Source organism: Enterovibrio coralii (assembly GCF_001559595.1).
GTDB classification, from domain to species: domain Bacteria; phylum Pseudomonadota; class Gammaproteobacteria; order Enterobacterales; family Vibrionaceae; genus Enterovibrio; species Enterovibrio coralii.
In genome coordinates this window covers 1-45,579 of record NZ_LNTY01000016.1, presented here as the reverse complement: position 1 = coordinate 45,579, position 45,579 = coordinate 1, and the positions used below count along the sequence as shown (strand labels likewise).

Below are 45,579 nucleotides of genomic sequence, written 5' to 3'. Positions count from 1 at the left end.
CAGTAGAGGACACCGCCACATTGCCGTTTCTTGCATAGGTACCACCGCCAATAATTGGCGTGTCGCCCACGCGACCCCAGCGTTTGTTGGTCATGCCGCCTGTGCTGGTCGCTGCGGCGAGGTTACCTTCGGCATCCAATGCGACTGCGCCGACGGTGCCGAACTTTTTCTCGTCAGGGTAGCGCGCTTCAGACAATGCCACACCGCCGGTCTTTTTCATTGCCAACAGCTCGTTGTAACGACGGTCGGTAAAAAAGTAATCCTGCTCCGTGTAGGCATAGCCGCATTCTTTAAACGCGAACCGCTCTGCGCCTTCACCCGCGAGCATGGCGTGAGGACTTTTTTGCATCACATCGCGCGCCAGTTGAATCGGGTTTTTGATGTGACTGATGAGCGTCACCGCCCCCACATGCAGTGATTTGCCGTCCATGACGCTGGCATCCATCTCCACGGTTTCGTCATAGGTCAACACCGAGCCTTTACCTGCGTTAAACAGCTCGCTGTCTTCCATCACAGTCACAGCCGCTACGGTGGCATCAATGGCGGTGCCGCCAGCCGTCAACACCGCATGACCTGCGAGGACAGATTGCGCTAAGGTTTTGCGATACGCCGCTTCGAGGTCTGGCGTCATTAGACGACGTTCAATGGTGCCTGCACCACCGTGGATAGCGATAGAAAATGGGGAGGGCATGAAAAATCCTTATAAAAAAACGCCGCCCGATCTCTCGGACAGCGCCTTCAACAATCAGAGTATCTCTACTCTAAAAGCGATTAGTGTGAACCGCAACCGCCGCCACCGCAGCACTCGTGGTCATCCGCTTTTTCTTCGCCGCCACAGCAGCCATGGCCTTCGCCACCACAACAACCACCTTCGTGGTCATGGTCGTGATCGTGGCCACCACAGCAGCCACCGCCTTGGTGGATGTGACCGTGTGCGATTTCTTCTTCAGTTGCTGCACGCAGCTCTACAACTTCAACGTTGAACGTCAGTGTTTGGCCAGCCAGCATGTGGTTACCGTCAACAACGACTTCGTCGCCGTCTACTTCGGTCACTTCTACTGGGATTGGACCTTGATCGGTGTCCGCCAGGAAGCGCATGCCAACCATGATCTCGTCAACGCCTTGGAATACGTCTGCAGGTACACGTTGAACCATTGCGTCCATGTATTCACCGTACGCTTCTTCCGGCGCAACAGTCACTTCAAACGCTTCGCCAACTTCACGGCCTTCCAGCGCATTTTCCAGACCAACGATCAGGTTGTTGTGGCCTTGAAGGTATTGCAAAGGCATGTCTTTGGTTGATTCATCAACCACGATGCCGTCTTCATTTTTTACTTGGTAAGCAATGCTTACTACCACGTCTTTAGTGATTTTCATCTTTACTCCGGAAGCGGTTATTTAAGTCTCGGTGTCGCCGAAATGTGTTCGCATTATCGTCACCTGCTTAGTTCGGCGCCGATAATACAGAAAACTTTTGTCTGCGACTATCACTGCGGTTTAAATATCCCTATCACTTGTGCGTCTTGTTGGGTGGGTTCTTTGGTTGACGCTTCTTGGGCGACCGGAGAACGGCGATCGGTATGACCACACTTAACACACTCTACCACTTCCACGTGGTGTTCTTGCCACCAACGCAAGGTATCTGCCGCCTGACAGGACGGGCACGTTGCGCCAGCAATAAATCGTTTTTTACTCATTACATCCCTTGTACTGCGTTATTCCCTGTTCCAGCTCTGGTGGCGTTCTGTGTCCCCTTTCATTTCAAGGTCGAACAGCTCTTCCAGCTCCAGACGGGCTTCTTTCGTTCTTGAAGCCGCTAACACATCTTCACTGTGATGCGGTTGCAACTCATGCAGGCGCATTTCATCCAACTTACGGAAAAACGCTTCTGCACGTTTTGCTTTATACGGGTGCATGCCCAAGGCGATCAACGCTTGCTTGCCAAGATCGAGCGCACTCATAAAGGTTTCTCGCGAAAACCCTTCGACGTTGTGCCCCAACAGCTCATTGGCTTCCACGCGGCTTCGCGCCCTTGCCAGAATTTTGAGGTTCGGGAAGTGAAGCTGACACAGCGACACGATTTCCATCACCTCTTCCGGCGAGTCGGCGCAAACCACAATGGCCTCTGCCGAGGCAGCACCGGCAGCGCGTAGCAACTCAAGCTGCGTGGCGTCACCGTAATACACCTTGTAACCAAACTTTCGAAGGAACGCGATTTGAGAGGCGTCGCGCTCAAGAATGGTGACTTTAATCTTATTGGCAAACAGCAATCTGCCGACCACCTGACCAAAGCGACCAAAACCGGTAATGATGACTCTGCCACCGTCGTCCTCGAACTGCTCGTTCAAAGGTTCAGTAACATTGGCATTGATGGTTTTAGCGAACCACTTAGATTGCAGCATCAGCAGCAATGGCGTTGTCATCATGGATATGCTGACAACCACCAGCAAGAAAGCATTCAAATCCGGGTCGAGTATCCCTTCACCTCTTGCTGCGGTAAACAGCACGAAAGCAAACTCACCACCTTGGCTCAGCAATATGGCCACTTGGCTGCGCACACGCTCGGTGCCGCCAAACACCCTGACTAGTCCATATATGATGGCGGCTTTCACGCCGATCAAGGCCACCACCGCAGATAAAATCTCTAATGGGAATTCGATCAACAAGCCGAGGTCGACCGCCATCCAACGGCGATGAAAAACAGCCCCAGCAACAAGCCTTTAAAGGGCTCGATGGCAATTTCCAGCTCATGACGGAATTCACTCTCGGCAAGCAGTACACCCGCGAGGAAAGTGCCGAGTGCCATAGAAAGCCCCAGTGCTTGCATGCCCAAGGCGATGCCTATCACTAAAAGCAATGCTGCGATGGTGAACATCTCTTTGACGCGACTCAGCACCACCCAACGTAATAGCGGACGGAGAAGGTAATGACCGCCCACCAGCAAAAGGACGATAGCACCGAGCATGATGCCGACATCGGCCCAACTGCCACCCGCGCCGCCAGCCAATGCTGGCAAGATGGCGAGCATGGGGATCACCGCGATATCTTGGAACAAGAGCACGGCAAAGGCAGATTGTCCGGCTTCACTTCGCATCATGCGCTGCTCTTCGATAATGCGCATGGCAATGGCGGTAGAGGAAAGGGCAAGTCCCATCCCCACCACAATGGCATCCACCCGGCTGACATCAAACATCGACATCGCAATAGCAATGACAACACCACTTATCAGCACCTGACTGCCGCCAAGCCCCAAAATGGGCTTTCGCATTTGAATGAGTTTTTTCGGGTTAAGTTCAAGACCAATTAAAAACAGCAGCAGCACCACGCCAAGCTCGGCGAAATGCAAAATAGCCTCAACGTCGCTGATAAGCCGCAGCCCCCAAGGACCAATTACCACGCCAGCAATCAGATAGCCCAGCACTGAGCCAATGCCTAAACGCTGCGCCAATGGCACCGCCACCACAGCGGCGACGAGAAAGATAAGGGCATCCAGCAGGTAGTTATGCTCCATTACACTACCTCCGGTACAGGGTTACACAGCCAGTCTGAATAAAGCTCAGCGTGGGCGTTTCTGTCGTCATCCGTCACACGGCGCGCCCAGTGCAAAACCAGCGGCTCGACCCAACGCATCTGACACAGCAAGGCTGTCAGCTCAAACGGCTGCAGCAGCTCTTCCATGCTGTATTTGTTGTAACCGGTTTGACTGAACGCCTCGGCCGCGCCACCTGTGGTAATGACAAAGCGGCAGGTTTTTCCTGCGAGAGCATTTCCGCCCCCGTGGGCAAAGCCTTTCCCCAGCACAACATCAATCCATTCTTTAAGCAGCGATGGGCAGGAGTACATTTGCAGCGGGTGCTGAAAGACGATGACATCGTGCTCAAGCAAAAGCTCGCGCTCGTAATGCACATCGATGATGAAATCTGGGTAGGCAGCATAGAGATCGTGAACAGTGACATGCTGCAGTTGGCGCGCCGCATCAATCATGCACTTGTTCGCCACCGATTCATGAGGATCCGGATGCGCAAACAGTACCAATACTTTCGATCGAAAAAGCGACGTTTTCGTGTTTTCCATTTCGCAGCAAATTCCTTTATCACTGAGAGACTTCTTGTTCGCGTTTGAAACGCGATAACACAGTATTTTTTATAGTCTTTTTATCATGACACAAAACGCCCAGTTTTGAGGACTTAGGTGTCATCTTTCCACCATACGGTAAACAGAAGCAGATTTCACGGCTTGCACTTATTCAAGTTTAAGAACATGGCAACAATCACCTCGCCGCTTATGTAAAACCCTAGCCTGTGGTATAAATGCGCCTGAATTTTCTACTCCTTTGCACGCGGCAGGGCCGCCAGTAGTCATGATTACGATTTCAGATATCCAGCTTCTTCGCGGCGGCAAACCGCTACTCGATAAGGCATCCGCCACTATTCACCCGGGCGACAAAGTCGGTCTTGTGGGTAAAAACGGCTGCGGTAAATCCACGCTTTTTGCACTGTTAAAAGGCGAGCTTTCTCTTGATGCCGGTAACCACAATGTACCGGGCGGCTGGCAACTGGCTTGGGTAGCACAGGAAACCCCTGCCCTTGAACGCGCCGCCATTGAGTATGTGATTGACGGTGACCGCGAGTATCGCGAGCTGGAAACCCAACTACGCGCGGCAGAAGACGCTGACGACGGCCATAAAGTGGCTCTGCTGCACGACAAGATTGATGCCGTAGGCGGCTACAGCATTCGTGCGCGCGCTGCCGAGCTGTTAGATGGTCTGGGCTTTAGCCAAGAGCAAATGAGTTGGAACCTGACCCAATTCTCGGGTGGTTGGCGTATGCGCCTTAACTTGGCGCAAGCACTGCTTTGTCGCTCAGATCTCTTGCTTCTCGACGAACCGACCAACCACTTGGATTTGGACGCCGTGATGTGGCTGGAGAAATGGCTGCAAAACTACCGTGGCACCATGTCCTGATTTCCCACGACCGTGACTTCTTGGATCCTGTGGTCAATCGTATCATCCACATCGAGAACCAGTTGCTGAATGAATACACTGGCAACTACTCGGCGTTTGAAACCATGCGCGCGGAAAAGCTTATTCTGCAACAAGCCATGTTCCAGAAGCAGCAAAAGCAAATGTCGCACATGCAGTCTTATATCGACCGCTTCCGCTATAAAGCCAGTAAAGCCCGTCAGGCACAGAGCCGTATCAAGGCGCTGGAGCGCATGGAGAAGGTACTCCCTGCGCAATTCGACAACCCATTTAGTTTCGAATTCCGCGAGCCGGCTGCGCTGCCTAACCCTATCCTGATGATGGAAAACGTGGCAGCGGGTTACGGCGACAAGCTGATTCTGGAAAAGATCCACTTGAATCTGGTACCCGGCAGTCGCATTGGTCTTTTGGGTCGAAACGGCGCGGGTAAATCAACGCTGATCAAACTGCTTTCTGGCAGCATCCCAGCGCAAGCGGGTGAACTGCGTTACTCGCAAGGCGTGAAAATAGGCTACTTTGCCCAGCACCAGCTTGAAACCCTGCGTGATGACGAAACCGCCCTGCAACACCTGATGCGTCTGGCACCTGAAGCCACCGAACAGCAGCTTCGTGATTACCTCGGCAGCTTTGGCTTCCACGGTGAAAAAGCACTGGATGTGATCGCCCCATTCTCTGGCGGTGAAAAAGCGCGTCTCGTGCTGGCATTGATTGTTTGGCAAAAACCTAACCTTCTGCTGCTCGATGAACCGACTAACCACTTGGATCTCGACATGCGCTCTGCGTTGACGCTGGCACTGCAGTCATTTGAAGGCGCCATGGTTATCGTCAGTCACGACCGTTTCTTGCTACGCGCGACCACCGATGATCTTTATCTGGTTCACGACCATCAGGTGTCGCAGTTCAACGGCGATCTGCACGACTACCACCAATGGCTGACCGAGCAGCAACGCTCAGAGCGTCGTCAGGAACAAGCGGAAACCGCCAAACCTGCGGGTACCAACACGCAAGCTGCGCGTAAAGAGCAAAAGCGCCTTGAAGCCGAGTTCCGCCGCCTCACTGCGCCACTTCGAAAGAAAATTGACAATCTGGACACAAAGTTAGAGAAATTTTCTGCGACAATTGCCGAAGTAGAATCAGCCTTGGCGGAACCTTCTATCTATGAGGCGTCCAATAAAGACAAGCTGACAGAATTGCTTCGTCAACAGGCCGAAGCGAAATCATCGCTCGAAGAGGTCGAATTGGAATGGATGGATCTGCAGGAACAACTGGAAGAGATGGAAGCCGAGTTCCAAGGCCGATAAAGAACAATGCCACAGCCGACGGGCTGTGGCAGTTTTGCCTGCACCACTATGGTCAGCAGGAAGTCAAACACGCCTGTTTGAAGCTTCAAGACCAATTCAAAGGCAATGTGAATCTCGCCTTATTGCTCGCGTGGATTGAAGATGCGGGCTTCTCGCTATCACCCCATTCTCTGTCAGCCCTTCGCAAAACCATGGCGCAATCGGAAACCCTGCTCAGCCGCTACCGCTTAATGCGACGTGACCTTAAACCGCAGCTAAGTCGCGGTGCATATCAAAAGATGCTGAACTACGAGCTCACGCTTGAGAAATTCCAGCAGCAAGAGCTCATCACGTGTCTAAATCAACTCGATTGGGAAGAAACAGGCCCACCGGCACTCGAAAGTTACTGTACTCAGCTCGATACCGCGGCGCGTTACCTTTACCCGACGCTGATGAAAGGCCTGCACCGTCTAAGCTAATGCTGAGGCTGATGCTTATTACAGCCAGATAAACACGAGGCAACTGGCCGTCAATGCGCCCATGGTGCGGTTAAATGCCTTCCAGCTTGATTCCGTAGACAGCACTTTCCCGACCCAAACCCCGAAACCTGCCCAAAGCGAGGTTAACGGAAAGCCCACCGCAATAAAGGTCATGACAATCACGGCCGCCGACCACCAGTAGTCACCACCTGACAAGGTAAAGGTCCCGACGGCACTGACGGCCATCGCCCATGCTTTGGGATTGATAAACTGAAACATCGCACCTTCTAGCATGGTCATGGGTCTTCGCCCTTCACGCTGTGAAGCATCCGGTGCCCCTGCTTTGACAATTCGCCACGCGAGATAAACCAAGTACCCGCTGGCCACCACCTTCATGGTTTCTTGGATCCAAGGGTACATTTTAAAAATCACACCCAGACCGGCCGCCACAAAGGCAATCAAGGTCGCAACCCCCAATGAGATCCCAATCAAATGGGGAATGGTGCGCTTGTAACCGAAGTTCGCCCCAGATGCTGTCAGCATCATATTGTTAGGCCCAGGCGTTCCTGTCATGGTCGCCGCGAACACTGCCAGTGCCGCCAGAAAAGATATTTCCATCATCTTTTGCCTCTCCGCTCACATTGTATCGATACAATTTTGAATAATTGTTGATTAAATCACCATCACTGATTAAAAATCACGCTAACAGGGATCGATTAATGGATCAAAAGGTTTATTGTCACCATGACAATTACGAATATTGCATTGGAGAAAAACGGCGCTCCCATGTATCGGCAAATCGCCGATGCCATTGCGGAAAAGGTTCATAACCAAGAGCTGCTGCCGGGAACACGTCTGCCGACCCATCGCGCCTTGGCAGATGCCTTGTGCGTGACCGTGGGAACCATCACTCGCGCATACGCGGAAGCCGAGCGTAGAGGGATTGTTGAAGCCAAAGTCGGTGCGGGCACTTACATCAGCCACACTGACAAACCGCTTTGGACCTTCGCTGCCCCCGAACGGCCGGGGATCACGAGCTTCGGTTATAACGTTCCGCCGTCTATCAATCGTGCCGACGTGTTTGCCGATGCCCTGCAACAGCTCGCTTCGCATCCCAGTGAGCTCAATAGCTTGATGCTCTACCAACCTCCATCCGGCATTGTTCGACATCGTGAAGTGCTCTCTCAGTGGCTTGGGCATCACGGCGTCATTACGTCGCCGTCGCAATTGCTGTTTTGTTCAGGCGCACAAAGTGCCATGCAGCTTTGCCTGCTTACCCTTTGCCGCGCGGGCGATACCATACTGGCTGACAAATTTACTTACCCCGGTTTAATGAGCCTTGCCAAGCAGCTTCAGCTCACCATCAAGCCGGTAGAAATGGACGATGAAGGCATGCTGCCTGAGTCGTTACGTGCCGCTTGCCAGCAGTACCAGCCAAGGGCGGTGTATCTGACCCCGACATTACAAAATCCGACCACCGCGACCATGGGCGAAGCACGAAGAGAGGCGATCATCGAGATCTGTCGCGATCAGCAGCTGGTTATCCTCGAAGATGACATCAATGGTCTTTTGCCTAACGAGCGTCCCGAGCCTTTGGTCAACCTTGCCCCTGAGCAGGTGATTTATATTGGCGGGTTAGCAAAAACACTCGCCCCCGGATTACGGTTGGGTTTTCTGCATTTGCCTGAGAAGTTCTACCCACACTTCGTCAATGCACTGCAAAACCACAGCTGGATGATCAGCCCACTGCTGACCGCAATGGCGACCATTTTGCTGGAGAACGGTGCCGCTAATCAGATTTTGGATACCATACGTATAGACATGAAAAACCGCTGGCAGCGGGTGAAAGAGCATCTTCCTGATGCCGATCTTCGTTACCACCCTCACGGCTTTCATGGCTGGTTGAGATTGCCCGATGATTGGGCACTGAGTGACTTTCTCGCCGCGTGCAAAGACAATGGACTGGAAGTGAAATCTGCCGAGCTGTTTGTCCCGCCAGGTTATGGCGCGCCGCCTTATATTCGCCTTGCCGTTAGCGCGCCGCCAACTCTGGCACAATTAGAAATGGGGTGTGAGAAGCTTGCGCAGCTGCTCGCCAATCCCCCCATCAGTGAATTCGCATTATGAGCCACCGCATGACAACTGCATTTGTTCCGCTTAAGGGAGCGAAAAACCCTCATGTTCAAACCTTACTGCCGCGATTTATACGCCGTAAGGCGCTGTTTGAACCCGTTTGGCAACGTCTAAGTACGCCTGACGGAGACTTTCTGGATATCGGTTGGACAGAGCCGCCAGCGCAGGCAAAAGGTAAACCTGTCGCTGTGCTTTTTCACGGTCTGGCTGGTTGCTTTTACAGCCCTTACGCCAATGGCCTGTTAAACGCCTTTCGCGAACAAGGCTGGCTTGGCGTCATCATGCACTTTCGCGGTTGCAGTGGCTCACTTAATAAGATGCCAAGAAGTTATCACTCGGGCGAAACCAGCGATGCGCGTTTTTTCCTGACCTATCTGAGCGAACAGTTTCCCGATGTACCCCGCGTTGCCACGGGCGTGTCGTTGGGCGGCAACATGTTGGTGCGTTACCTCGCCGAGTTCAACCATGACCCGCTGATAAAAGCAGGCTGCGTTGTCAGTCCGCCACTGAACCTAGCTGCGTGTTCCAGTCGCATCAATCAAGGTTTTTCCAAGGTCTATCAGGCCTACTTGCTGCGTTCCATGAACCGCTCGCTCAGCAACAAATTGGCGCGTCACCCAGAGATTGGGCATTGGAAGAGTCATGACAAGGTCAACATCGATACCCTGTATCAGTTCGACCAAACGGTGACCGCACCACTGCATGGTTTTGAGGATGCCGAAGATTACTACAAGCAATGCAGCGGCTTAGGGGTGCTCCACCAAATTGCCACTCCCTTGAAAGTGGTCCATGCTAAAGATGACCCTTTTATGACTGACGCGGTGATACCGACCGAGCCTCTACCTGACAATATTCACTATCACCTCACCGAATACGGCGGTCATGTAGGATTTGTTTCCGGCACATTGAAGAAACCCGAATTCTGGTTGGAACAGGAAGTTCCTCGTTGGCTAGCCCTGCATATGGATAACTGACAACACGCAGGGCGAGAGAGGTGAATCATGGCATTTTCTCGCACTGCCCTGACCATACTGGCTCTGTTTGGTTTTTCCTTTACCGCTGGGGCTGACCCTGTGCGCTTTGGGCCTTTGATTGTCCAAAGCCAAGCCCCACTTCAAGTCACTGGCCTTGCCCCGATGCTGCATGACCCCATGTCGCTTGCTGCAGACGAAACCGAAGTGTTTGCGTCTTTGACCATTGCAAGCGTGTGGGCCAATACCCCCGACTATCTGTTCGACTACTACCACAATCAAATCATGGCGGGGTTTATGAATGCCCCAACGGAAACCACTAAAATCGGGGTCTGGTACCAGTATCGCTATGCAGCCAACAACCGCCTCGATGGTTTGACGGAAAAGTTTCACAGCATCTTTGGTATCGACCAAAACGGACGGACCGAGGTCGATGAAGACCGCTTCTATATTTCATTCCCTGACAGGTTGGATGAGCCAGTTGAAGCTTTGTCGGTGACCCGCTACTCAGTGCCCTGACCTTTTACGGTGAACACACCCTGTATCACGATGACCACCATGCGGTTAGCGTCGGGGCGACCTTGTTCTTTAATCGCGTCAGCCATGGCGTGTTTGCCAACACCACGTTCGAGCAAGCCTTCAGGTCAACTATGGCTACCAGCGTGAAAGCCACAAATTTACGGCGTCACTGGGCCTTACACACCGCCCGGACAAACAACAGCATTTTGTGGATGTAAAACCCTTTGGGGTAAATGCCGGCTTTAGCTACCAATACGTCTTGTTCAAACATCATGAATTGATTGCTGAATACCTTGTCTCTCAGGGAAAAGGAGACGGTGACAATTTGGGTGAGCTGACATCACTGGTGCATGAATTTGCCTTGGGCTATCGCTACCTTTTTGATGACAGTGCGATAGAATTGATGGCTCTGGAGAACATGTTCAATCACGATAACAGTACCGATATCGTGTTTTCGGCCACGTTCAGGCACCGCTTAATGTTGTAGGTAGCGAGATGATTGTCCCTTGGCAGGAAATTCCTGAAGAAAACCTAAGAAGCTTGGTTGAGCACTTTGTGCTGAGAGAAGGCACCGACTACGGTGAGCAAGAAGTCAGCTTTGATGACAAAGTCGATCAAGTGCTGGCGTTGATCCGCAATAAAGAAGCGGTGGTGGTTTACTCAGAATTGCATGAAACCATCGATATCAAACTGACACGCTCACTCGCGTAAACCTCCCCCTAAATAGCATGAAGTTGCCGATGACCTCTGATATTCAGGATCTTCAGCAGCTTTGGCTATGCCCCCAGCTTGACCTATCTGTGACTCCCTGTTAATTCTTTGTCATCACGTTAATTTGACAGGGTTTGTCATGTCTGCAAAACATCCAATCATTGCAGTCACCGGTTCATCCGGCGCAGGAACGACGACGACATCCGACGCGTTTCGGAAAATCTTCAATATGATGGACATCAGCGCGGCCTGGGTCGAAGGTGACAGTTTCCATCGATTTACTCGCCCAGAAATGGATGTCGAGATCAGAAAGGCCAAAGAGCAAGGTCGTCATATCAGCTACTTTGGGCCAACCGCCAATGACTTTCCAAGGCTAGAGTCTTTCTTCAGAGAATATGGTTCGCAAGGCACGGGACAGTTCCGTCGCTACCTTCATACCTTTGACGAAGCGGTGCCTTACAACCAAATGCCCGGCACCTTTACCGCATGGCAAGACCTCCCCGAACACACAGACTTAATGTTCTATGAGGGGCTGCACGGCGGTATCGCCGACGGCGACATCAATGTGGCGCAACACGTTGATCTGCTGATTGGCATGGTGCCGATCGTTAACCTTGAGTGGATTCAAAAGTTTGTTCGCGACACTCGCGACCGCGGCCATTCACGTGAAGCGGTGATGGACTCTATCGTTCGCTCCATGGATGACTACCTGAACTACATTACGCCACAGTTCAGCCGCACCCACATTAACTTCCAGCGCGTGCCGACGGTTGATACGTCGAACCCGCTCAATGCCAAAGCCATTCCGAGCCTTGATGAAAGCTTTGTGGTTATCCGTTTCCGCGGCATTAAGAATGTCGACTTCCCGTATCTGCTTACCATGATTCAAGGTGCCTTTATGTCGCGCCACAATACCTTGGTGGTGCCAGGCGGAAAGATGAGCTTTGCGATGGAGCTGATTATTCGTCCATTAATTCAGCAATTGATTGAGACAGGGAAAATCAGTTAAAACCAGACGTTATGCACTGTGGCGCAATAAAACCGTGCAGTTGCATGACCCATTCATAGTCTGAATAATTAGACAAACAAAGAAGGAGGGCATGCCCTCCTTCTTTATTTCATCAACAGTCTTCTTTAGTTCGTTTGTTGGATTTCGTAAGAGTGGGTCATTTCCACACCGGCACCCAACATCAGACAGACCGAGCAGTATTTTTCCAAACTGTCTTTCACCGCTTGCGCCACTAAAGACTCATCAATCTGATCGCCCTTCACCACAAAATGGATATTGATGCGGGTAAATAGACGCGGTGCTTGCTCTCTTCTTTCTGCCGACAGCTGCGCTTCACAACTGACAATCTTTTGGTTGCCCTCTTCCAGTGCCGCGACAACATCGACAGAGCTACATCCGCCGGCACCCATCAAAACCATTTCCATTGGGCTAGGTGCATGCGCTCCACCATTGCCATCCATCACAATGTTGTGGCCCGTATTTGACAGTCCCAGGAACGTCTTATTTCCGCACCACTTGACGCTTGCTTGCATCGCTTTCCTCCACTTACTTTCAGGGTCGTGATCTTGTCCACGTTTTTAGCCTTTATTAGGGGGCTAAGTCCATATCAAAATCAAGAAATCGTGCGTGAAAAAGGATAAACTCAATGACTCAAACAGAGAGCTTGTAGCCTGACTGCTGAAACTTTATGCTATCCAACGGACAGGTGCCGCAGGACGATGGGCTAAGGAAGACTCATCAGGCAACAAATGCAGAGGAAATGAGATATATGGTTCCAGGAAAACCTCAGACAGACCCAACACTAGAGTGGTTCCTTTCACACTGTCACATTCACAAGTACCCATCGAAAAGTACGCTGATCCATGCTGGTGAAAAAGCAGAGACCTTGTACTACATCGTTAAAGGTTCAGTGGCAGTACTGATCAAGGATGAAGAAGGCAAAGAGATGATCCTCTCTTACCTCAACCAGGGCGACTTCATTGGCGAACTGGGCCTATTTGAGGAAGATCAGGAGCGTACCGCATGGGTTCGCGCAAAATCTCCGTGTGAAGTGGCTGAAATCTCATTCAAGAAATTCCGCCAGCTGATCCAAGTAAACCCTGATATTCTGATGCGTCTTTCTTCTCAGATGGCTCGCCGTCTACAAGTGACCAGCCAAAAAGTTGGTGACTTGGCGTTCCTAGACGTAACAGGTCGTATCGCGCAAACACTGCTGAATCTGGCAAAACAACCAGATGCGATGACCCACCCAGACGGTATGCAGATCAAGATCACTCGTCAGGAAATCGGTCAAATCGTTGGCTGTTCTCGTGAAACCGTTGGCCGCATCTTGAAGATGCTGGAAGAGCAGAATCTGATTTCTGCGCACGGTAAGACCATCGTGGTATACGGCACTCGCTAATACTTCTTGATGAGACGAATAAAAAAGCCACCGCTTATACGGTGGCTTTTTTGTTTATTGCGTGATCATTATCTCGCCGAAATTTCAGCCAATTTCCCGATTCGGTGCTACCTTTCAAAGCAAAGCATGTATGAATTTGCATGCATACTAAAAGGTGGATTCATATGGATATGGAACACGGCATGTTTTCAACAGCAGCCGTACAATCAACACCCTCAACCTGGTCACGCACCAGCGTTGAATTAACGGGGTTTAACGGCCCTTCCCACTACCATTTGCAAAAACTGCTTGGGGAAGAGAAACGTAAACCAGATGCAGACGAATGGCCAGCAAGCCTGATTAACGAGCGTTGCTGACCAGACACGTTACATCTCGTCCGTACTTTCAAAGATCTTATCGGCTGAGGCTTCCACGAACCCTTGATACAGGCTCCCATCCGGTAACGCATAGCGTTTGGCAAACTCATAAAATCCACCAGGAATGAGCATTTCACCGTCACTGAAGGTCACCGGCACTTTGTCGGCCATGGTGGCAGACTGCTCCAGCATCACCTCTGGATTCCCCTTCACGTCTCCGCCTGACTCATTGATTGCAAAACCAGCTTCACGCAGTACGCGGTTCACATCGGTCACCTCTTCCACAGTGCTAAGCTGATTCACGCTGACGGTAAAATGATTGGCACCAAAGCCATGCGCAGCAACCCAGCCTGCATATTCACTTTCTTCCGATAATAGGCGGTAAGTAGCCTCATCAACCTCCCAAGGACGACCACCGTGCAAGAACGCTGAACCATGCATCCATTGCTCTTCAACCTGGTCCACCAGCTTTCTGACCGTCATCTGAAGCTCAGACGAGCACTGCCCGACCATTAATTCACTGATGAATACCTTTGGTGCATCAGGATTAGGGTGCTCGTAGTGGTGAGCGTAGAGCTTTTTCGCCTTAAAGTGATATTCCCCTTTCGGCTCATAGCCAATAGCAATAAATGGGGCTGCCAATCTGTCCAATCCCACTTTTGGCAACGCAAAGGTGCGCAGTGCGATGTGGTCATTAAGCAGTGGCTGACCTTCTTCTAACAGCGCATGCACCTTGGCAGCAGAAGGACAAAGACGCGCAGTATAGTCTTGCCACAGTGCCTGAAATAACGCCTCAACTCGTTCCATCACATCCTCCAATCAGTGTGCTTACAAGGATAGACCAGGGCTTAGCTGCGCTGGCAGGGAAACATCTTCCCCTTCCATCGATGCCATTGGGTACGCGCAGTAATCTGCTGCATAGTAGGCACTTGGGCGAAGGTTGCCCGATGCGCCCGGCCCACCAAACGGCGCGTCGCCACTGGCACCCGTCAGCTGGCGGTTGCGATTCACAATGCCAGCTCGGATGTGGTCAAGAAAGTACGCCCACTCTTTATCGTCGGTAGACACCAAGCCCGCGGAAAGGCCATATCGGGTGTCATTGGCAAGCTCGACGGCTTGTTCCAAAGTTTGATAACGTACAACCTGTAGCAGAGGGCCAAAGTATTCTTCATCAGGCAGTGCATCAATGGCAGTAACCTCAATGATGCCCGGAGACACGACCGCGTCGTGCAGCAACTTCGCTGTCAGAAGCGGCTTGCCCCCCAATGACTCAAGGTGGCTCTGCGCCGCCAGAATACCTTCTGCCGCGCGCACGGAGATTTGTGACCCCATGAAGGGTGCCGGGTCATCAAACTGTCCACCGACACGAATGTTTTGGGTCATCTCGACAAGGCGATGCAGCAATGCATCACCGCGTTCGCCTTCTGGCAGATACAAGCGGCGGGCACAGGTGCAACGCTGACCGGCACTGATAAAGGCCGATTGGATGATGGTGTAAACCGTGGCATCGGTATCACCAAAGCTGTCAGAGATAACCATAGGGTTATTCCCGCCCATTTCCAGTGCCAGCATCTTGCCCGGTTGACCGGCAAACTGACGATGAAGAATATGGCCAGTATTAGCACTACCGGTAAAGAGAAGGCCATCAATGCTTTTGGATTGTGCCAAGGCTTCGCCAGTTTCACGGCCGCCTTGGACAAGGTTTATCACGCCTTTCGGTAGCCCCGCTTCAATCCAAAGCTTTAAGGTTTCTTCTGCCACTTTTGGCGTTAAGTCTGACGGCTTAAACACCACAGTGTTACCCGCGAGCAATGCAGGAACAATGTGTCCGTTCGGCAAATGCCCTGGGAAGTTGTAAGGGCCGAAAACCGCCATGACACCCAGTGGGCGGTGACGCAGCACGGCTTGGGTACCCGCAACGTCCTTGCTTCGCTCACCCGTGCGCTCTTCATAGGCGCGCAGTGAGATACCAATTTTACCGACCATGGCCGCGGCTTCTGTGCGGGTTTCCCACAGTGGTTTACCGGTTTCTTCGGCTATCACGGTCGCGATGTGTTCGCTGTTTTCTTTCACTTTTTCGGCGAAACGCTCGACCAGCGCTTTTCGCTCTTCAAACGTCGAGTGTTTCCAGTTCAGGAAAGCCTCTCTGGCTGCCAATACCGCGCTTTCAACCTGCTCAGGCGTCGCAGCTTTCCCCTGCCAAATCACTTCGCTGTTAAAGGGGTTTAACGACTCAAATGCGTCACCCTTGCCTTCCGAAGGAAGGTTATTCATCCATTGCGTCATCTTCCTACCTCTTAAAGGGAAACCAAGCGAACGGTGTCGCCGTTACTGACCTGAAGGGCGTCGGCCACTTCCTGACTGATAAGTGCTTTGTTGCGCTCAGCATCTACGCCTATCTTGGCAGCCGTTGCACGGAAGTTTTGGAAATCACTATTAGAAATTAGATAGTCCTGTGCACTGGTGTGCTCGGCAATCTTGACCCTTGCAGTGAACGAGCGACGAATAGAATCGATGTTCTGGCGCAGACATTCGACGGTCGGGCCGGCATCAAAAATGTCGACATAACCGCGGCAGGAAAACCCTTCTTTTTCCAACATACGAAGTGCTGGACGGGTCTTCTCATGCACTTGCCCAATGACTTCCTTGGCTTCATCGCTCAAGAGGCTCACGTAGATAGGCAGTTTTGGCATCAAATCGGCAATAAAGCCTTTCTGACCCGTGCCCGTGAGGTAATCGGCAAGGGTAAAGTCGATAGAAAAGAAGTGCTCTTTGAGCCATGCCCAGAATGGTGAGTTACCGTCTTCGTCAGACACACCGCGCATTTCCGCGAAAATGACGTCTGAGAATTTTTCTGGGAATTGTGCCAGCATCAGGAAGCGGCATTTCGACAACAGTTTGCCGTTCAAGCCGCCGCGAAACTCAGGGCGCAGGAACAAGGTACAAATCTCGGTGGCACCGGTGTAGTTATTACCAAAGGTCAGCACCTCGACCACGTTGTGCACGTTGAGACGGCGAGAGTGGTGCACCACTTTGCTGATGTGGTAGCTATAAAACGGGTTGTCGAGACCAATGGCTGCTTCTATCCCCGTCGTACCTGCAATTTCACCCGTTTCAGTGTCCTCCGCCACCATTAAATAACCTTCCGTGCCGGGCGATTGCGCATCACGCGCAAAGCTCACCAATGAATGGTCAATACGGCCACGAATTAAGGTTTCGTCGACCGGCAACGATGTGAAGCCATGTCCTGATTCTTCAGCACACAACATCAATGCATCAAAATCTGACTCCCTGATAGGGCGAATTACCAGCATCTCACTCCCTCCTGCTGCATAAATCTAAGGGCGGCGTATTACGCCACCAGCTTGGACAGTGCGCGATCCAAACGCGCCAATCCTTCTTGTACTTCTTCTTTGGTGATAACCAGCGATGGGGTCATTCTGACCACGTTAGCACCGGCAACCAGTACCAAGAGGCCTTCTTCACCGGCAGCGACCAATACATCGCGTGCACGGCCTTTCCATTCGTCATTAAGCTCTGCACCAATCAGCAAACCTTGACCACGGATGTCGGCAAACAGATTGTATTTAGCGTTCAGTGCTTCCAGCCCTTCACGGAACCAGCCTTCGCGCTCTTTCACGCCTGCCAACACCTCAGGTTTGCTGATTTCTTCCACCACAGCTTCTGCCACTGCACACGCCAGCGGGTTACCGCCATAAGTTGAGCCGTGCGTCCCCACTTTCATGTGCGCAGCGAGTTTTTCCGTGGTCAGCATGGCACCGATTGGGAAACCACCGCCCAGCGATTTCGCGGTGCTGAGGATATCTGGCGTCACACCAGTTTGTTGGTAAGCGTAAAACGTACCTGTACGGCCGTTACCGGTTTGGACTTCATCAAAGATCAGCAGCGCGTTGTGCTTGTCACACAGCTCTCTGACGCCTTGCAAGAAAGTCGCGTCCGGCGAAACCACGCCGCCCTCACCTTGCAATGGCTCCATCATGATGGCGCAGGTTTTGTCAGACATCGCCGCCGCGAGCGCATCAAGGTCGTTGTAGGGCAAGTGCGTCACATCACCCGGTTTTGGCCCGAAGCCATCCGAGTATGCCGCTTGACCACCCACGGTGACCGTAAAGAAAGTTCGGCCGTGGAAGCCTTGGGTAAAGGCGATGATTTCGCTTTTCTCTGGACCATGCACGTCCACTGCCCAACGACGCGCCAATTTCAGTGCAGCTTCGTTTGCCTCAGCACCAGAGTTCGCGAAGAACACACGTTCGGCGAAGCTCACTTCTGTCAGCTTCTTCGCAAGGCGCAACGCGGGCGCGTTGGTCATGACATTGCTGAGGTGCCACAGTTTCTCGGCCTGCGCTTTTAGCGCGTCTACCATCACAGGATGACAATGGCCAAGACAGCTCACCGCAATCCCGCCAGCAAAATCGATGTACTCGTTGCCGTCCTGATCCCAAATGCGAGAACCCTTGCCTTTATCCGGGATCATTTCCATCGGTGCATAGCATGGCACCATCACATCATCGAACAGCTTACGTTCTACTTTAAAATTAGCCGTCATCGCTCATATCCTTCTGTCGATTCTGCTTTAAGCATAGTATTTACATTTTCTTAACCAACTCAATAGCAGATAATTTTCTAACCCTAAACTGTAAACTTGGAGAAATTCACCTTGATGCCATAGTTATGCGCAATTTGGCCCAAGTTATTAATACAACAAGTGGTAATAGTGTCTTTCCTATTGGGAAATAAAGGAAGAGAGGCAATTTAAAAGTGAATAAGGTTTCACTGTTCACGCGCAGAATAGGGTGAAACTAAAATGTAAAATTGGTGATACAGATCGACCCGCCAGATCAGAAAATCAGCGTGTTCGAAGGAAAGATAAGACTGGATTTATCGCGCGAGGAAGTTCGCCAACAGTTGATGACCCTGTTCGGTCAGAATGCTTTCTGGGTGAAATTGGACGCCTTCAAGCGGCAATGTGCGGTGGCGAATACCCATGATTTCATCGAACTCACCGTCTTTCTCCGTCCACGCGGTCACTTCAAAGCAATCCGGCAAGGAAGACGCTTCCACCACCAAAGAATGATAACGCGTTACCGTCAGCGGGTTATTGAGCTCGTGAAACACTCCGATATCTTTGTGTCTGACAGGACTGGTTTTGCCGTGCATCACTTGTTTTGCCCGCACCACGTTGGCACCGAATACCTGCGCCATGCTTGATGGCCGAGACACACGCCCAAAATAGGCAATTTTCCGGCAAAGTGTTTGATGGCGTCGAGAGAGATACCGGCATCGTCCGGCGTACAAGGACCCGGAGAGATGACAAGATGGCTTGGTGCCATGGCTTCGATGTCCGCCAATGAGATCGCATCATTACGATGAACTTCAACCGTTACACCTAACTGGCAGAAATACTGGTACAGGTTGTAAGTAAAAGAGTCGTAGTTATCAATAATTAACAGCACAAATGGATCCCATCACGTCCTGCTCGCATTACATCAGCGAGACTGGGCGCAAATGCTATCACAGCCCATCATTTGCTGCACGGTCCCGGCTTCAGAATTCGTTAATAGGCAAGATGGGGGTGGGCCATGGCTCAGATAACCACTGGGCGTAGAGACCCGCCAATTCTTCACTGTTTTCATCCAGCAGATGAATCAGTCGCGGGTCGACCAGCGTCCCTGCGTCAGCAGCAATGTTTTGGATCGCCGCTTGGACTTTGCTGTCCACATTGCCATTCAATTGCTCGATTTCGGCGTCCAGCCTTTCCGCCACCGTCACGACCCGGCACTCTTCGGGAATTTTGTCGCCTTCAATTTCCGGAAAACCGGAGCCGTCCCAACGGGTATTCTTGTAAGTCAGCAAGGTCGCTGCCACACAGGCAAACCCCTTCGTGGCTTCTGAAAGCAATAGCAGGCTTCGGCTCTCTGCTGTGGTGTTATTGCCTTCGTCATTCCAAAGCTCACCCAGAGAACAGAGCGGATACGCAAGGCTGATGTCTTCTGCCTTGGCTTTGGTCAGTCCGTATTTGAGCGACAACCACTCGCACAATTTGGCGATACGCGGCGCAGCAATCTCGACGTCGTTGTTGTGAAGAGCCGCGACCGCTGCCACTTGGTTCATCACCATCTGGTAGTTTTCACGCATGGTCGCTGCACGCGCTTCACCGAGCAAGTTCGCCACGCGGCTTTTTACCAATTCAGGTGACACAGGTTTTATCAAAAAATCTGCCGCACCCGCTTTCAGACCTTCCACTTCACTTTGGTATTCGTCGAGTGCTGACACGATCACGATAGGAATATGGCTCAACGTCCGTTCTTGTTTGAGCTGACGACACACCTCATAGCCGTTCATGCCCGGCATCATGATGTCGAGCAGGATAAGATCGGGACGTTGCTGCATGGTCAGTTCAATGGCGCGTTCACCGCTTTTGGCAAACACCAAGGTGTATTGGTCCTGAAGAATCGTTCGCATCACATGCAGGTTGCTGGGCTCGTCATCCACCACCAGTACTTTATACGCCATAGCCTGTCACTCCTGTATTTTCTGATGATGGGAACTGTTCAACGGCCGCCAAGAACAGTTGATAGGCTTCATCCAATTCAAAGTTTTCAATGGCCTCGACGAATTGCGCGAGCACCGCGGGGGCAATCAGCCCAGTCATAAGAGGAATGAGCGATTTATACATTTGCTCATCCAACTGCCCTTCAGAGAGTTTGGACGCAAACACTTCTGCGGAACGGGCAAACTGCTCGGCATTCATTGCGACTGACTTGTCGTCATTCTCCAACTCATCAATGCGCACCCCTAAATAGGCAAGTGCCTGATCGATGGTGGCCGTCAACGTCGACCCTAACTCTTTCAGTCGGTTTTCCGCGGACAGCCTGTCGCCGTTTTTAAGGCTTTGTTTGATGCGGTAAATGTCACTCTCCAGTTTGGCGAAGCCAAGATAGTGCGCAGACTCACCCGCTTTGCCGAGATATTCGATTGCGCCATCAGGGGATTCCGCTAACTGCCGCAAGGTTGCAGACGGCAGCTTCTTGTAATTGACGAAGAAGTTTCGCACCACGCTCAGCAAAATTTCTGAGGTTGGCCAACGGCGATACGCCACGTTATCGTCAAAGAGCAGTAATTCGTCATCGTTCTTCACCGCTTTTATCGGCATAACATTGCTGGTTTCCTCATGCACACCCATGCAATGCTTCAAGGCTTCAAACACTTGGGCACTCTCGAACGGCTTAGTGATTACGCCGTCAAACCCGAGTTCCAGCCATTCACTTTCTGGGGTTGGGTCGACCGTGAGCGTCAGGGCGATCACCTTAGGCGGCTCTTTCGCCCATTGCTTTGCCCATTGCTTCAAGGTTTTCGGGTCGGGAAACTCTTCATTGAGGTAAGCATCCAACATCACCACATCGACGGGCTGGGTTTTGATCACGTCTTCGGCTGACACCATGTCGGTGAACGTCAGCACTTTTACCCCTTGTCTGAGCGAGATATCTCGAAGCTCTTGTTGGTTGCGCTGCACATCATCGATAACCAGCACTTCAATCGGCGGCAACGCATAGTGATGAATTTGCTCGTTGGCTGATGCTGACACGCCTTGGGACTGAATGAGCGGCAAATCGGCATACACCAAGGAGTTATTCGCCGTCTCACCATCAAACCATAGGTTGCCGCGCATCAACTCCACCAGCTGAGTGATAAGCGTGGCTGACAAGGTTTGCCCTGTGTTGTCGACTTCGTTCTGAGCGCGTTTTTGCGAGCACGACGGATAGGTGGCAACCGTAAAGCGGATCATGTCGTTGACCGGCAGCACATGCAGTGCCACATGCCCTTCTTCGGTTTTGGTCAACGCGCTTCGCATCATGTTTTGCAAAAGTTGCTTCACACGGCGGGCATCACCGACATACAAATCGCCCAGCGACTCGCTGTAATGCAAGGTGACATGTAACTCTCTGGCTCTCACTGTTTCTCGGGCGATAAACTCGATTTGCCGACAGAGCTGCGCGAGCGAAAACTCGGCCATGTCGAGTGGCAATGATTGGCTTTCCAGCTTCGAGGTATCAAGAATGTCGTTGATGAGTTTCATCAAGCTCTCACCGGATTCTTTGATCACCTCGAGATGGTGGCGGTGAGACGGGTTCTTCTCCGCATCAATCAACACATTGGTCAGGCCGAGAATGGAGTTCATTGGCGAGCGGAATTCATAGCTCATATTGGCAAGAAACGAGGCTTTCGACTGGGATGCCTTTTCAGCCAGCCGCATCTTCTCTTCAAACTCTTCTTCGGCCTCGCGCTTTTCAGTGATGTCGATGATGACACCGTCAATCCAAGTACTGCCGTCTTCCGCGCGGTAGCTATGGCCGATTTCCCAGAAACACTTCTCTTGCTCATCACGGGTCGTGAACCGGTATTCACAGTCGTACTTACCGTTTCGTCTGGATGCCAACTCGCGGGCGCGGCGGTAGTTGTTGGCATCGCTTGGTCTTATCCTGTCGACAAAATGGGAGACCCCGTTTTCCCCAGTCAGCACCGATGCGCTGTAGCCAGTGATGGATTTGGCCGCATCACTGATGTACACCATGTGTCTGGCAGCACCCGTCATCTCCCTAAACGCCATGCAGGGCAAGTTGGCAATCAAGGAGCGGTATTGCTTGGCATTCTCACGAAGTGCCCAAGCGAGATGACGCTGCTCAGAAATGTCGGAAATCACCGCGACAAACTCGTGTTTACCCGGAAGCGCTTGATGGCCAATCGCCAAACGCACAGGCAGCAAGCTGCCGTCTTTTCGCTTCGCCGTGACCTCACGTACCGAACCCACCACCGAGGAGTCGCGTTTTTCAATGTAGTTGTGGATATAGGAATCGTGGCGGTGCTGATGCTCGTCGGTCACTAGTACTCTGACGTTGTTTCCGACCACTTCTGACGCGTACCAGCCAAATATGCGTTCGGCTGACTGATTGAAAAAGGTGATGGTGCCATTTTGGTCAATCGCAATCACTGCATCGGTAATGGTTTGCATCACGCCTTCGAGCTCTTTGCCTTTTTTAAGCAAGTCATGCTCTCTGACGCGGGTGCGGTAATAGGCCGTCACCAGCGGGCTCGCAATGCCGGCAAGCAAGAAGCTAAAGGCCAAAATGATCAGCATGTCGCGTCCCAACAGCGGCATGCCATCCACCCTCGCAGGTTGCACAGACAACACCAACGTGCCGCGTGAGAGCAACGCCACAATCAAAATTGCGATGGTCAGCACTGCGCCTGCCGTCAGCGAACGCGAGACGTTCAAATCCCACCGCCCTTCTGTTTTTGGCGAAAAGCGGATCCATAGGCCCAACATTACCAAGAAACCGGCCCCAACCGTCATCAATACTGCACTAGAAAAATCAAACTGGGATACCGCCACCCCATTGACACAGGCGTACGTCAGCAAAGTTTGCAGTGAAAGCGTAATGGTCACAATAAATGCGGAAGCGGCAATCTTGACGGGCGAGTTGGTGCTGGCGGTAACGAGCTTCAACGCAAACAGCACGGCAATCGCCCCCGGAACAACCGCCAATAGCAATACCGTCGGAGAGAAACCGACTTCACGAAATGCCGAGTTTGCCAGCACATTGGCGACAGGCAGCAAGATGAGGCCAGATGTGAGTGTCAGCGCATTCACTGGAATAGGTGTGTTTTTCCAGACGCCTTTTCTGCCCTCTTTCAGCGGGCGATGAATGAAAGACAAAGACACAAGCGTGAACGTCGCGATGACGGCCAGCAGCAGAAACCAAGGTTCATACATGCCAGTAAGCACCGGCTGATCATTCAGTGGCGGCAATATAAACAGCGACAGTGATTCAATGACTGACATGCATCTTTCCAATTAGGGATGAAAGAAACATCAGGGACACCATTCCAATGGGTGACATTGGTGCTCACCTAATGAGACATATCTTAAAGCGTAGTAAATAATCTCAAGGCAACCCATTAAAACAGCACAAAAAAAGGCTCCCGAGGGAGCCTTTGTCTTATCCATTGCTGGCTATTTTATCTTACAGCGGAAGCCTTTAAATACCGCGACGGTTTTGTCGTCAATCTCTGCCGTTCCACATGGAATATCGAAAATTCCCCACAGGCGAACGCTCAGACTGACCGAGTCCCCGTAGCCTACGCCCAGGTCTTGCAGATACGCACTGTTTTCCGTGTACTTACGATTGCTCTTCCAACGCAGCCAAGGTCGGTTGCTGTCAATCTCACCATTCACTGCTGGCTGAACCCAGAAAAAGCTCTTGTTCTTGAAGCGAAGCTTGAAGCTCTGTACTTGCTCTTCGTATTTGAGGCTGACAATCACAGGATCATGATCAGATGACGAGTAAGGATTGGTGGATTTCACCAAATCACCGGTAAAGCGGCCTGAATACTGGAACAAGGTGCTCTCGACAGAGTTAATGTGCCAATCTTCGACCCCTACCACTTTGTCGACCACACTGGTGTTACCCACCGCATGGTCGAGACTGCCAAGTTCTCCGTCAAAGGTGTAGGAGAAGGCATCATCGCCCAAGGCATAGTCGGCAAGGTTGATATAACCAAAGCCATCACCCACTTCACGTGCGGTGTCATCAAGCGTCACACCCGCGATGGAGGTGCCCGCCGCGGTGACAATCTTCCGCTCTGCCGATGCAGCATCGTAATCGGTCATCACGCGCATTGGGTCTTCCTGCCCGTAGGCATTAAAGTCACCCAAGGCAATGATGTCACCATCAAGGGTTTCCAATGCTTTGCCCAAGGTCTCTGCTGCGGAGACACGGAACGCATTACATCGCCCTTGGAGATCCGCCGGATCGTCCTCAAACTCCCCAGCAATCCAGTCTTCATAACATCCAGAACCCTTCGATTTGAAGTGACTGACCGCCACTGAGAGCTTTTGGTCACCCATAACCCAAAAGCTCTGAAGCAGACTGTCACGCTGGAATTTGTCCAGCTGACGGGTCTCACCGTCTGGGTTCTCACCTGAAATATGCTGCTCGGGCATACGCACTACTGCGGCATCACCAACCAGTGACACCACCGCCGGGCGGTAAATCAACGCCACTTGGATCGCATCGCTGCCAAGGTAAGCCCCTTCGGTCAAATCACCTTCTACCGGTACCACGTACGCATAGTGATCGGCTTCATCAGGGAACTGGGCATTAAGCTCTGTCACCAGATTCGAGAGCGCGCCATTGCCGCCAAAGCCATTGTTCTCAATTTCCATGAGGCCAACGATATCGGCATCCATGGCCGTCAGCGCATTGACGATTTTCGCCTGTTGTAATGCAAATTCTGCGGCGTCTTTGGTGCCTCGATTACAGCCCCGAGACGCATCGGCATCCGCTTGGTCGTCACAAGTGACATTAAGATCGCCGCCAATGGTGCTGGCACTGGTGAAGTAGTTCAGTACGTTAAAGCTAGCGACCTTGATATTGGTATCAGCAAAGGCCTCAGGGGCAGCGGTACGATCGCTGTCGCGCACAAAGTCACTCGCCACCACCTCGTTGGTAACGACCAGTCGATAGTCGCTGAAGCTGTACCCCAGCACCCCTTCAAGGTTTGTCACCGTATCGCCAATGCGAATGTAGCCTTGCTCCGCATCCAATCCTGGGAAGTAAGGCACCACACCGTCTGGCGCCTTTTGGTCAGTTTCGATAAAGAGTTGGTTCGCGTCATTGGCAGCGGCGAGTGTGGCCGCGTCTTCCGAGCCCGCGATATAGAGCTGCGTAGGCTTGAAGTTTGGTGCTTGATGAGACAACACCATATTGTTACGGAATGCATCAAAGTCGAAGCCGAAGTTGCGGGTGACAACCAGTTCGCTGTCTTGGGTCAGGCGCACTTTCATGCCTTCATAACGCTCAAGCGCGTCATCCAGCGTTTCATTTTCTGCCACTTCAATGTCTGTCGCAGGCAGTTCATCAACGGTTCCCTGCACTTCCCACATCTTGTCGGATGCATCAAGTTCCGTCAGGTTAAAGAACTCTTTAACTGTCCCCGCTACACACACTTGCATGCCTGATTCAATGCCCGTTGGCGCGGTGCCAGTAAAGATAAACAGGCCATCGGAGGTGGCTGTATCCCCGTCCCCCGTCGCATCTTGCAGCCAGAAGCTTTATAGAGACTTGTCGTGACAGCCGTGACCACGCCTTCCACATAGTACGTGCCTTCTGCCTCAAAGCTGCCGTCTGGCACCAATGGACTTCTGTCGCCACTGCCTTGAATCGCATAGGTTGGCGTTAAGGTTTCCCCCTCACAACTGAAGGTGTTACCGCCACCGCCGCCATCACACGCTTCGACACCGCTACAGCCCAGTCCATCAAAGGTATTTGACGCAAAAGATTGCCATTCATCGGACGGGGTAAACGAGGTAGACAGGTCGGTACGCGCGGCACTGCCATCGAGTCGGCGAAGGGTTACATTGGCACCAAAGGTGTCGCCATTGCCAAGCTGCCCAATGCCATCGAGTACGTTGTCATTGTCATCGACCAGCGCGACAACATCATTACCGTTAAAGTTGATTGCGCCGGATGTTTGCTGCGCGACATCCAACACCTCGCTGCTTGCACTGCTGTTGGCTACCACGTAGCTCGCCCCCGCCGCCAGCGAACCGCTCAGGTTGACTGTACTGCCGAAGGAGGTGCTACCGTTTGACGCAATTCTTAGGCGTAATCCGGTCAGGGAAGCGTCAGTGCTTCCGGTGTTGGTTAACTCGATGGTTTTATTGTTACTCGAGCCTTCGACATATTCAGTGATGAGAATGTCCGCGCTTGCCGGAAACGCGGCACTTAACGCCAGAGCCAACGGGCTCCATGTTGAGATCTTCATTAGCTGTCCTTTTTTGCGTGTGAAGTCATAAACACCGCAAATGGTTTATCAGCCACAGATGTCATTTAAGTGATGAATCTCTCAAGTCTTTGTATCAAGACAAAGACTGTCTAAGGAATTTGAGGAGGGGCTTACACTTTCAACAGGTTAAGGGAACATGAGTTCGTAACGAGAAAATGGCGGGCATAAAAAAAGCAGCGAAGAGTCGCTGCTTTTTATTGGTCAGTGAGAGATTATGGACGCGCCACAAAACCCACTGCTTCGTAGACTTTCTTCAGCGTTTCTGCCGCGCGTGCAGACGCGTTTTCTGCACCTGTCTTCATGACTGAATCTAGGTAAGCGCGATCTTCACGGAACTGCTTGTAGCGGGTTTGTACTGGTTCCAGCATTGCGACCACAGCGTCAGCGGTGTCCGTTTTCAGGTGACCGTACATCTTGCCAACGTATTCCGCTTCAATCTCTGCGAACGATTTACCTGTTGCCACAGACAGCAGACCCATCAGGTTTGCAACGCCCGGTTTGGTTTCAATGTCGAACGCAACGCGTGGTGGCTCTTCAGAGTCCGTCACTGCGCGTTTGATTTTCTTCGCGATAGATTTCGGGTCTTCTAGCAGGCCAATCACGTTGTTACGGTTGTCATCCGACTTCGACATTTTCTTGGTCGGATCTTGCAGGCTCATCACACGTGCACCCACTTGTGGGATGTACGGTTCTGGCACAGTGAACACGTCGCCATACAGGTTGTTGAAACGGTGCGCGATATCACGAGCAAGCTCAAGGTGCTGTTTCTGATCGTTACCGACAGGCACTTGGTTTGCTTGGTATAGTAGGATGTCCGCAGCCATCAGCACTGGGTAGCCAAACAGACCCGCGTTGATGTTTTCAGCGTGGCGTGCAGACTTGTCCTTGAACTGTGTCATACGGTTCAATTCGCCCATCTGCGCGTAGCAGTTCAGAACCCAGCCCAGTTGCGCGTGCTCTGGCACGTGAGACTGGATGAACAGGTTACTTTTTTCTGGGGTCACGCCAACAGCCAGACACAGAGCCAGCGAGTCCAGTGTCGCCTGACGCAGTTTTTCCGCATCTTGACGCACGGTGATCGCGTGCAAGTCTACGATGCAGTACTGGCAATCGTAGTCATCTTGCATTTGTTCCCACTGACGCAAAGCACCAATGTAGTTGCCGATACTGAGTTCGCCTGAAGGCTGAACACCGCTAAGTACAATGGGTTTGGTCGAAGGATTGCTCATGGTCTTTCTGTTCCTATCAGTAGAGACAGCCGATGCAACCACGCATCGGCTGTTAATTTGAATATCTTAATTTACGCTGTTTTTACGGTGCTGAGAACCGTTAATAGCTGATTGAAGTGCTCAGCAACGAACTCAGGTGCGCTGTCGCTGATTGGCTCTCCATAGTTGTACCCGTAAGTCAGGCCAACAGAGGCAAAGCCTGCATTTTTTGCGGCAAGGATATCGTTTTTCGAGTCGCCGACCATCAGCATGTTGTCATCGCCAAGGCCGTGCTTGTCACGAAGGCTGAAAAGGCCTTCTGGGTCCGGTTTGTTGGTAGGCAGAGAATCACCACCAATCACGTCAGTGAAGTACTGCGCTAAGTCCAAATCCGCCAGAATCTCAGGAACGAACTGATACGGTTTGTTGGTCACAATACCCAGGGTGTAACCCGCGTTTTTCAGCTCAGTCAGCGTTTCTTTTACGCCTGGGTACACGATGGTTTTACCGTGGCCGTTGTTCGCGTAGTGGAAGTCAAAACGCTCACGCACTTGCAGGTACAGTGCTTCGTCAAGATCAGGGTTGATAGTGACGCTTTGGCTCAGGGCGCGCTTAAGCATGATCTCTGCGCCGTTACCAATCCAGTTACGCACTTCGTCGTCCGTCACTGTGTGCAAATTCACATCAGCCAGTGCCATGCGAATGCCTTCTGCCAGATCTGGCACGCTATCTACCAGCGTACCGTCAAGGTCAAACGCCACGTATTTGATTGTGTCGAAATTTACCGTCACAGCTTATTTTCCTACATTGCTCAGTTCTGCACGCATTTCATCGATTACCGCTTTGTAATCCGGCTGACCGAAAATCGCTGAGCCTGCCACGAACATGTCCGCGCCCGCTTCTGCAATTTCACGAATATTGTCGACTTTCACACCGCCGTCGATTTCCAGACGAATGTTGCGACCGCTCTCGTCGATACGACGACGCACTTCACGCAGTTTATTCAGTGTTTCTGGAATGAACGATTGACCGCCGAAACCTGGGTTAACCGACATCAGCAAAATCATGTCCACTTTGTCCATGACGTGGTCAAGGTGGTGCAGCGGTGTCGCTGGGTTAAATACCAGACCCGCCTGACAACCATGTTCTTTGATAAGTTGCAGAGAGCGATCCACATGTTCACTTGCTTCCACGTGGAAGGTGATCATACTAGCACCCGCTTTTGCGAAATCAGGGATGATGCGGTCTACAGGTTTCACCATCAGGTGAACGTCGATTGGGGCAGTAATGCCATAGTCACGAAGAGCTTTACAGATAGGTGCGCCAAAAGTCAGGTTTGGCACGTAATGGTTGTCCATCACGTCGAAATGCACCACGTCAGCACCCGCTGCCAGCACTTTTTCAACATCTTCACCTAAACGTGCGAAATCCGCCGAGAGAATCGACGGCGCAATGAGAAAATCCTTCATCCTATAGCCTCACTTGCCACTCAAAAAGTCGTCGCAATTCTACCCGATCCGAAACGCCCTGTCCTATCAGATACTTTGATTCATACCATAACCTAACGGTTTTAGGTCTGGCACACCCATCCTAGATGGCATGCGCTAAGCTGAGAAAAGTCAGAGAGAATAAGGCAGGCAGGCGTGAAGAAGACAGACGAACAAAACGAGAACACCGTCGGCATCCTCGATATCATCAAAAGTGTTTTTGCTGCGATGTTTGGCGTGCAGTCAGATAAAAACCGGGTGCGCGACTTTCAGCAAGCCAGCATGGTGCCTTACATCGTCGTCGGTGTGGTGTTTGTGATTGTGTTTGTGCTGGGATTGATTGGCGTGGTCTCGTTGATCACGCCAGCATAAGGTTAAGGCAGCTCAGGGCTTTCGCAGGCAAACAGTGCCAGCAGCTCATCCACTTTGTTACGACCACTGCCGTTTCGGCTGATGGTGCGCTTTACTTTCACCACATTCAGGTGTGCACCGTGATACAAGCTGCGTGTCAGGGGCGTATCATGGTTCGAAATCAGCACAGGCACGCTCTTCTCTGTCGCCACTTTACGGGCGTATTCACCCAGCAACGCTTGGTCATCCAAACTAAAGCCACCACTTGCATAGGTGGTGAAGTTGGCTGTTGTCGATAAAGGTGCATACGGTGGATCGCAGTAAATCACACTGCCACGACGCGCGGCCTTGAAGCTCTGCTGATAGCCTTCACACACAAACGTCGCTTTCTTGGATTTCTCGGAAAAGAACTCCATCTCCGCTTCTGGGAAGTACGGCTTTTTGTAAGAGCCAAATGGCACGTTGAAGCCGCCTTTTTTGTTGTAACGGCAAAGGCCATTAAACCCGTGGCGGTTCATGTACAAGAAGTAAAGTGAGCGCAGGTATGGGTCTTTGCTCTTGTTGAATTCATCGCGGATCGCAAGGTACGCCCCTTTTTGGTTGTACTCTTGGGTGAACAGCTTCTTCACATCGTCGATATAACGGGTCGGCTCTTGTTTGAGCAAGTTATACAGATTGATGAGATCAGGATTGATGTCTGCGAGGCGGTAGTGCTCATAGTCTGTGTTCAAAAACACAGAGCCCGCACCGACAAAAGGCTCAATCAGCTTTTTGCCTTCAGGCAGGTGCTTGCGGATTTCTTCAACCAGAGAGTATTTACCCCCGGCCCACTTAAGAAAGGCACGATGCTTTTTCATTAATGTGTATCCACCACCACTGCTGTACGAAAGGTGGCGGATTGTATCTTATTTTTCACCATCAATCAGCGTTAATTCGTGCCTTGTGTACCGAAGTACGGGGTTAATTTGCCAATGCAATCTCTTTGTGGATTTGCGCGAATGATTTTGCCCACGGCGTCAGATTACGAACGTTCTCAGGCAATTGCACTTCTGCCCGTCTCGCATCGGCAACCGTTGGGTAATCACCCACCAGCACCATAAACCAAGGTTCGCCGTTTCGACGTGTTTCGTACACCAATGCCGAGCCCGACAAATCGTACTCTTGCATGAACTCATTCACCGCATCTTTCGACTGCAACGCGGCAAGTTGCAGGGCATAACGCGACTCTGGCACCGTCAGCAAGACATTGTTCGCAAGCGGCGTATCCACAACAGGTGTTGGCGTAGGCTGCACTGGTGGCGCGACCGGCTCTGGTTTCGATGCGGTTTCAACCGCCGTCTCAACCACTGTTTCAGTGACAGTCACTGGTGTCGTTGTCGTCGCTGTTTGGTTAGGTGCCGTTTCCGCCAACTCAGGGATCAAAGGCTCATCCACTGCTGCTGTGCCGTCACCGCCAGTTTCCTGATCGTCGATAATCGCATCAACCACGTTATCCGGCACCACAATGCGGCGGCTTGGGTCTCTGCGACCCACTGTCATGCCTTCCACAACTGGCTCATCAGGCAGGTTGATGTTGTCGTCAGTGACAGAGCCTACCGAGGCAAGCGCAGGGTCAGACGCGTCAGTGCCCGCGCCTTCTGCGTTCATTTCTTTTTCTTTCTCTTCCAGGATGTCATTGAGCGATTTCACGCCATCGGTGACCGCTTCAGCAACCTCAACCGGTGCGGTTTGCATTTGGGGTTTCATTGCCCACCAAACCAAACCACCACCGAGCACAAGAAGAAACAGCACAAGCAATAACAAAGGTATGAGAGAGCGGCGCTTCTTCTCTTCCATCGAGGAGGTCTCCTGTTGTCCTAGACTTTTTAATGCCCCAGGCAATGATGGCAGCAGTGCGGCTTTCGCTTTTAACGCGCGACGCTGCGCCGCATCCAATTGGCGGCTGACCATCATGACTTCAATAAACATTTCTCGCTCGTTGTCGGCGAGAGGACTGATCTCCAGCTCAAGGGGTTTTACGCCCTGACCGTAAGAGACCTTGTGCAGCCACTTGTTCAACTTGCCGCGTAAGCTAAACAGCAGCACATTGATTTGCCAATTATTGCGTTGTTGCGCTTCAGTCACTAACGCCCAAAGTTCTGCAATCAGGTTGGCACTGAGGCGCTGTGCATTGTCGATAACAATCAAGGCGTGGACGCTGTTACCTTCCAGCATGTATTCCAAGCTTTGCAGCATGGAATCGTTCTCGTTGAACACACCATCACGCACAATTTGGCGCAGGATAATGGCACGGTGCTGTGCATCCTGTTGGGTGTTATTACAAATGAGGAGAGATTGCGTAGGTTCGCTCGCCCAGTTTTCAAGGTAACGCTCACTGAGCCAGGTTTTACCTGCGCCCGTGTCACCCGTTACTTGAACCAGATTGGAGCTGAAACGCGTCAGGAATTGAATGCGAGACAAGAGTTGGATTTGGCTATCCAAATCCAACGCAATCATGTCGTGGGAGCCTGTCATATACAAACCCGCTTAATGTGTCGTAATGACCTCTGCAAGCGTTTCTGGAGATACATTCGAAACCACTTCCGCCGTTCCAATTGAGGTTGGCAAAACAAAACGCAGTTGCCCAGAGAGCACTTTCTTATCGCGTTTCATATGCTTAATAAATGCATCATAGCCCATAGCACTTGGTGCTTTCACGGGAAGATTCGCATTTTCGAGCAAGGAAGTGATACGGATAACATCTTCTTTTGAAAGCAATTGCTGAAGATGGGCAGTCGTTGCCGCCATCACAGTACCTGCTGCGACCGCTTCGCCGTGCAGCCAGTTGCCGTATCCCATTTCCGCTTCAATCGCATGGCCGAAAGTGTGGCCAAGGTTCAACAGCGCACGTACACCCGATTCTTTTTCATCTTCTGCAACCACGTCGGCTTTGATTTGGCAGCAGCGTTTGATGGTGTAAACGATGGCGTCGTTATCCAATTGATTCAGCGGCGCGAGGTTTTCCTCAAGCCAATGGAAGAACGGTTTGTCAGCAATGATGCCGTACTTGATGACTTCTGCCATGCCCGCAGCAAATTCACGCTGAGGTAAGGTGTTAAGTACATCGGTATCAATCACCACGGCTTTCGGTTGGTAAAACGCCCCAATCATGTTCTTACCAAGAGGATGATTGATTGCGGTTTTGCCACCGACCGATGAGTCGACTTGCGACAACAAGGTGGTTGGTACTTGAATAAAGTCTACGCCGCGCTGATAGCAAGCCGCTGCAAAGCCCACGACATCACCAATAACACCGCCACCCAGCGCAACAATCAGTACGTCACGGGCGTAGTTGCCTTCCAGCAAGAAGGTATTGATGGTATTGAAGGTATCGAGGGTTTTGTATTGCTCGCCGTCAGGCAGGGACAATAAAGCTGGCTCGCCGCCAGCTTTATTCAAGGTTTCCAGTAAAAGGTCAGCGTAAAGCGGTGCGATGGTTTCATTGGTCACCACCACCACACGGCGGCCTTTGGCAGCAGAGAAGAGTGCGGGATCAGCAAGTAATCCTGCGCCTATCGAAATGGGATAACTTCTGTCGCCAAGGTTTACGTCGATCCTTTCCATGGAATTCCTTTCTATGTCTTAGTGATTTTCCAGCAGTTCGATGATCTGGTTTGCTACCACTTTGGCGCTTTGATCATCCGTGCGAACTGTGTAGTCAGCAATCTCTTCGTACAGAGGATTGCGCTCGCCAGCTAGCTCTTCTAGCACTTCGCGTGGCTGTTCAGTTTGAAGCAGTGGACGCTTCTTATCACGCTGAGTACGCGCCAATTGTTTTTCAATGGTGGTTTCAAGATAAACCACGATACCACGAGCAGACAGACGGTTGCGGCTTTCGCGGCTCTTGATTGAACCACCGCCCGTTGCCAGAACAATACCTTGTTTTTCAGTTAGGTCGTTGATTACGTTCTCTTCGCGAGCACGGAATCCCTCTTCACCTTCAACATCGAACACCCATGCGATATCAGCACCAGTGCGCTCTTCGATCACGGTGTCCGAGTCAAAAAATTCCATGTGTAGTTGTTGTGCAAGGTGTCGACCAATTGTGCTTTTGCCAGCCCCCATTGGACCTACAAGAAAGATATTTCGTTTTTCAGCCATTTTAAGCAGTTTACGCGCGGTTAATGAAAACAACACCGCCCGCAGGCTCGCTATCCGAAAGCCCGAGGCGCCAAATTCCTCACAGATAATTCGTGATCAGACCAAAAATTATCTCAGGTCACCTAGCCCTTTGGCAACTTAAAATACGCCATTGTTGGGGTTTAAGTCGCTTCTCAGCATATGCAGGGCAAAGCAAGACGCTGAAAGCCACAGACACTGTGGCTTTCAGAATTATTGAAGAATATCGGTTTTTCCGCCGCTTAGCACCAAACTCACGGCAAATTTATTGCACCATGACCCTTGGCGTGACGAAAATCAGCAACTCTCGTTTGCCCATCGATTCGTAATTTCGACGGAAAAGGATACCCAATCCCGGAATATCGCCGAGCAACGGCACTTTTTCTTCGATATTGGCGATCTCATGCTGGAAGATCCCACCAAGGACAATGGTTTCACCGTCATTGACCAGCACTTGGGTGCCAATGCGCTGAGTATTGATGGCCATGGCTTCGCCGTTCCCCGCTTTTACCGTAATCGACGGTTTGTCTTGCGTGACCACCAAATCCAGCACCAGTTTGTTTTCCGGTGTGATTTGAGGGGTTACCGACAAGCTCAGTACCGCCTTTTTAAACGACACAGCTGTGGCACCACTGGATGATGCTTCAAGGTAAGGCAGCTCCGTACCTTGCTCGATGTACGCCGCACGCTTGTTGGTGGTTAAAAGGCGTGGACTGGAAATGATTTCTGCGCGGTTTTCTGACTGCAACGCCGACAGCTCTAAGTCGAGCAACAAGTCTTTACCAAGGTTGGCGATGGAGAAGGCAATGCTGGACGCATTCGGGCTTACCGCACCCAAGTTGACGTTGAGGTAGTCATCGATGTCGAGGGTATCCGGCTGCTCACCATCACCGAGCCAGTCAATGCGGTCGGTGTGCTGCCAGTTACCTTGAATGGTGCTGCCTGTGGTGAAGTTACCGTTTTGATTTACCACACCCCAACGCACGCCAAGCTCATCTAACGTGCCTTCATCCACAGTGACAATGCGCGCTTCAATCTCAACCTGATTCACGGGCACATCCAAGGTTGCGAGCAATGCTTTTACCACTTCAATATTGTCAGCGAGGTCAGTCACAATCAGCGAGTTGGTGCGCGGGTCAACGGCAACGCTGCCGCGTTCAGACAGCAAGGCGACACTCTCTTCACTGTCTTCGTCATCCCCTTCCAACATCTCTTTGAACTCTTCTGCGCTCGCATAATGGATTTGAATCACTTCCGAGCGAAGTGAAGCCATCTCACGTTCAAACTGGATTTTCTCTAACGCCAAACGCTCTTGCTCATCCAACTCGGTTTTGGGCGCGATAAGCAGGATGTCACCCTTTTGTCTTTTATCTAACCCTTTGACCGTCAGGATAGTTTCTAAGGCTTTTTGCCACGGCACGTTATCAAGGCGCAGCGTCAGGTTGCCGTCGACTGAATCGGAGATCACCAAGTTAAAGCCGTTGTGATCAGCCAAAATCTGCAGCACAGAGCGAACCGGAATATCTTGGAAATTAATCGAGATATTGCCGCGCTTCGTTGCGGTTGGTTGGGTGTTGGTGTCCGATTTCACCACGGTCAACGACGGGAAGATGTCCACGGTCAGTAAGTTGTCAGACTGGAAGTAATCGTAGCCAAAGTGGCTGGTTGTCTGCAGCGAAATCGACAAGGCATCATCACCCGGCATCAAGGCGATGCCTTGGATAACGCCAGCATTAAACGATTGCTGCTCGACTAAGTTATCTGCAATCGTAGTCTCTTCGAGGTTAATCGCCAGTTCGCCGTTACTTTTTGAAAATTCGGCGATGATGTCATCATTTTCCAGTGTCAACTCAAGACTGTAGGTATTGTTCTCTTTTTCCAGCAGAACAAAATTGGTGAGTTGATTGCCAGCATAAGCCAATTGAGCGACAGGGAGACAAACCACCAGCGCACTTAACCAGTGAGCAAATTTGCTTTTGCTCCGGTATCCGTTCCAAAGCCCTTTCATTCGAACCTCTTCTAATCCTTATTAACCATCGCCACTTTAACGTTACGCTTCGTCCAACAGCCTAATCCGTCTGGTAAATGCTCCGTCAACGACAGAGTGTGTTGACTGATGCTCTCGACCCGGCCTCGGTTACCCCCCAGCACCCTACCCGGCCCCACGCGATGAATCGTGGTATCCGGTGATTGCACCAATGCCCAATAGTGTCCGGGCGTACCAATCACTCCCTTGAACTGCAATGACGACAACTCAAAGCTTTCCAACGGGTCTTTTGCTGGCATGTCATCGGGCTGCCAGCAATCAATGCGGGAATACTCGTCTTCCTCCTGCGCTATCGGCATCACGAAAGGATCGTTGGTGACGGCAGGCTCAAAGGCAAGCGGTTCAAAATTCGGCTCAGGTGGCGTGGGCGTCGCCGTCACTTCTGCCACGGCATAGGTTTTGGTAATGAAGCTTTCCAGATCCTGATGCCCGCCGCTGTCGATGCATCCTGCCAACACGAGGAGTGACAGGCTCAATATCGACCTTCTCATTTGTCCTCCAGCGGTTTGCCAACATAACGGTAGGTATGGGCAGCAACCGAGAAACTCAGTGCTTCGCCAAGCTCGCCTTCACGCTTGAGGGTGAAATCTTGCAGCGCAACGATACGAGGCAGTCGTGCCATGGACTCCGAGAATTTGCCAATGCCTTCGTAGTTGCCAGTCACAACAATATCCAGCGGCACTTCGTACAACCAGCCCACCTGCTCGCCAACCCCCCAATCCAAACGCTCAAAGGACAAACCGTGCTGCTGACCAATGTCATTGATGCCCGCCAGCAATTGCGCCAACTCTTCGTGCTGGGGCAATTGTCGGGTCAACTTCACATAGAAATGGTTTAACGCATCGACCTGCTCATCCACATCCGGCAAAGCAGCGACGCGTTGCGCTTTCATCCGAAACGCGCTTTTCAGCATCATTTCTTCCTGCTCGGCCAGCGTCACTCGGTCATAATTGGGGAGCACAACGAAAAACAGGCCTATCACGAGAAGCAACAGCCCGAGTACCACCAACACAACCCTGCGCGCCGTGGGCGACCACTCAGGGATTTCATCTAACTCCCAGTCTCTCCAATCAGCTTCCACGTTTCACCTCCTTACTCAGATCAGGTGTCACGAACTCCGACAGTTCAAAGGTCAACAGGAAGCTATTCACCGCGCCGTCCTTTTGCTCTTTCTTGTCGTTATTTATGATCGAGTGGATCTGCACATCGGTTGCCCCCGGCTTGGCTTCCAACAGGGCAAGTAACGACGCCAGTTGCGCATTCGAGCGGCTTCGCCCTTCCACACTGACTTTGCCTTTTTTAAGGCTCACGCTATCGAGCACAACGCCATCTGGCGTGACTTCTGGCAACAGATTGAAAAGCAGTGTGGTGTTATTGCGTTGAGTCTGAAGGCTGTTTACCAGCATCAAACGATGCTCCAGCTCATCTCTGGCGAGTTTTTTCTTGGAGAACTCGGACAGCTTTTTGTCTAGGATTTGAATTTCACTCTCAAGGCGAGCGTTACGCGCCTCTTGATTGGTGAGCTGCTGCTGGCTGCTCATAAAGCAATGCCCACAAACCCCACGACCAATACGACGACAATCAAGGCTTCTCGATAGAATTGTCGGCGGGTTTCAAGACGTTTTGTTTCACGCCATGGCAGCAGGTTGATGCTATTTCTCATCATCCACCCCCCGAAGCGCAAGACCAACTGCGGTCGACCAGTAGCTGACTGGCTCTTTAAGCTTACTTAGCGTATCGCCATGGCAAACAAGCTCACTGGCCGGGTCGAGGAGTTTGACGTTCCAATCCAACAGTGCTTCTAACCGGTCGAGATCGACCCATTTGCAACCTTCACCCGATAGCCACAAGGTCGTGACCCGCTCTTCAGAAAATTGGGTGCGCACCAACTGGCATTGGCGACGAATGGTCTCAGCGACTTGCTCGGTGAAATAGACTTTCTCCTGCGCATCCCCTTCCAGCCCCATTGAAATAGGCAAGGGCAGATCACGCATTAACGGCTCTTTTTCGCCAACACCGAAACATAGCTGTAATCGCTCGGTATTAATATCCGCCATAAGAAGATGATTCGCATGGGAAAGCTCACCATGTTGACGATCGTACAAGCGCAAAAGTGCATGTGACTCCAGCTCGACCACAGAGAGTCGAAAGCCTGATGCCGTTAACGCGTCAAACGTTGAAGCCAACACAGATTTTCGGCATGCGAACACCTCGATGCCCTCACCGGATGGCAAATCGCGATAGTCATACAACAGCTCTTCCAAAGACAAGCCTAGGCTTTCTGAGAGTTGCAGTCCTATCTGCATGTATTGCTCTTGTTCGGACACATTTTGGCTGGCTGGCAAGCGTTTAATCGCAACCGAGCTTTGGGGTATCCCCATCACTTGCGCTTTGGTCGCGAAGCGGAGCTTGGCTTTGCTCACAGAGAACTGTTTGCGAAGTGTTTTTAAAGCACCAACAAGCGACGAATTTTCCAACTGAACGGAGGACAAGTCGTGGAGATGGATATCTCCGCCTCGGCTTTCCAATATGGCAGCGCGAACTGAATGAATTCCAATATCGAGCCCAATGGCCCATTTGCCTTGAAACATTTACAAGTACGTCCCGCTAAATGTCAGCATTCAGTAACTTTTTCGAAGTTCTGGCGGCTGATTCGTTATTTTTTATTCAGTTCTCTTTATACTACGGACATCCAGTCACCCTACAGTGCGACGAAAAACGTTACAGGAAATATCAAGTGAAGTTCATTAAGCGACTGCTTATTCTTGCAATTGTTTGCATATTAATTGGAGTGGGTACAATTTTTGGGTTCTATCTCTACGTGAAACCCGAATTGCCAGATGTTGCCACTCTTAAAGACGTAGAACTGCAAACACCGATGCAGGTATACAGTGCAGATGGGAAACTCATTTCTCAATTTGGTGAAAAACGCCGAATCCCGGTCACTTATGATGAAATCCCACAAGATCTCATCGATGCGCTGATCGCGACCGAAGACAGCCGTTTTTATGACCATCCTGGTATTGACCCTATTGGTATTGCCCGTGCAGCGATCGTTGTGGCTGTTTCTGGTTCTGCGAAACAAGGTGCAAGTACCATCACCCAGCAGTTGGCACGTAACTTCTTCCTCTCTAACGAGAAGAAGATCATGCGTAAAATCAAAGAGATTTTTATCGCCATCCACATTGAGCAACTGCTGACCAAGCAAGAAATCATGGAGCTGTACGTCAACAAGATTTTCTTGGGATACCGCTCTTACGGTTTCGGTGCAGCGGCGCGTGTGTACTTCGGTAAAGACCTCAAAGATCTGACGCTGAGTGAAATTGCGACGTTGGCGGGTATGCCAAAAGCCCCGTCTACCATGAATCCAATTTACTCTGTTGAGCGTGCGACCAACCGCCGTAACGTGGTGTTGAAGCGTATGCTGGACGAAGGCTACATCACTCGTTCTGAATACGAGCAAGCGAAGGCTGAGCCTATCGTCTCTCGCTACCACGGCGCAGAAATCGAATTGAATGCCCCGTATGTGGCAGAGCTTGCTCGCGCATGGGCGGTTGAGAAATACGGCGAAGGCGTTTACGAGTCAGGCATGAAAATCTACACCACGGTAGATTCTCGCCTGCAAAACGCGGCACAAACCGCGGCAGTAAACAACCTGCTGGCCTATGACGAACGTCACGGCTACCGTGGTGCTGTTGCGACCCTTTGGAAAGACGGCACAACCCCTTGGGATGCGGAGAAAATCCAACAACACCTGAAAAAACAACCTACCTATGGCGAACTGGAGCGGCAGTCGTGGTGAAGGTAGACGGCCAGATCGCAGACGTTGAACTGCAAGATGGCGTTGTCGCTACCCTACCGTGGGATGGCATGAAGTGGGCACGTCGCTACAAGACTGACACTCGTCAAGGCACCGCACCGAAGCAAGCGGCAGATATCCTCGCGGCAGGTGAGCAAGTTTGGGTACGTAAAGTCGGTGAGACCTGGCACTTGAGTCAGGTGCCGGATGCCAACACCGCCATGGTGGCGATGTCGCCAGAAAATGGTGCAGTAAAAGCATTGGTAGGCGGCTTTAACTTTGTACACAGCAAGTTCAACCGTGCAACGCAATCTGTGCGTCAGGTAGGTTCGGGTATCAAGCCGTTCATCTACTCGGCAGCCCTTGAGCAAGGCATGACGTTGGCAACACTGATTAACGATGCACCGATCAACAAGTGGGATTCGAGCCAAGGCACAGCATGGCGTCCGAAGAACTCGCCACCAACGTACAGCGGTCCAACCCGTGCGCGTATTGGTCTGGCGCAATCTAAGAACGTGATGGCAGTGCGCGTACTCCGCCGTGTTGGTATGGATGAAACTATCGACTTCCTGACACGCTTTGGCTTCAAGCACGATGACTTGCCGCGCTCTGAAACCATTGCGCTGGGCGCGGGCAGCCTGACACCGATTGAAGTGGCACAAGGCTTTAGCGTGTTTGCCAACGGCGGTTACTACCTTGCGCCTTATTACATCAGCAAGGTCGAAGACCCGTTTGGTAAAGAACTGTTCCAAGCAACGCCGCAAACCATTTGTCGCGATAACTGTGAAGAAACAGGTTCTGACAAGCTGCACTCTGACAATATGCAGGAAGAAGTCAGCCTGCTAGATCAAACCGCAGACATGGAAAACGCACTGGCGAAGAACTTCGCGCCACACGTTATCACAGAGCAAAATGCGTTCTTGGTACGTGAAATGCTCGAAGCCAACATTTGGGGTGGCGGTGATTGGCGTCAAGGAACTGGCTGGAATGGTACAGGCTGGCGTGCACAGAAACTCAAGCGTCGCGACATCGGCGGTAAAACAGGTACCACCAACGACTCAAAAGATGCGTGGTACACAGGTTTTGCGCCGGGTCTGGTAGCGACCGTTTGGGTAGGCTTTGATGATCACTCGCGCGAGCTGGGTAAAACCGCACGCAACGCGAACCTCGACAAAGACCAAATCTCCGGTGCAGAAGCCGGTGCGAAGACTGCGCAACCTGCTTGGATTGATTTCATGGCAGATGCGCTGGTTGATGTACCCGTGCAGAACAAGGTGATCCCGTCAGATATCGTGAAAGTGCGTATCGACCGCGACACAGGCCTGCTGACCCGTAAGTCAGACGGCAGCTCTATGTTCGAATACTTCAAGAAAGGCACAGAGCCGACCGACTACGTGACATCTGCAGCAGCAAGCGGCGGAAACATCTATGAGTCTGAAGGCGAAGAGCTGTTCTAGGCAGACGCTTTAGGCGGTTCGTCTAAACGAACAAGACACAAAAAAGGCACCTTTCGGTGCCTTTTTCTTTTTTACTTAGCGATTACGCAACCGCATTGCAGGTGGTTTTCATCGCAGTGGCAATCACACTCGCAAGCTTTTCATAACGCGCTCGCAGCGGCGAGCCTGGGCGGTAATCCAGCGTGATCAAACGCTGCGGCTCTGGGTCCACCGCTTTCACGTAGACCACGCCATCGCGGTGCATGCTTTCCGGCACGGAGAGCTTCGGCAACAAGGTAATGCCAGTTTCTGCGGCCACCATGTTGCGAAGGGTCTCTAGGCTGGTTGCGCGAAAACGCGAATCTTCATGCGCGCCTGCCGCGAAGCAAAAGCCCATGGCTTGGTCGCGAAGACAGTGTCCGTCCGCCAGCATCAGCAGGTTTTCACCTTGCAGCGCATCCATCGGCACTTCGGACTCTTTCGACCAACGGTGATTCTCTGGCACTGCCAAGATCATCGGCTCGTAGTAGAGCGGGATTTCGATAAAGTGTTCGGTCTCTTTGACGGTGGCCAAGATCATGCAATCGAGCTTGCCCTCTTCCAACTGTTGAACCAGTTGGTGTGTCTGTGCTTCATGCAAGAACAGCTCAAGCTCTGGAAAAGCGTCTTTGATGGCCGGCACAATGTGCGGCAGCAAGTAAGGCCCGACCGTTGGAATAAATCCCACATGCAACGGCCCTGACATCTCTTCACCTTGCTGGCTCGCCATTTCTTCCAGCACTTTTACTTCCATCAAAATCTTCTGCGCTTGTCTGACAAGCTGCATCCCTGCATCCGTGAAGAGCACCTTACGACTGGTGCGCTCTAGCAAGACAACACCCAACTCATCTTCCAGCTTTCTGATTTGCCCGCTCAGCGTCGGCTGGCTGACAAAACACGCTTCTGCGGCTTTACGGAAATGCTGGTGCTCAGAGAGCGCAACCAAATATTCGAGATCACGAATGTTCACACTTTACCCCTTCGATAGGTTTTGCTTATCGAAATGATAAACCCAATCAATTAGATCTATCTACCCTAATCGCACTAATATACACACATCAACCGGGAACACCGGATTAAAGAACTGAAAACTAAGAAATCATTTAAGGGGTATTACCATGGATTTTATTAATAAAGAAGGTCAGAAAGTACCAAGCGTTACATTCCCAACTCGTCAGGGTGACGCATGGGTTAACGTGACCACAGATGATCTGTTCGCAGGCAAGACAGTTGTTGTATTCAGCTTGCCAGGTGCATTTACACCAACGTGTTCTTCTACGCACCTGCCACGTTACAACGAACTGCATTCAGTATTTAAAGAGCACGGCGTTGACGACATCCTGTGTGTATCGGTGAACGACACCTTCGTAATGAACGCGTGGAAAGCCGACCAAGAAGCTGAAAACATCACCTTCATCCCAGACGGTAACGCAGAGTTCACTCGCGGCATGGGCATGGCGGTAGCAAAAGATGACTTGGGCTTCGGTGAGCGTTCATGGCGTTACAGCATGCTGGTGAAAGACGGCGTGGTTGAGAAGATGTTCATCGAACCAAACGAGCCGGGTGACCCGTTCAAGGTTTCAGATGCAGACACTATGCTGGCGTACGTAGCACCACAGCACAAACTGCAAGAATCAATTACGGTATTCAGCAAACCAGGTTGTCCTTTCTGTGCGAAAGCGAAACAACTGCTGATCGACAACAAGCTACAGTTTGAAGAGATTGTACTTGGTCAAGATGCAACCACTGTTAGCCTGCGCGCTGTAAGCGGTCGTGCGACAGTTCCTCAAGTGTTCATCGGCGGTAAGCACATTGGTGGCAGCGACGAGCTAGAAGCTTACTTCGCATAATCATCAATAGGGCAGCGCAAGCTGCCCTAATCATTTAAACCGTTTCATTTCACTTTATTTCGCTTCGCTTTTTCGCGCCTTCTGGAATTGGATTTATCTGGAGAAGAACAATGAAAACCTTGAACGTTGATGTAGCCGTAATTGGTGGTGGTACAGCAGGTCTAGGTGCCTATCGTGCCGCAAAAGCTCACGCTGACAATGTCGTGATTGTCGAAGGTGGCCCTTACGGTACAACCTGTGCCCGTGTTGGTTGTATGCCATCAAAGCTATTGATCGCCGCAGCGGAAGCTGTGCACCACATTGAGAAAGCACCTGGCTTTGGTGTTTACCCTCAAGGCGAAATCAAGATCAACGGTCGTGAAGTCATGGACCGCGTGAAACGCGAACGTGACCGTTTCGTTGGCTTTGTTCTGGAAGGCGTTGACGAAATTCCCGCAGAAGACAAAATCGCCGGTTACGCAAAATTCCTCGATAACAACACGTTGATGGTCGACGACCACACTCGCATCGAAGCGAAGCGCATTGTTATTGCAACGGGTTCTCGCCCAGCATGGCCTGCTCCTTGGAACGATTTGGGTGACCGCCTGATTGTGAACGACGATGTGTTCGAGTGGGACGATCTGCCAGAGTCTGTTGCCGTGTTTGGCCCAGGTGTTATCGGTTTGGAGCTCGGTCAATCTCTGAAGCGTCTTGGCGTGAAAGTGAAAATGTTCGGTGTAGGTGGTCAAGTTGGCCCGCTGACAGACCCAACGGTCATGGCATATGCAGATAAGGCCTTCAACGAAGAGTTCTATCTGGATGCCGACGCGAAAGTCGAAGAGATGGTGCGTGAGGGCGACAAAGTCCATATCCGCTACCTCGACAAACAAGGTGAAACTCAACGCATCGCCGTTGACTATGTGCTGGCGGCAACCGGTCGTCGTCCAAACGTCGACAAACTGGATATCGAAAACACAGGTATGGAACTGGACGCTCGCGGCGTACCAACCGCCGACCCGTACACCATGCAAACGTCTGTTGCGTCGATTTTCGTCGCTGGTGACGCAAGCAACCAAATTCCGCTTCTTCATGAAGCCGCGGACCAAGGTCGCATCGCTGGTGACAACGCAGGTCGCTTCCCAGATATCCGTGCTGGCCTTCGCCGCAGCAAGATTTCTGCCGTGTTCTCTGATCCGCAAATCGCCATGGTCGGTGAGACCTACAAAGAAATTACCGCTCGCCTAGGCACATGTGGTTGTTTCGAAACGGGTGCAGTGTCTTTTGAAAACCAAGGTCGTTCACGCGTGATGTTGCGTAACAAAGGTATTCTGCACGTTTACGGCGAGCAAGGTACCGGTCGCTTCCTAGGCGCAGAAATGATGGGACCAAACGCAGAGCACTTGGCACACCTGCTGGCTTGGGCACACCAAAACCAAATGACGATTTCACAGATGCTGGACATGCCGTTCTACCATCCGGTTATCGAAGAAGGTGTGCGTACTGCACTGCGTGACCTGAATGCAAAACTGCACTTAGGCCCTGAAATGATTAAGCATTGTCTGGATTGTGGACCAGGCTGTTAATCCCATAGTTACTTTTCCACAAAAAAGTTAATCCCCTTACTCTTGCACTGATGCCACTCCGGCTATGAATGCAATCAGACAGATTGGATTTTTGGTTAGATTGGTATTCTGTTTGCCCTCCTTTACGGAGGGCTTTTTTCTTTGTAGGCTCGAAACACTGACTTAATTACTGACCGAGAAACAATGAGCTGCCGCTTTTGCAAAGATGCCTCTCTCACGCTGCGCGCCAAACTTGGCCGATGCAAACGCTGCATGGTGCAACTGGCTGTCATGAATGTGATCCTTTGGCCTATCTGGCTGCTCGGCTTCAGTGACACACCGACATCTGTTGAGTCCATCACCTTGCTTTTTGCCGCCGGAGCCAGTGCAGTCCTTTTGTCGTTGCACCTCATCGTGATGCCATTTCGTAAACCGCTCCCTGATGCTGAGGCGAAAAAAAACCGACCTTAGGTCGGCTTTCTTATTGTTCGCAAACAGTGTCCTGTTCTTGATGCTTACGCCACGTTGGCTTTGGCGATGAGTCTGTCTTGGTCGAAGGTAAACTCCAATGCCACCTCATCACAAGCATGCAGGCGCGGACAACGCTCACAATCTTTCATTACCTTTTCAGGCAACAGTGACTTAGAGGTTGGAATAAAGCCTTGCTGCATAAAGAACTCAGGTACACGGGTCAGCACAAACACTTTCTTGATTGCCATGTTCTGCGCTTTTTTCAGCAAGTGCTGAACTATCGCACTGCCCTGCCCCTGACCTTGCCAGCCAGCCTCCACGCCCAGTGAGCGCACTTCTGCCAGACCTGAGTCATACACATACAGCGAAGCACAACCCGTCACTTCACCTTGGTGCTCAGCGACCGCAAACGAACCAATATCACGTACCAATTCATTACGCTCACGCGGCAAGTTCTCGCCAAGACCTGCCCAGTACACCACCA

Annotated in this window: 41 protein-coding genes and 5 pseudogenes; 15 read left to right on the top strand and 31 right to left on the bottom strand. The window is 51.6% G+C overall.

The annotated features are described in order from the left end of the window. The 5 genes and pseudogenes from ATN88_RS05115 to kefG all read right to left on the bottom strand — a co-directional run. On the bottom strand, positions 1-691 hold a 691-nt coding region (locus ATN88_RS05115; RefSeq protein ID WP_067412378.1), incomplete at its 3' end, for an isoaspartyl peptidase/L-asparaginase family protein. An 80-nt stretch (positions 692-771) separates the two neighbouring features. Continuing rightward, positions 772-1,377: a peptidylprolyl isomerase gene (slyD, locus tag ATN88_RS05110; RefSeq protein WP_067412374.1), complete on the bottom strand. Its 606-nt coding sequence runs from the start codon at positions 1,375-1,377 to the stop codon at positions 772-774. A gap of 110 nt (positions 1,378-1,487) precedes the next feature. Further along, positions 1,488-1,697 carry a YheV family putative zinc ribbon protein gene (locus ATN88_RS05105; RefSeq protein ID WP_067412371.1) on the bottom strand — a complete coding sequence of 70 codons (210 nt, stop codon included), beginning with the start codon at positions 1,695-1,697 and terminating at the stop codon, positions 1,488-1,490. Positions 1,698-1,715: 18 nt separating this feature from the next. After that, positions 1,716-3,511, bottom strand: a pseudogene (gene kefB / locus ATN88_RS05100) (glutathione-regulated potassium-efflux system protein KefB). Further along, positions 3,511-4,074: a glutathione-regulated potassium-efflux system ancillary protein KefG gene (kefG, locus tag ATN88_RS05095; protein WP_067412367.1), complete on the bottom strand. Its 564-nt coding sequence runs from the start codon at positions 4,072-4,074 to the stop codon at positions 3,511-3,513. The pseudogene kefB and the gene kefG overlap by 1 nt, the downstream one beginning before the upstream one ends. A gap of 286 nt (positions 4,075-4,360) precedes the next feature. Between kefG and ATN88_RS05090 the strand changes: the two are divergent. Together ATN88_RS05090 and ATN88_RS05085 are read left to right on the top strand one after the other, a co-directional pair. Next, a pseudogene (locus tag ATN88_RS05090) lies at positions 4,361-6,282 on the top strand (ABC transporter ATP-binding protein). After that, positions 6,225-6,740 (top strand): TIGR02444 family protein, encoded by a 516-nt coding sequence (locus ATN88_RS05085; RefSeq protein ID WP_067412364.1) that lies wholly within the window; start codon positions 6,225-6,227, stop codon positions 6,738-6,740. Before ATN88_RS05090 ends, ATN88_RS05085 begins: the two are co-directional and overlap by 58 nt. 18 nt (positions 6,741-6,758) lie before the next feature. Here the strand turns inward: ATN88_RS05085 and ATN88_RS05080 are convergent, their stop codons facing one another. Then, entirely contained in the window at positions 6,759-7,361 is a 603-nt protein-coding gene (locus ATN88_RS05080; RefSeq protein WP_067412362.1) for a LysE family translocator, read from the bottom strand. 123 nt (positions 7,362-7,484) lie between these two features. Between ATN88_RS05080 and ATN88_RS05075 the strand changes: the two genes are divergently transcribed. The 6 genes and pseudogenes from ATN88_RS05075 (at position 7,485) to ATN88_RS05055 (ending at position 12,083) form a co-directional block, all read left to right on the top strand. Further along, a complete protein-coding gene (locus ATN88_RS05075; RefSeq protein WP_067412359.1) occupies positions 7,485-8,867 on the top strand; it encodes an aminotransferase-like domain-containing protein in 1,383 nt (460 codons plus the stop codon). Between the two features lie 8 nt (positions 8,868-8,875). After that, complete coding sequence (locus ATN88_RS05070; RefSeq protein ID WP_067412388.1) at positions 8,876-9,847, top strand: hydrolase; 972 nt, start codon at positions 8,876-8,878, stop codon at positions 9,845-9,847. Between the two features lie 27 nt (positions 9,848-9,874). Next, entirely contained in the window at positions 9,875-10,363 is a 489-nt protein-coding gene (locus ATN88_RS26800) for a DUF3187 family protein (RefSeq protein ID WP_232312819.1), read from the top strand. A gap of 163 nt (positions 10,364-10,526) precedes the next feature. Then, a pseudogene (locus tag ATN88_RS26790) lies at positions 10,527-10,850 on the top strand (DUF3187 family protein); the annotation flags it as partial. A gap of 8 nt (positions 10,851-10,858) precedes the next feature. After that, positions 10,859-11,074, top strand: a complete 216-nt coding sequence (locus ATN88_RS05060) for a YheU family protein (protein ID WP_067412355.1) — start codon at positions 10,859-10,861, stop codon at positions 11,072-11,074. 139 nt (positions 11,075-11,213) lie between these two features. Next, the gene (locus ATN88_RS05055; RefSeq protein ID WP_067412351.1) at positions 11,214-12,083 is read left to right on the top strand and encodes a phosphoribulokinase; all 870 of its coding nucleotides are present in this window, start codon (positions 11,214-11,216) and stop codon (positions 12,081-12,083) included. Between the two features lie 125 nt (positions 12,084-12,208). Here the strand turns inward: ATN88_RS05055 and ATN88_RS05050 are convergent, their stop codons facing one another. Further along, a complete protein-coding gene (locus tag ATN88_RS05050; RefSeq protein ID WP_067412348.1) occupies positions 12,209-12,616 on the bottom strand; it encodes an OsmC family protein in 408 nt (135 codons plus the stop codon). Positions 12,617-12,852: 236 nt separating this feature from the next. Here ATN88_RS05050 and crp point away from each other — a divergent pair, with 236 nt between their 5' ends. Both crp and ATN88_RS05040 read left to right on the top strand, forming a co-directional pair. Further along, positions 12,853-13,485, top strand: a complete 633-nt coding sequence (gene crp / locus ATN88_RS05045) for a cAMP-activated global transcriptional regulator CRP (RefSeq protein ID WP_002535199.1) — start codon at positions 12,853-12,855, stop codon at positions 13,483-13,485. Between the two features lie 164 nt (positions 13,486-13,649). Then, entirely contained in the window at positions 13,650-13,841 is a 192-nt protein-coding gene (locus ATN88_RS05040; RefSeq protein WP_067412345.1) for a hypothetical protein, read from the top strand. Positions 13,842-13,850: 9 nt separating this feature from the next. Here ATN88_RS05040 and ATN88_RS05035 read toward each other — a convergent pair whose 3' ends face one another. The 12 genes and pseudogenes from ATN88_RS05035 to rpe form a co-directional block, all read right to left on the bottom strand. Then, the gene (locus tag ATN88_RS05035; protein ID WP_067412342.1) at positions 13,851-14,648 is read right to left on the bottom strand and encodes a DUF1338 domain-containing protein; all 798 of its coding nucleotides are present in this window, start codon (positions 14,646-14,648) and stop codon (positions 13,851-13,853) included. Between the two features lie 21 nt (positions 14,649-14,669). After that, positions 14,670-16,127, bottom strand: coding sequence for a succinylglutamate-semialdehyde dehydrogenase (gene astD / locus ATN88_RS05030; protein ID WP_067412339.1), 1,458 nt, complete (start codon positions 16,125-16,127; stop codon positions 14,670-14,672). A gap of 11 nt (positions 16,128-16,138) precedes the next feature. Further along, the gene (gene astA, locus ATN88_RS05025; protein WP_067412335.1) at positions 16,139-17,155 is read right to left on the bottom strand and encodes an arginine N-succinyltransferase; all 1,017 of its coding nucleotides are present in this window, start codon (positions 17,153-17,155) and stop codon (positions 16,139-16,141) included. A gap of 38 nt (positions 17,156-17,193) precedes the next feature. Continuing rightward, positions 17,194-18,408: an aspartate aminotransferase family protein gene (locus ATN88_RS05020; RefSeq protein ID WP_067412331.1), complete on the bottom strand. Its 1,215-nt coding sequence runs from the start codon at positions 18,406-18,408 to the stop codon at positions 17,194-17,196. A 332-nt stretch (positions 18,409-18,740) separates the two neighbouring features. Further along, positions 18,741-19,315: pseudogene (locus ATN88_RS05015) on the bottom strand (aminodeoxychorismate/anthranilate synthase component II). 91 nt (positions 19,316-19,406) lie between these two features. Further along, positions 19,407-20,375 carry a response regulator gene (locus ATN88_RS05010; protein WP_067412328.1) on the bottom strand — a complete coding sequence of 323 codons (969 nt, stop codon included), beginning with the start codon at positions 20,373-20,375 and terminating at the stop codon, positions 19,407-19,409. After that, positions 20,365-23,703 (bottom strand): PAS domain S-box protein, encoded by a 3,339-nt coding sequence (locus ATN88_RS05005; protein ID WP_067412325.1) that lies wholly within the window; start codon positions 23,701-23,703, stop codon positions 20,365-20,367. The genes ATN88_RS05010 and ATN88_RS05005 overlap by 11 nt, the downstream gene beginning before the upstream one ends. A gap of 171 nt (positions 23,704-23,874) precedes the next feature. Beyond that, positions 23,875-25,914, bottom strand: coding sequence for an ExeM/NucH family extracellular endonuclease (locus ATN88_RS05000; protein WP_232312821.1), 2,040 nt, complete (start codon positions 25,912-25,914; stop codon positions 23,875-23,877). Beyond that, on the bottom strand, positions 25,860-26,687 hold the full coding sequence (locus tag ATN88_RS26785) for a lamin tail domain-containing protein (protein WP_232312817.1): 828 nt from the start codon (positions 26,685-26,687) through the stop codon (positions 25,860-25,862). Before ATN88_RS26785 ends, ATN88_RS05000 begins: the two co-directional genes overlap by 55 nt. Before the next feature lie 233 nt (positions 26,688-26,920). Then, positions 26,921-27,937: a tryptophan--tRNA ligase gene (trpS, locus tag ATN88_RS04995; RefSeq protein WP_067412322.1), complete on the bottom strand. Its 1,017-nt coding sequence runs from the start codon at positions 27,935-27,937 to the stop codon at positions 26,921-26,923. A 71-nt stretch (positions 27,938-28,008) separates the two neighbouring features. Further along, positions 28,009-28,707 carry a phosphoglycolate phosphatase gene (locus ATN88_RS04990; RefSeq protein WP_067412319.1) on the bottom strand — a complete coding sequence of 233 codons (699 nt, stop codon included), beginning with the start codon at positions 28,705-28,707 and terminating at the stop codon, positions 28,009-28,011. Positions 28,708-28,710: 3 nt separating this feature from the next. Then, complete coding sequence (rpe, locus tag ATN88_RS04985; protein WP_067412316.1) at positions 28,711-29,385, bottom strand: ribulose-phosphate 3-epimerase; 675 nt, start codon at positions 29,383-29,385, stop codon at positions 28,711-28,713. A 174-nt stretch (positions 29,386-29,559) separates the two neighbouring features. Here rpe and ATN88_RS04980 point away from each other — a divergent pair, with 174 nt between their 5' ends. Beyond that, positions 29,560-29,775 carry a DUF2970 domain-containing protein gene (locus ATN88_RS04980; RefSeq protein ID WP_067412313.1) on the top strand — a complete coding sequence of 72 codons (216 nt, stop codon included), beginning with the start codon at positions 29,560-29,562 and terminating at the stop codon, positions 29,773-29,775. Positions 29,776-29,777: 2 nt separating this feature from the next. Here ATN88_RS04980 and ATN88_RS04975 read toward each other — a convergent pair whose 3' ends face one another. From ATN88_RS04975 to pilM, 10 genes are all read right to left on the bottom strand, one after another. Beyond that, complete coding sequence (locus ATN88_RS04975) at positions 29,778-30,611, bottom strand: Dam family site-specific DNA-(adenine-N6)-methyltransferase (RefSeq protein WP_067412310.1); 834 nt, start codon at positions 30,609-30,611, stop codon at positions 29,778-29,780. Positions 30,612-30,714: 103 nt separating this feature from the next. Continuing rightward, entirely contained in the window at positions 30,715-32,250 is a 1,536-nt protein-coding gene (locus tag ATN88_RS04970) for an AAA family ATPase (RefSeq protein WP_067412307.1), read from the bottom strand. Between the two features lie 30 nt (positions 32,251-32,280). Then, positions 32,281-33,357, bottom strand: a complete 1,077-nt coding sequence (gene aroB, locus ATN88_RS04965; protein ID WP_067412302.1) for a 3-dehydroquinate synthase — start codon at positions 33,355-33,357, stop codon at positions 32,281-32,283. 18 nt (positions 33,358-33,375) lie between these two features. Next, positions 33,376-33,894: a shikimate kinase AroK gene (gene aroK / locus ATN88_RS04960; RefSeq protein WP_067412385.1), complete on the bottom strand. Its 519-nt coding sequence runs from the start codon at positions 33,892-33,894 to the stop codon at positions 33,376-33,378. 283 nt (positions 33,895-34,177) lie between these two features. Continuing rightward, positions 34,178-35,920 carry a type IV pilus secretin PilQ gene (locus ATN88_RS04955; RefSeq protein WP_067412299.1) on the bottom strand — a complete coding sequence of 581 codons (1,743 nt, stop codon included), beginning with the start codon at positions 35,918-35,920 and terminating at the stop codon, positions 34,178-34,180. Positions 35,921-35,931: 11 nt separating this feature from the next. Next, positions 35,932-36,450, bottom strand: a complete 519-nt coding sequence (locus ATN88_RS04950; RefSeq protein WP_067412296.1) for a pilus assembly protein PilP — start codon at positions 36,448-36,450, stop codon at positions 35,932-35,934. Then, complete coding sequence (locus ATN88_RS04945; protein ID WP_067412293.1) at positions 36,447-37,040, bottom strand: type IV pilus inner membrane component PilO; 594 nt, start codon at positions 37,038-37,040, stop codon at positions 36,447-36,449. Before ATN88_RS04945 ends, ATN88_RS04950 begins: the two co-directional genes overlap by 4 nt. Then, positions 37,030-37,500 (bottom strand): PilN domain-containing protein, encoded by a 471-nt coding sequence (locus ATN88_RS04940; RefSeq protein ID WP_232312813.1) that lies wholly within the window; start codon positions 37,498-37,500, stop codon positions 37,030-37,032. The genes ATN88_RS04945 and ATN88_RS04940 overlap by 11 nt, the downstream gene beginning before the upstream one ends. Further along, a complete protein-coding gene (locus ATN88_RS28135; RefSeq protein ID WP_269748099.1) occupies positions 37,497-37,622 on the bottom strand; it encodes a hypothetical protein in 126 nt (41 codons plus the stop codon). The genes ATN88_RS04940 and ATN88_RS28135 overlap by 4 nt, the downstream gene beginning before the upstream one ends. Beyond that, positions 37,612-38,550 (bottom strand): type IV pilus biogenesis protein PilM, encoded by a 939-nt coding sequence (gene pilM / locus ATN88_RS04935; RefSeq protein ID WP_083539420.1) that lies wholly within the window; start codon positions 38,548-38,550, stop codon positions 37,612-37,614. The genes ATN88_RS28135 and pilM overlap by 11 nt, the downstream gene beginning before the upstream one ends. Positions 38,551-38,696: 146 nt before the next feature. On the opposite strand from pilM, the pseudogene ATN88_RS04930 reads away from it, so the two are divergent. Continuing rightward, positions 38,697-41,215, top strand: a pseudogene (locus ATN88_RS04930) (penicillin-binding protein 1A). Positions 41,216-41,297: 82 nt separating this feature from the next. Here the strand turns inward: ATN88_RS04930 and oxyR are convergent. Continuing rightward, positions 41,298-42,203 carry a DNA-binding transcriptional regulator OxyR gene (gene oxyR / locus ATN88_RS04925; RefSeq protein ID WP_067412288.1) on the bottom strand — a complete coding sequence of 302 codons (906 nt, stop codon included), beginning with the start codon at positions 42,201-42,203 and terminating at the stop codon, positions 41,298-41,300. Between the two features lie 148 nt (positions 42,204-42,351). Here oxyR and ATN88_RS04920 point away from each other — a divergent pair, with 148 nt between their 5' ends. From ATN88_RS04920 to ATN88_RS04910, 3 genes are all read left to right on the top strand, one after another. Further along, the gene (locus ATN88_RS04920; protein ID WP_067412285.1) at positions 42,352-43,083 is read left to right on the top strand and encodes a glutathione peroxidase; all 732 of its coding nucleotides are present in this window, start codon (positions 42,352-42,354) and stop codon (positions 43,081-43,083) included. Between the two features lie 110 nt (positions 43,084-43,193). Further along, positions 43,194-44,645 (top strand): dihydrolipoyl dehydrogenase, encoded by a 1,452-nt coding sequence (locus ATN88_RS04915; RefSeq protein ID WP_067412282.1) that lies wholly within the window; start codon positions 43,194-43,196, stop codon positions 44,643-44,645. 183 nt (positions 44,646-44,828) lie between these two features. After that, positions 44,829-45,095: a DUF3624 domain-containing protein gene (locus ATN88_RS04910; RefSeq protein WP_067412279.1), complete on the top strand. Its 267-nt coding sequence runs from the start codon at positions 44,829-44,831 to the stop codon at positions 45,093-45,095. 44 nt (positions 45,096-45,139) lie between these two features. On the opposite strand, the gene ATN88_RS04905 is transcribed toward ATN88_RS04910, so the two are convergent. Continuing rightward, the coding region (locus ATN88_RS04905) for a GNAT family N-acetyltransferase (RefSeq protein WP_157490658.1) at positions 45,140-45,579 on the bottom strand (440 nt) is incomplete at its 5' end.

Excerpts from the sequence above, each read along its gene's own strand:
- ATN88_RS05080 (WP_067412362.1), bottom strand. The coding sequence starts at position 7,361 with ATGATGGAAATATCTTTTCTGGCGGCACTGGCAGTGTTCGCGGCGACC.
- kefG (WP_067412367.1), bottom strand. The coding sequence starts at position 4,074 with ATGGAAAACACGAAAACGTCGCTTTTTCGATCGAAAGTATTGGTACTG.
- ATN88_RS05060 (WP_067412355.1), top strand. The coding sequence starts at position 10,859 with ATGATTGTCCCTTGGCAGGAAATTCCTGAAGAAAACCTAAGAAGCTTG.
- ATN88_RS04910 (WP_067412279.1), top strand. The coding sequence starts at position 44,829 with ATGAGCTGCCGCTTTTGCAAAGATGCCTCTCTCACGCTGCGCGCCAAA.
- ATN88_RS05010 (WP_067412328.1), bottom strand. The coding sequence starts at position 20,375 with ATGGCGTATAAAGTACTGGTGGTGGATGACGAGCCCAGCAACCTGCAT.
- ATN88_RS26800 (WP_232312819.1), top strand. The coding sequence starts at position 9,875 with ATGGCATTTTCTCGCACTGCCCTGACCATACTGGCTCTGTTTGGTTTT.
- ATN88_RS05085 (WP_067412364.1), top strand. The coding sequence starts at position 6,225 with ATGGATGGATCTGCAGGAACAACTGGAAGAGATGGAAGCCGAGTTCCA.
- ATN88_RS04970 (WP_067412307.1), bottom strand. The coding sequence starts at position 32,250 with ATGATTGCGTTGGATTTGGATAGCCAAATCCAACTCTTGTCTCGCATT.
- ATN88_RS04975 (WP_067412310.1), bottom strand. The coding sequence starts at position 30,611 with ATGAAAAAGCATCGTGCCTTTCTTAAGTGGGCCGGGGGTAAATACTCT.
- ATN88_RS04950 (WP_067412296.1), bottom strand. The coding sequence starts at position 36,450 with ATGAGAAGGTCGATATTGAGCCTGTCACTCCTCGTGTTGGCAGGATGC.
- ATN88_RS05020 (WP_067412331.1), bottom strand. The coding sequence starts at position 18,408 with ATGACGGCTAATTTTAAAGTAGAACGTAAGCTGTTCGATGATGTGATG.
- astD (WP_067412339.1), bottom strand. The coding sequence starts at position 16,127 with ATGACGCAATGGATGAATAACCTTCCTTCGGAAGGCAAGGGTGACGCA.
- pilM (WP_083539420.1), bottom strand. The coding sequence starts at position 38,550 with ATGTTTCAAGGCAAATGGGCCATTGGGCTCGATATTGGAATTCATTCA.
- ATN88_RS05055 (WP_067412351.1), top strand. The coding sequence starts at position 11,214 with ATGTCTGCAAAACATCCAATCATTGCAGTCACCGGTTCATCCGGCGCA.
- trpS (WP_067412322.1), bottom strand. The coding sequence starts at position 27,937 with ATGAGCAATCCTTCGACCAAACCCATTGTACTTAGCGGTGTTCAGCCT.
- ATN88_RS28135 (WP_269748099.1), bottom strand. The coding sequence starts at position 37,622 with ATGAGAAATAGCATCAACCTGCTGCCATGGCGTGAAACAAAACGTCTT.
- ATN88_RS05035 (WP_067412342.1), bottom strand. The coding sequence starts at position 14,648 with ATGGAACGAGTTGAGGCGTTATTTCAGGCACTGTGGCAAGACTATACT.
- aroB (WP_067412302.1), bottom strand. The coding sequence starts at position 33,357 with ATGGAAAGGATCGACGTAAACCTTGGCGACAGAAGTTATCCCATTTCG.
- ATN88_RS05070 (WP_067412388.1), top strand. The coding sequence starts at position 8,876 with ATGACAACTGCATTTGTTCCGCTTAAGGGAGCGAAAAACCCTCATGTT.
- ATN88_RS04920 (WP_067412285.1), top strand. The coding sequence starts at position 42,352 with ATGGATTTTATTAATAAAGAAGGTCAGAAAGTACCAAGCGTTACATTC.
- crp (WP_002535199.1), top strand. The coding sequence starts at position 12,853 with ATGGTTCCAGGAAAACCTCAGACAGACCCAACACTAGAGTGGTTCCTT.
- ATN88_RS05105 (WP_067412371.1), bottom strand. The coding sequence starts at position 1,697 with ATGAGTAAAAAACGATTTATTGCTGGCGCAACGTGCCCGTCCTGTCAG.
- ATN88_RS26785 (WP_232312817.1), bottom strand. The coding sequence starts at position 26,687 with ATGAAGATCTCAACATGGAGCCCGTTGGCTCTGGCGTTAAGTGCCGCG.
- ATN88_RS05005 (WP_067412325.1), bottom strand. The coding sequence starts at position 23,703 with ATGTCAGTCATTGAATCACTGTCGCTGTTTATATTGCCGCCACTGAAT.
- ATN88_RS05050 (WP_067412348.1), bottom strand. The coding sequence starts at position 12,616 with ATGCAAGCAAGCGTCAAGTGGTGCGGAAATAAGACGTTCCTGGGACTG.
- aroK (WP_067412385.1), bottom strand. The coding sequence starts at position 33,894 with ATGGCTGAAAAACGAAATATCTTTCTTGTAGGTCCAATGGGGGCTGGC.
- slyD (WP_067412374.1), bottom strand. The coding sequence starts at position 1,377 with ATGAAAATCACTAAAGACGTGGTAGTAAGCATTGCTTACCAAGTAAAA.
- ATN88_RS05040 (WP_067412345.1), top strand. The coding sequence starts at position 13,650 with ATGGATATGGAACACGGCATGTTTTCAACAGCAGCCGTACAATCAACA.
- ATN88_RS04940 (WP_232312813.1), bottom strand. The coding sequence starts at position 37,500 with ATGAGCAGCCAGCAGCAGCTCACCAATCAAGAGGCGCGTAACGCTCGC.
- astA (WP_067412335.1), bottom strand. The coding sequence starts at position 17,155 with ATGCTGGTAATTCGCCCTATCAGGGAGTCAGATTTTGATGCATTGATG.
- ATN88_RS04955 (WP_067412299.1), bottom strand. The coding sequence starts at position 35,920 with ATGAAAGGGCTTTGGAACGGATACCGGAGCAAAAGCAAATTTGCTCAC.
- rpe (WP_067412316.1), bottom strand. The coding sequence starts at position 29,385 with ATGAAGGATTTTCTCATTGCGCCGTCGATTCTCTCGGCGGATTTCGCA.
- ATN88_RS05075 (WP_067412359.1), top strand. The coding sequence starts at position 7,485 with ATGACAATTACGAATATTGCATTGGAGAAAAACGGCGCTCCCATGTAT.
- ATN88_RS04915 (WP_067412282.1), top strand. The coding sequence starts at position 43,194 with ATGAAAACCTTGAACGTTGATGTAGCCGTAATTGGTGGTGGTACAGCA.